Source organism: Streptomyces vastus, assembly GCF_039532825.1.
In the GTDB taxonomy this organism is placed as follows: domain Bacteria; phylum Actinomycetota; class Actinomycetes; order Streptomycetales; family Streptomycetaceae; genus Streptomyces; species Streptomyces vastus.
On the sequence record NZ_BAAASJ010000104.1, the window covers coordinates 28,693 to 85,391 of the forward strand.

At 69.7% G+C, this 56,699-nt stretch carries 52 protein-coding genes, 1 tRNA gene and 3 pseudogenes (1 of these 56 running past the window's edge); 23 read left to right on the plus strand and 33 right to left on the minus strand.

Annotated elements, in window-relative coordinates:
* The 11 genes from ABD357_RS33105 to ABD357_RS33155 form a co-directional block, all read right to left on the minus strand.
* Nucleotides 1-978: tyrosine-type recombinase/integrase (locus tag ABD357_RS33105; protein WP_344395057.1), on the minus strand; the 978-nt coding region annotated here is incomplete at its 3' end.
* Nucleotides 909-1,988 (minus strand): hypothetical protein, encoded by a 1,080-nt coding sequence (locus ABD357_RS33110; RefSeq protein WP_344394779.1) that lies wholly within the window; start codon nt 1,986-1,988, stop codon nt 909-911. The genes ABD357_RS33105 and ABD357_RS33110, both read right to left, overlap by 70 nt.
* Nucleotides 1,985-3,037, minus strand: coding sequence for a tyrosine-type recombinase/integrase (locus tag ABD357_RS33115; protein ID WP_344395058.1), 1,053 nt, complete (start codon nt 3,035-3,037; stop codon nt 1,985-1,987). Before ABD357_RS33115 ends, ABD357_RS33110 begins: the two co-directional genes overlap by 4 nt.
* Nucleotides 2,919-3,485 carry a transposase gene (locus ABD357_RS33120; protein WP_344394781.1) on the minus strand — a complete coding sequence of 189 codons (567 nt, stop codon included), beginning with the start codon at nt 3,483-3,485 and terminating at the stop codon, nt 2,919-2,921. Before ABD357_RS33120 ends, ABD357_RS33115 begins: the two co-directional genes overlap by 119 nt.
* A gap of 433 nt (nt 3,486-3,918) precedes the next feature.
* A complete protein-coding gene (locus ABD357_RS33125) occupies nt 3,919-4,689 on the minus strand; it encodes an aldehyde dehydrogenase family protein (RefSeq protein WP_344394783.1) in 771 nt (256 codons plus the stop codon).
* A gap of 157 nt (nt 4,690-4,846) precedes the next feature.
* A complete protein-coding gene (locus ABD357_RS33130) occupies nt 4,847-5,812 on the minus strand; it encodes a fumarylacetoacetate hydrolase family protein (RefSeq protein WP_344394785.1) in 966 nt (321 codons plus the stop codon).
* Between the two features lie 93 nt (nt 5,813-5,905).
* A complete protein-coding gene (locus ABD357_RS33135) occupies nt 5,906-6,844 on the minus strand; it encodes a VOC family protein (RefSeq protein WP_344394787.1) in 939 nt (312 codons plus the stop codon).
* A gap of 10 nt (nt 6,845-6,854) precedes the next feature.
* On the minus strand, nt 6,855-7,883 hold the full coding sequence (locus tag ABD357_RS33140) for an amidohydrolase family protein (protein WP_344394789.1): 1,029 nt from the start codon (nt 7,881-7,883) through the stop codon (nt 6,855-6,857).
* A complete protein-coding gene (locus ABD357_RS33145) occupies nt 7,880-9,019 on the minus strand; it encodes an FAD-dependent oxidoreductase (RefSeq protein WP_344394791.1) in 1,140 nt (379 codons plus the stop codon). The genes ABD357_RS33140 and ABD357_RS33145 overlap by 4 nt, the downstream gene beginning before the upstream one ends.
* 114 nt (nt 9,020-9,133) lie before the next feature.
* Entirely contained in the window at nt 9,134-10,105 is a 972-nt protein-coding gene (locus ABD357_RS33150; RefSeq protein ID WP_344394793.1) for a cyclase family protein, read from the minus strand.
* Nucleotides 10,102-11,112 (minus strand): fumarylacetoacetate hydrolase family protein, encoded by a 1,011-nt coding sequence (locus ABD357_RS33155; RefSeq protein WP_344395059.1) that lies wholly within the window; start codon nt 11,110-11,112, stop codon nt 10,102-10,104. The genes ABD357_RS33150 and ABD357_RS33155 overlap by 4 nt, the downstream gene beginning before the upstream one ends.
* Before the next feature lie 122 nt (nt 11,113-11,234).
* Here ABD357_RS33155 and ABD357_RS33160 point away from each other — a divergent pair, with 122 nt between their 5' ends.
* Nucleotides 11,235-12,170: a LysR family transcriptional regulator gene (locus tag ABD357_RS33160; protein ID WP_344394795.1), complete on the plus strand. Its 936-nt coding sequence runs from the start codon at nt 11,235-11,237 to the stop codon at nt 12,168-12,170.
* On the opposite strand, the pseudogene ABD357_RS33165 reads toward ABD357_RS33160, so the two are convergent.
* Together ABD357_RS33165 and ABD357_RS33170 are read right to left on the minus strand one after the other, a co-directional pair.
* Nucleotides 12,159-12,506, minus strand: a pseudogene (locus tag ABD357_RS33165) (transposase); the annotation flags it as partial. The gene ABD357_RS33160 and the pseudogene ABD357_RS33165 sit on opposite strands and share 12 nt — an antisense overlap.
* Nucleotides 12,507-13,065: 559 nt before the next feature.
* Complete coding sequence (locus tag ABD357_RS33170) at nt 13,066-13,761, minus strand: TetR/AcrR family transcriptional regulator (protein ID WP_344394797.1); 696 nt, start codon at nt 13,759-13,761, stop codon at nt 13,066-13,068.
* Between the two features lie 100 nt (nt 13,762-13,861).
* Here ABD357_RS33170 and ABD357_RS33175 point away from each other — a divergent pair, with 100 nt between their 5' ends.
* The 3 genes from ABD357_RS33175 to ABD357_RS33185 all read left to right on the plus strand — a co-directional run bounded on the left by ABD357_RS33175 (nt 13,862) and on the right by ABD357_RS33185 (nt 16,015).
* Nucleotides 13,862-14,800, plus strand: a complete 939-nt coding sequence (locus ABD357_RS33175) for an NADP-dependent oxidoreductase (protein ID WP_344394799.1) — start codon at nt 13,862-13,864, stop codon at nt 14,798-14,800.
* Between the two features lie 88 nt (nt 14,801-14,888).
* Nucleotides 14,889-15,569 carry an SDR family NAD(P)-dependent oxidoreductase gene (locus tag ABD357_RS33180; RefSeq protein ID WP_344394801.1) on the plus strand — a complete coding sequence of 227 codons (681 nt, stop codon included), beginning with the start codon at nt 14,889-14,891 and terminating at the stop codon, nt 15,567-15,569.
* A gap of 74 nt (nt 15,570-15,643) precedes the next feature.
* Nucleotides 15,644-16,015: a DoxX family protein gene (locus tag ABD357_RS33185; protein ID WP_344394803.1), complete on the plus strand. Its 372-nt coding sequence runs from the start codon at nt 15,644-15,646 to the stop codon at nt 16,013-16,015.
* A 19-nt stretch (nt 16,016-16,034) separates the two neighbouring features.
* On the opposite strand, the gene ABD357_RS33190 is transcribed toward ABD357_RS33185, so the two are convergent.
* From ABD357_RS33190 to ABD357_RS33200, 3 genes are all read right to left on the minus strand, one after another.
* Nucleotides 16,035-16,352: a hypothetical protein gene (locus ABD357_RS33190; RefSeq protein ID WP_344394805.1), complete on the minus strand. Its 318-nt coding sequence runs from the start codon at nt 16,350-16,352 to the stop codon at nt 16,035-16,037.
* A gap of 33 nt (nt 16,353-16,385) precedes the next feature.
* Nucleotides 16,386-18,071 carry an IclR family transcriptional regulator domain-containing protein gene (locus ABD357_RS33195; protein ID WP_344394807.1) on the minus strand — a complete coding sequence of 562 codons (1,686 nt, stop codon included), beginning with the start codon at nt 18,069-18,071 and terminating at the stop codon, nt 16,386-16,388.
* A gap of 162 nt (nt 18,072-18,233) precedes the next feature.
* Nucleotides 18,234-19,514, minus strand: coding sequence for a M6 family metalloprotease domain-containing protein (locus ABD357_RS33200; protein WP_344394809.1), 1,281 nt, complete (start codon nt 19,512-19,514; stop codon nt 18,234-18,236).
* A 250-nt stretch (nt 19,515-19,764) separates the two neighbouring features.
* Between ABD357_RS33200 and ABD357_RS33205 the strand changes: the two genes are divergently transcribed.
* Nucleotides 19,765-20,409 carry a TetR/AcrR family transcriptional regulator gene (locus ABD357_RS33205; RefSeq protein ID WP_344394811.1) on the plus strand — a complete coding sequence of 215 codons (645 nt, stop codon included), beginning with the start codon at nt 19,765-19,767 and terminating at the stop codon, nt 20,407-20,409.
* A 160-nt stretch (nt 20,410-20,569) separates the two neighbouring features.
* The gene (locus tag ABD357_RS33210) at nt 20,570-22,111 is read left to right on the plus strand and encodes an MFS transporter (protein WP_344394813.1); all 1,542 of its coding nucleotides are present in this window, start codon (nt 20,570-20,572) and stop codon (nt 22,109-22,111) included.
* A 139-nt stretch (nt 22,112-22,250) separates the two neighbouring features.
* On the opposite strand, the gene ABD357_RS33215 is transcribed toward ABD357_RS33210, so the two are convergent.
* Entirely contained in the window at nt 22,251-22,754 is a 504-nt protein-coding gene (locus tag ABD357_RS33215; RefSeq protein WP_344394815.1) for a MarR family winged helix-turn-helix transcriptional regulator, read from the minus strand.
* A 122-nt stretch (nt 22,755-22,876) separates the two neighbouring features.
* Between ABD357_RS33215 and ABD357_RS33220 the strand changes: the two genes are divergently transcribed.
* Nucleotides 22,877-23,680 carry a dioxygenase family protein gene (locus tag ABD357_RS33220; RefSeq protein WP_344394817.1) on the plus strand — a complete coding sequence of 268 codons (804 nt, stop codon included), beginning with the start codon at nt 22,877-22,879 and terminating at the stop codon, nt 23,678-23,680.
* Nucleotides 23,681-23,744: 64 nt separating this feature from the next.
* On the opposite strand, the gene ABD357_RS33225 is transcribed toward ABD357_RS33220, so the two are convergent.
* Nucleotides 23,745-24,263 carry a GNAT family N-acetyltransferase gene (locus ABD357_RS33225; protein WP_344394819.1) on the minus strand — a complete coding sequence of 173 codons (519 nt, stop codon included), beginning with the start codon at nt 24,261-24,263 and terminating at the stop codon, nt 23,745-23,747.
* A gap of 169 nt (nt 24,264-24,432) precedes the next feature.
* Between ABD357_RS33225 and ABD357_RS33230 the strand changes: the two genes are divergently transcribed.
* Nucleotides 24,433-25,425 carry a sigma-70 family RNA polymerase sigma factor gene (locus ABD357_RS33230; RefSeq protein WP_344394821.1) on the plus strand — a complete coding sequence of 331 codons (993 nt, stop codon included), beginning with the start codon at nt 24,433-24,435 and terminating at the stop codon, nt 25,423-25,425.
* 404 nt (nt 25,426-25,829) lie between these two features.
* Here ABD357_RS33230 and ABD357_RS33235 read toward each other — a convergent pair whose 3' ends face one another.
* On the minus strand, nt 25,830-26,798 hold the full coding sequence (locus tag ABD357_RS33235) for a helix-turn-helix transcriptional regulator (protein WP_344394823.1): 969 nt from the start codon (nt 26,796-26,798) through the stop codon (nt 25,830-25,832).
* A 97-nt stretch (nt 26,799-26,895) separates the two neighbouring features.
* Between ABD357_RS33235 and ABD357_RS33240 the strand changes: the two genes are divergently transcribed.
* The 4 genes from ABD357_RS33240 to ABD357_RS33255 all read left to right on the plus strand — a co-directional run bounded on the left by ABD357_RS33240 (nt 26,896) and on the right by ABD357_RS33255 (nt 32,784).
* Nucleotides 26,896-28,413, plus strand: a complete 1,518-nt coding sequence (locus ABD357_RS33240) for an MFS transporter (protein ID WP_344394825.1) — start codon at nt 26,896-26,898, stop codon at nt 28,411-28,413.
* Between the two features lie 246 nt (nt 28,414-28,659).
* Nucleotides 28,660-29,421 carry a DeoR/GlpR family DNA-binding transcription regulator gene (locus tag ABD357_RS33245; protein WP_344394827.1) on the plus strand — a complete coding sequence of 254 codons (762 nt, stop codon included), beginning with the start codon at nt 28,660-28,662 and terminating at the stop codon, nt 29,419-29,421.
* On the plus strand, nt 29,418-30,365 hold the full coding sequence (gene pfkB / locus ABD357_RS33250; RefSeq protein ID WP_344394829.1) for a 1-phosphofructokinase: 948 nt from the start codon (nt 29,418-29,420) through the stop codon (nt 30,363-30,365). Before ABD357_RS33245 ends, pfkB begins: the two co-directional genes overlap by 4 nt.
* 301 nt (nt 30,366-30,666) lie before the next feature.
* Entirely contained in the window at nt 30,667-32,784 is a 2,118-nt protein-coding gene (locus tag ABD357_RS33255) for a PTS fructose transporter subunit IIABC (protein WP_344394831.1), read from the plus strand.
* A gap of 253 nt (nt 32,785-33,037) precedes the next feature.
* Here the strand turns inward: ABD357_RS33255 and ABD357_RS33260 are convergent, their stop codons facing one another.
* From ABD357_RS33260 to ABD357_RS33280, 5 genes are all read right to left on the minus strand, one after another.
* Entirely contained in the window at nt 33,038-33,439 is a 402-nt protein-coding gene (locus ABD357_RS33260) for a hypothetical protein (protein ID WP_344394833.1), read from the minus strand.
* A 459-nt stretch (nt 33,440-33,898) separates the two neighbouring features.
* Nucleotides 33,899-34,639, minus strand: coding sequence for a DUF6227 family protein (locus ABD357_RS33265; RefSeq protein WP_344394835.1), 741 nt, complete (start codon nt 34,637-34,639; stop codon nt 33,899-33,901).
* Between the two features lie 226 nt (nt 34,640-34,865).
* A complete protein-coding gene (locus tag ABD357_RS33270; protein ID WP_344394837.1) occupies nt 34,866-35,891 on the minus strand; it encodes a P1 family peptidase in 1,026 nt (341 codons plus the stop codon).
* 10 nt (nt 35,892-35,901) lie between these two features.
* On the minus strand, nt 35,902-36,414 hold the full coding sequence (locus tag ABD357_RS33275) for a hypothetical protein (protein WP_344394839.1): 513 nt from the start codon (nt 36,412-36,414) through the stop codon (nt 35,902-35,904).
* 140 nt (nt 36,415-36,554) lie between these two features.
* Entirely contained in the window at nt 36,555-37,562 is a 1,008-nt protein-coding gene (locus ABD357_RS33280) for a hypothetical protein (protein ID WP_344394841.1), read from the minus strand.
* 324 nt (nt 37,563-37,886) lie between these two features.
* On the opposite strand from ABD357_RS33280, the gene ABD357_RS33285 reads away from it, so the two are divergent.
* Nucleotides 37,887-38,102 carry a hypothetical protein gene (locus ABD357_RS33285; RefSeq protein ID WP_344394843.1) on the plus strand — a complete coding sequence of 72 codons (216 nt, stop codon included), beginning with the start codon at nt 37,887-37,889 and terminating at the stop codon, nt 38,100-38,102.
* A 28-nt stretch (nt 38,103-38,130) separates the two neighbouring features.
* Here ABD357_RS33285 and mscL read toward each other — a convergent pair whose 3' ends face one another.
* From mscL to ABD357_RS33315, 6 genes are all read right to left on the minus strand, one after another.
* Entirely contained in the window at nt 38,131-38,604 is a 474-nt protein-coding gene (gene mscL / locus ABD357_RS33290; protein ID WP_344394845.1) for a large conductance mechanosensitive channel protein MscL, read from the minus strand.
* Nucleotides 38,605-38,739: 135 nt separating this feature from the next.
* Entirely contained in the window at nt 38,740-39,303 is a 564-nt protein-coding gene (locus ABD357_RS33295; protein ID WP_344394847.1) for a CpaB family protein, read from the minus strand.
* Nucleotides 39,304-39,557: 254 nt separating this feature from the next.
* A complete protein-coding gene (locus tag ABD357_RS33300) occupies nt 39,558-40,400 on the minus strand; it encodes an S-methyl-5'-thioadenosine phosphorylase (RefSeq protein WP_344394849.1) in 843 nt (280 codons plus the stop codon).
* 74 nt (nt 40,401-40,474) lie between these two features.
* On the minus strand, nt 40,475-40,795 hold the full coding sequence (locus ABD357_RS33305) for an FmdB family zinc ribbon protein (protein WP_344394851.1): 321 nt from the start codon (nt 40,793-40,795) through the stop codon (nt 40,475-40,477).
* Between the two features lie 68 nt (nt 40,796-40,863).
* A complete protein-coding gene (locus tag ABD357_RS33310; RefSeq protein WP_344394853.1) occupies nt 40,864-42,153 on the minus strand; it encodes an MFS transporter in 1,290 nt (429 codons plus the stop codon).
* 225 nt (nt 42,154-42,378) lie between these two features.
* Nucleotides 42,379-43,884, minus strand: coding sequence for a potassium/proton antiporter (locus ABD357_RS33315; RefSeq protein WP_344395060.1), 1,506 nt, complete (start codon nt 43,882-43,884; stop codon nt 42,379-42,381).
* 211 nt (nt 43,885-44,095) lie between these two features.
* Here ABD357_RS33315 and ABD357_RS33320 point away from each other — a divergent pair, with 211 nt between their 5' ends.
* Nucleotides 44,096-46,870 (plus strand): penicillin acylase family protein, encoded by a 2,775-nt coding sequence (locus ABD357_RS33320; protein WP_344394855.1) that lies wholly within the window; start codon nt 44,096-44,098, stop codon nt 46,868-46,870.
* Nucleotides 46,871-46,967: 97 nt separating this feature from the next.
* Here ABD357_RS33320 and ABD357_RS33325 read toward each other — a convergent pair whose 3' ends face one another.
* Nucleotides 46,968-47,531, minus strand: coding sequence for a 5-formyltetrahydrofolate cyclo-ligase (locus tag ABD357_RS33325; protein ID WP_344394857.1), 564 nt, complete (start codon nt 47,529-47,531; stop codon nt 46,968-46,970).
* Between the two features lie 154 nt (nt 47,532-47,685).
* Between ABD357_RS33325 and galU the strand changes: the two genes are divergently transcribed.
* The 7 genes from galU to ABD357_RS33360 all read left to right on the plus strand — a co-directional run bounded on the left by galU (nt 47,686) and on the right by ABD357_RS33360 (nt 53,327).
* Nucleotides 47,686-48,588 (plus strand): UTP--glucose-1-phosphate uridylyltransferase GalU, encoded by a 903-nt coding sequence (galU, locus tag ABD357_RS33330; protein ID WP_344394859.1) that lies wholly within the window; start codon nt 47,686-47,688, stop codon nt 48,586-48,588.
* A gap of 5 nt (nt 48,589-48,593) precedes the next feature.
* Nucleotides 48,594-49,916 (plus strand): molybdotransferase-like divisome protein Glp, encoded by a 1,323-nt coding sequence (glp, locus tag ABD357_RS33335; protein ID WP_344394861.1) that lies wholly within the window; start codon nt 48,594-48,596, stop codon nt 49,914-49,916.
* Between the two features lie 54 nt (nt 49,917-49,970).
* Nucleotides 49,971-50,450, plus strand: coding sequence for a cyclic pyranopterin monophosphate synthase MoaC (moaC, locus tag ABD357_RS33340; protein WP_344394863.1), 480 nt, complete (start codon nt 49,971-49,973; stop codon nt 50,448-50,450).
* A complete protein-coding gene (locus tag ABD357_RS33345; RefSeq protein ID WP_344394865.1) occupies nt 50,447-50,950 on the plus strand; it encodes a MogA/MoaB family molybdenum cofactor biosynthesis protein in 504 nt (167 codons plus the stop codon). The genes moaC and ABD357_RS33345 overlap by 4 nt, the downstream gene beginning before the upstream one ends.
* Nucleotides 50,951-50,976: 26 nt before the next feature.
* Nucleotides 50,977-51,606: a GNAT family N-acetyltransferase gene (locus tag ABD357_RS33350; protein ID WP_344394867.1), complete on the plus strand. Its 630-nt coding sequence runs from the start codon at nt 50,977-50,979 to the stop codon at nt 51,604-51,606.
* Between the two features lie 197 nt (nt 51,607-51,803).
* On the plus strand, nt 51,804-53,156 hold the full coding sequence (gene sepX / locus ABD357_RS33355; RefSeq protein ID WP_344394869.1) for a divisome protein SepX/GlpR: 1,353 nt from the start codon (nt 51,804-51,806) through the stop codon (nt 53,154-53,156).
* A 97-nt stretch (nt 53,157-53,253) separates the two neighbouring features.
* Nucleotides 53,254-53,327: transfer RNA gene (locus tag ABD357_RS33360), tRNA-Ala, on the plus strand.
* A 93-nt stretch (nt 53,328-53,420) separates the two neighbouring features.
* On the opposite strand, the pseudogene ABD357_RS33365 reads toward ABD357_RS33360, so the two are convergent.
* A pseudogene (locus tag ABD357_RS33365) lies at nt 53,421-54,098 on the minus strand (ATP-binding cassette domain-containing protein); the annotation flags it as partial.
* A gap of 156 nt (nt 54,099-54,254) precedes the next feature.
* Between ABD357_RS33365 and ABD357_RS33370 the strand changes: the two are divergent.
* Entirely contained in the window at nt 54,255-54,902 is a 648-nt protein-coding gene (locus ABD357_RS33370; RefSeq protein WP_344394871.1) for a TetR/AcrR family transcriptional regulator, read from the plus strand.
* A 454-nt stretch (nt 54,903-55,356) separates the two neighbouring features.
* Here ABD357_RS33370 and ABD357_RS33375 read toward each other — a convergent pair whose 3' ends face one another.
* Entirely contained in the window at nt 55,357-55,836 is a 480-nt protein-coding gene (locus tag ABD357_RS33375; protein WP_344394873.1) for a hypothetical protein, read from the minus strand.
* A 525-nt stretch (nt 55,837-56,361) separates the two neighbouring features.
* On the opposite strand from ABD357_RS33375, the pseudogene ABD357_RS33380 reads away from it, so the two are divergent.
* Nucleotides 56,362-56,699 (plus strand): annotated as a pseudogene (locus ABD357_RS33380) (LuxR C-terminal-related transcriptional regulator) (its annotated part continues 142 nt past the right edge of the window); the annotation flags it as partial.

Here is a 56,699-nt window from a genome sequence, read left to right on the forward strand (position 1 = left end):
GGGCTCGCCGTCGGCGGCGGCGCCGGAGGTGACCGCGTCACGGTCGACGAGCACTTCGATGGTGCGGACGTTGCGGGCGAAGTACCCGGCGTCGCTGTAGGCCCTGGCCAGCGTGTTCGGCGTGATCTTCGCGTAGTGCGCGGTCGCCTCAGGAGTCCGGTGACCGAGCCATTCCTGCAGCTCGAAGAGCGTCATCGGTTCCTTGGCGTTGTAGAGCTGGCTGGCGATGGTGGACCGGGCCCGGTGGCTGGTGATGTTGCCGCGGACGTCGGCGGTGGGGACGCCGGCCTTGCGGCAGAGCATCGGGATGATCGCCGTGTTGATGTAGTGCTTGGCGACCCGGCGGGCCCGGTGGGCGAACAGGAAATCGGCGTACTCGCCCGTCTTGGAGTCGAGCATCGCGGGCTGCTCGGGCCGGATGGCCTGCCATGCCTCGATGGCCTGGCCCAGCAGCGGGTCGACGGGCTTGGTGAACGCAGTGCCGGTCTTGTGGGTGGGCACATCTAGCAGGCAGACGGCGTCGCGGGCCAGCACCTCGCCGGAGTCGCCGGGAATGGGCATCCCGTCGTGCTGCCAGCGGATGCAGCCGACCCGCAGCCGGGCTATCTCGTCGCTGCGCTGTCCGGCGAACAACCAGGTCAACGTGATCGCGCGGATGAATTCGACCGGGTAGGTGCGGCCGTCAGCGGTCGGCAGGTCGCCAGGCTCGACATTCAGACCGGCCCACAGCAGCTTCGCCCAGATGTCATCCGCGATCACCCGCGGGTCCGGGCCCAGGAGAGCCCGGACGCTGCGAGGAGTGCGCAGCGCGTGAGCGGGGTCGAAGCGGCGCGGGATCCACTCCCATTCGTGCAGATCGCGGAAGAACGCCCGCGGCACCTTCAGGTAGCCGGACTTCGACTCGGGCGTCAGCGGCTTGCCGATCCGGTCCTGGGAGCGCATGCCGTGCGTCCACTGAGAGAAGTCGCCGACCGACATGCGGTCCACCGTCGCGACCCAGGACGCGCAGGTCTGGCGGGTCCACTGATCCGGCTCGGTGATCTCGGGGTGTTCGCAGGCCAGCCACCGGCCGATCTTGGCCAGCACACTGCGGTAGCTGGCGCGGATCTTCGGGGTGAGGGTGGAGGTCGCGTACCACCGCTCGGCCCAGTCCGCCCAGGCCGCCGAGGTGCCTTCGATCGCGGCGAGGCCGGGGCCGTGCCGGGGCCGTGCGGCGGCGGGTCCGCTTGCCCGAGGGCGGCGACCGCGCGGTGGATGCCGTGGAGATCGTTGCCCCACTGCCCGTGCATGGCCGGAGCCGTGCGGATGGCGGCCAGGGCCTCGTCGGACAGATCCTGCAGGAGGGGGCTGCGGTTGAGCAGCAGGATCTGGCAGATGGCGGAGGTCAGCCGGTCGGCTCCGCGGCGGTAGCCCCAGTCGGCCAGTGTCGTGCAGACCTGCCGGACTGCGTCGTCTACGACGTCGGTGCCGAAGACGCGGTGGGCCAGGCTCGGCCGTTGGAAGCGGCCGAGCCGGTCGAAGGCCGTGAAGTCGCCCAGCAGGTAGGCGTAGGCGATGAGGAACGGGCGAGCATTGGGGCCGATCTGGCCGCCCCACGAGCGCCGGAACTTGGCGCCGTCAGTGTTGATCAATTCCACCCAGTCCTGCACCGACCAGCCCCAATACGCGCGGCCCAGTTCACCGCAGCGGATCAGCACCAGTCCGGCCGCGTCGCGCGCATACCGCCGCTGGTGACGGTCGTTCGGCGGCCAATGCAGTGCGCCAAGGGCATCCGCCAGGGGCCGGACCAGCCGGGCGACCGGACGCAGCGCAGGCGCGGCGATAGCGAGGCCCACGTGCCGGAGCTGGTCGACGCTCAGGGAGCGGAGGGCGTCCGCCTCGGCCATGGTGAGCAGGCCGCGACGGTCGTAGCGGGCCAGGTCCACGGACCACGGCCAGGCCAGCGCCCTGGCCTGCCGCGCGGAGAACGGCATGGGCTGCGCGGTCACCGGGCGATCGTCCCGGAGGCGTGGCCGGCTCGGGCCAGCATGTCCACCCGCCAGGAGTGGATCTGCTCCATACCGCGGCTCAGCTTCTCCGCCAGGTCCCGGCCGGACAGGTGGATGTAGGTCAGCGTCGACTCGGTGCTGCGGTGCCCGGCAAAAGATGCGATGGCGTGCAGTTCCCAGCCCATCCGGGCCAGGTCGGTCAAGCACAGATGCCGCGTGGTGTGAGTCGAGAACCTCGGCAGGTCGGCGGCGAGACCAATGCGCCGAATCACCTTCGACCAGGTCCACAGGGTCAGCGGCTGGCCGTAGTTGCGGCGTGACTCGGACAAGAAGAGCGGCCCGCGTGCCCGGCTGATTGTGGCCCGATGCGTGAGATAGCCGGACAGCAGAACCCCGGTCGCCGCCGAGTAGGGGACGACGCGCTCCCGCCGGGTCTTGGTCGTCTCGGCCCGAATCCGCAGGGTCCGGTGGGCTGGGTCGAGGTCATCGGTCCGCAGTGAGCACAGTTCCTCACGCCGCAGGGCCGCGTCGTAGGCGAGAGCGAGCATGACGCGGTTGCGTACGGGTTCCTCGCGCGCGACGTCCAGCAGGTCGAGCCACTGCTGTTCGCTCGGGATCCACGGCAGTTTCGTCAGCCGGGGTACCAGCCCTCGCTGGTATCCGCCGAACTTCCGGCCGGGCGTGTAGCGGCCTCGGCCGACCGGGTTGGACTCTCGCAGACCCTCCTCGATGAGGTAGTCGTAGAACAGCCGCACCGGCACCAAGCGTTGCTGCAGCGTCGCGTTCGCCAAGCCGGCCCCGGAGTCCAGCACGACGACATTGCCTCCCCGACGGCCCGGCCGCGTTGCCAGCTCCTTCACGAACGCCGCCACGTGCAGACGCTTCGCGGTAATCGGGTCGATTCCGTCTCGCTCGCAGACCAGCAGGTACTCAGCCAGTCCCCGCGCGTACGCGTCGATCGTCCGGGGTGCCCGCCCCAGATCCGTCCATATTCGCAGCCACTCGGCCGCCCTCTCGTGCCGGCCAAGGACCGGCCACTTCTCCTCCAACACCACCGCGCTGCCCAACGGATCTCCTCAGTACGTGGGGACGCCGCAGGATACGAACTGCATCCCGCGGCACGTGATTCCACGTAACTAATAGGTAATCCGCAGGCAGCGCAGGCCACGTCACGCCCTTGTCCACCACATACCGGATCGCGTCGAGTATGTCCCGGTGGCAGTACTCCTCCGGCCGGCCGCCCCGGCCCTCACCCCACGCCGGCACCGGAACCATTTCGCGGACCGCGGCCCACTCCGTGTCCGTCATGTCGGTCGGACAGCAGTGCCCGCCGCTTGGATTGTCCGCCGCGTTCCCGTACGTGTGGGCGAAGCAGTCACACGTCCGCGTGTCCAGAATGGACTCTTTCGCGGCAGACCGATACAACTGCGGCAACAGGGCCTCCCGGTGAGCAGTGGCGTAGACACCCTCTGACCTACCGAGAGGCCCTGCCTTCATGCCCCCGCACAGCCACAATCACCTGAACAGCACACCCGTACGGAACCCCCAGCCCCACACACGGTTTCGAGCCCTCTTAGGACCGCCGAGGTCCCGCTGGGCTCCTCAGGCTCGGGGGGGCGATCACCCGAGGATCACCTCTCGCTCGCCTGTGAGATGGCTGCGACCGGCGCAGAGGCAAGATGGGCGTCTGCCGGCCCAGGGTCCGGTACGAACAGTGCCATCTTCGGGTCGTGTGCCGGCCTGTCGACGAGACGCGAGGCGACGGCGACGCGTGCGCAGCTGTGATTCCCGTCGCGCCGGTCGCAGGGCGCGTGGGGCTCGTCCGCGCCGGGCGGATCGGAGTGTTCGTGTCGACGCGGGCGAGGCATCGTCGGCGCGGTGCCCGGCAGTGCATCCGGGGGGACCATGCGGCCCCCCGAGTGCACTCAGCTCACACCCGGTCGATCGTTGTGTAGTCGACGCGCAGATCGCTCGCGCTGCTGAATCCCCACTGGCCCATCTCGGCACCAAGGCCGGAGGACTTGACCCCCATGAACGGCTGAGCAGGGAAGTCGCCGTCTCCGTGGCCATTCACCCACACCATGCCGGAGTACATCCGCGAAGCGACGGCTTCGGCCCGTTCCACATCAGCACCCCACACGGAACCTCCGAGACCGAAGTCGGTTTCGTTGGCCTGCTCGATCGCCTCGTCGAGGTCGTCGAATGCGATGAGAGGCATGATCGGGCCGAACTGCTCCTCGTCTACCACCTTCATGCCCGGACGGCAGTTCTTCAGGATCGTCGGTTCGACGAAGTAGCCGGGTCCCTCCACAGCCTTTCCGCCAGTGACCACAGTGGCACCCTTGGCGACAGCGTCATCGATGAACGCCAGGACCTTCTCATACTGCGCCTTGTTCTGCAGGGGGCCCATGGTGACATCTGGGCTGGTGCCCTGGCCGAGCACGACCTTCGCCGCCTCTGCCGCGAGGCCTGCCGCCACGTCGTCCATGCGCGACTGTGCCACGTAGACGCGCTTGGCGCAGATGCACTTCTGCCCCGTGTTGTCGAAGGCTGCGAGGAAGAGGGGAGTGGTCATCCCTGCGACGTCGAAGTCGTCGAGAAGGATGGCAGCGTCGTTGCCTCCGAGCTCAAGGGTGACGCGCTTGAAGTCGTCGGCACCGGCACGGTCGGCTGCTCGTTCGTCGCCGAGAGGCGCGTGCACCCGGCCGGTCTGTGAGGCGACCAGCGCCTTCGTGCCTGTGTCACATCGGTGGCGGTCACGGTCGCTCCCGCCCGGGCCGGAGCCTCCACCGTGCCCTGCCTGCGCGCGGCCCCGGTGACGACGACCTTGTCGTCCAGTCTGCTCTCCGCCGCGCGGTTCACGGGCGCGTTCGCGGGCGCGTACGGGCGCGAGGGACGGCCACCGGTTCGGCACCGGGTACCACGGTGTTGGAGACGGTGCCGATGCCCTCGACGGTGAGGGTGACGGTGTCGCCGGGCTTCAGCGGTGGCGGGTCCTGGCGGCCGCGCACGCCCCAGAGCTCGGCGAGGCAGCCACCGTTTCCGCAGGTGCCGGAGCCGAGTACGTCGCCGGGGCGTACCCAGGTGCCGCGGGAGGCGTAGGCGGTCATCTCCTCGAACGTCCAGCTCATGTTGGACAGCAGGTCCTTGCCGACGACCTCGCCGTTGATCTCGGCGGTCAGCGCCAGGCGCAGGAACCCGTCGCTGTCGCGGTAGGGCTCCAGCTCGTCCGCGGTGACGAGGTACGGGCCGAGGGTGGTGGCGGTGTCCTTGCCCTTGCAGGGGCCGAGGCTGACCTGCATCTCGCGGGACTGGAGGTCGCGTGCGGACCAGTCGTTGTAGAGGGTGTAGCCGATGATGTGGTCGCGGGCCTGCTCGGGGGTGAGGTCGCGGCCCTCGCGGCCGATGACCGCGGCGACTTCGAGTTCGAAGTCCAGTGCCTGGCTGCCGGGCGGCACGGGGACGTCGTCGTGAGCGCCGATGACCGCGTAGGGGTTGGTGAAGTAGAAGGTGGGCGCGTCGTACCAGGCGTCCGGGGCGCCCGAGACTCCGTCGATGCTGCGCCGTACACCCTCGACGTGCTCCTCGAACGTGACGAAGTCGCGTACGGACGGTGGTTGGAGCGGCGGCAGCAGTCGCACCTGTGAGACGTGCGGGCCGCGCGGCACGTCCAGGCTTGCGTTGCCCGCCTCGCGCAGTGCCACGGGACCGGCCTGGATCAGATCGAGAAGCGAGGATCGGCCGGGGCAGGGGTAGAGGACGCCGTCGTCCTCGACGGTGGCGAGACGGCTGCGGCCGTGCTGTTCGTACGTGGCGAAACGCATGGCATTCCTAGGGAGCTGGGTGGGTCGACACAGGCCGGGGGCGCGGCGGCATGGCAGGGCGGGGGAGTGCGCCGAGCCCCCGGGGCCAAGGGGTCAGACCGGCGGAGCGACGAAGACGCCGCGGTCGACGTCGTTGAGCATTTCCTTGGCGACCATCTCGTTCATCGGGTTGGACGTGCCCCACTGGTCGGCGTTCTCGGGCTTCGTCAGGTCGTAGATGTGCGGGTGCCAGGTGTCCTCGTCCAGCTTTTCCAGCTCGGTGGTGTACTCCACGGTGTTGCCGTGGGGGTCGAGGAAGTACGTGAAGGTGTTGTCGCCCGCCATGTGCCGCCCCGGGCCCCAGATCTTGCGGGCGCCGGAGCGCATCACGCGGCCGGAGCCGCGCATGTACTCGTCGATGCCGCGCATCTCGAAGGAGAGGTGCTGCAGGGAGGTGTGCGGACCGCTGGCGATGGCCATGGAGTGGTGCTGGTTGCTGATCCGCATGAAGTGCATGACCTCGCCCATGTGCGGCAAGGTCATCGTGTCGGACAGCCGGAAGTCGAGGTGCTGCTCGTACCAGGCGCGGGTGGCGTTGATGTCGGGGGAGTTCAGGACGACGTGCGAGAGACGGACGGGAATGGACTCCTTCTCCTCGACACGACGGTGCCGGCGCGCCTCGACGTCGGCCGAGACCTCGATGGTGCGGCCGTCGATGTCGAAGAAGCGGAAGCCGTAGCCGCCGCCGGGGGTGTCGACCTTGCCCGGCTGGGAGATCAACTGCACTCCACCCGCGAGGAGTTGCTCGGCGAGCGTGTCCACGTCGGCGGGGTTCGCCGCGCCGTAGGAGATCAGGTCGAGACGCTTCTCCTCGGCCTTGCGCAGCCGGACGATGTACTGCTCGGGGGAGCCCTCGGCGGCCAGGAAGGAGATGCCGGAGTCCTCGGCGACCTTGGTCAGGCCCCAGACGCCGGCGTAGAAGTCGAGCTGCTTGTCGTAGTCCGGCACGGCCAGGTCGACGTGTCGCAGGTGGGTGAGCAGACGGTTGGTCATGTCGGGCTCCTCAGGTGAGACGCAGCAGCGCTGCCGCGTTGCCGCCGCGTACGGCGTGGAAGTCGGGGGCGGGCAGGTCCGTGACGTCGCGCAGAGCACCGAGGGGGTCGTCGGTGCCCATGTCGAAGGGGAAGTCGGAGCCGAGCAGCACCCGGTCGGGGCCGGCCACCCGGATCAGCTCGCGCAGGACGTCCGGGTCGTGGACAAGGGAGTCGAAGTACAGCTGCTTGAGGTAGCTGCTGGGCGGGTGCGCGCAGCCGCGGGTGTCGGTGCGGGCGAGCCAGGCGTGGTCGGAGCGGCCGATGTGGGTGGGCAGATAGCCGCCGCCGTGGGCGGCGACGATGCGCAACCCCGGGTGCCGGTCCAGGACTCCGGAGAAGATCAGATGGGACAGGGCAACGGCGTTCTCGGTCGGTTGGCCGACGGTGTTGGACAGGTACCAGCGGTTGAGGCGTTCGTCGAGCGTGCAGCCGAAGGGGTGCAGGAAGAGGATCGCTCCGGTTTCCTCGGCCCGTGTCCAGAACGGTTCGTACGCGGGGTCCGACAGTTCGCGTCCCGGTGCGTGGCTGGAGATCTCGACACCGCGCAGGCCCAGGCCGAGGGCGTGTTCGAGGGCTTCGACGGCGAGGCCCGGGTGCTGGAGCGGGACGAGGCCGAGGCCGTGCAGCCGTTCCGGGGCCTGGGCGACGTGCGCGGCGGTGCCCTCGTTGGCACGTTCCCACACCGTACGGGCCAGGTCCTCGTCGGCCCAGTAGTGGTAGTGCGACGGAGACGGCGAGACCAGCTGGACGTCGACCCCGGAGGCGTCCATCGCGGCGAGCCGGGCCTTGACGTCGGTCAGCCTCGGGAAGCGGTCCCGGAACATCGGGCCGCTGACGGCGATGGCCTCGGGGCCGTTGCGGCGGGCGTCGAGATCGCGGGCCGCGGCAAGCCCGGGGTGTCCGGCGACGGCGTCCTCGACCTGAGGGAGCAGGACGTGCGCGTGGACGTCGATCGTGGGTGCGCTGTTCTGGGAACTCACGGGGTTCACGGAGTTCACGGGGTCTCCTGCAGGGCGGACATCGTGCGGCTCATCAGGCCGGGTGCGTCGGCGTCACGGGCGCCGTCCAGCTGCCACTGACCGAGTTGCACGGATGCTTCGACCACCATGCGGACACGGCCGATCCGGCGTTCGTAGAAGCCGGTCAGCAGGGCTTCGAGGGAACTCCAGTCCTGCTCCTCGCTCAGCATCTCGGCCAGTACGGAGGCGTCCTCCAGCGACATGGCCGCGCCCTGGGCGATCGTGGGGGGACAGACGTGGGCCGCGTCACCGATCAGGACGACCCGGCCGCGGTGCCAGGAGCCCTCGACGAGCAGCCGGTCGAACCAGGTGTAGTTGACCTTGGCGGGGTCGGTGATGCTCGCGGCGATCTCCGGCCACGCACCCCCGTAGGGCGCGGCCAGCCGCCGCATCTCGTCCGCGTACGAGGCCGGGTCGATGGAGGCGCGGTCGCGGTTGGCCTCGACGAGGTAGGCGTAGATGGTGTTCTTGCTGGTGGGGCAGTAGCCGGCGATGTAACAGGTTCCGCCGTAGGCCAGGTCCATGCGCTCCACGGCCTCGGGGCGGGGCACGGGGACGCGCCAGATGGCCATGCCGGTCGGTTCGGGTTTGTCGCTGATGCCGATCATCGCGCGCGTGCGGGAGCTGACGCCGTCGGCGGCGATGACAAGGTCGTAGCGGCCCTCGGTGCCGTCGCTGAACCGGGCGGTGACGCCGGACGCGTCCTGGACCAGTTCCTCGGCGGTGGTGCCAAGGCGTACCGTCGCGCCGCTCTCGAGAACGGCCTCACACAGAATCTCCTGGAGCCGGGGCCGCTGCATGCCGAAGATCGGGGGCAGGTCGTCCCCACCGGTGCGGATGTCCTGCTGGACATGGAACACGGTCCCGTCGGGCGCGGCCAGGCCGACGGCGTCGACGGCGTAGCCGCTCTCCCGGACCTTGTCCCATACACCCACTTCGCGCAGCACGCGCAGCGCGTTGCCCTGGAGGGTGATGCCGGAACCGAGCACGTTCCAGTCGGGCTTGGCCTCGATCAGTTCCACGGCGATGCCCGCCCGCCGCAGCAGCACGGTCACGGCGTTGCCGGACGCGCCGCCGCCTATGACGAGGACGGTGCGGGGACGGGGGTCGTTCATGGGTTCTCCCTGAGATGGAGCCGCGCGACTTCGAGCGGCAAGGGGGGTGTTGCGGGCAGGGCGGGCGAGGGTGGCGTAGCCGTCCGGGCGTGGCCCGCCCGGCAGTCCAGGGCGTTACTTGACGGCGATGGGATTCACCGGTGAGCCGACGGACCCTGTGATGGGCAGTGGCGCGGCGGTGAGCCAGAACTCGTACCGGCCGTCGGCGGCGCAATGCGTGGCGAGGGCGTCGAGGTCCCACATCTCACCGATGAGCAGACCGATGTGAGGGATGGCGACCTGGTGCAGCGGCTGGAAGGCGTGGTCGAACTCGTTGGGCCGCACCTCGAAGCCCCAGGTGTCGGTGGCGATCCCGGCGATCTCGCTCCGGTGCAGCCAGCCGGCCGTACTGAAGCTCAGCCCCGGCGCCGGCCCGCCCGCGTAGTCGCCCCAGCCTTCGTGACGGGCGCGGGCCAGCCGCCCGGTGCGCACGAGGACCAGGTCGCCACGACCGACGGTCACACCGTGCGAGGCGGCGGTTTCGGTCAGGTGCTCCTCGGTGATGGCGAAGCCGTCGGGCAGTTCGCCGTCCTGGCCGATGACCAGGCCCACGTCGAGGAGGACGCCCCGCCCGGCGACGTGCGGAGCCATGTGCTCGATGCCGGTGACCAGGTCGCCTTCGGAGGTGACGACCTTCTCCGCCGGGCGGCCGTTCCACGCCTTGCCGTGATCGAAGATGTGCCCGAGCCCGTCCCATTGGGTGGAGCACTGCAAGGGCATGGCGATCACGTCGTCGGCGCCACCGAAACCGTGCGGGAAGCCCTGGCCGCCCAGGGCGGCGTCGGTGCCGGTGGCGAGCATCGTGTGCACCGGGTTCGTACGCCGCCGCCAGCCTTTCTGCGGGCCGTCCATGTCGAAGCTCTGTGACAAGGAGAAGCTGACGCCGTCGCGGATCAGGGCTGCGCCCTCGCGGCGCTTGGCCTCGTCGAGGAAGTTGAGCGTGCCGAGCACGTCGTCCTCGCCCCAGCGGCCCCAGTTCGAGTACGCCTTCGCGGCCTCGGCGATCGCCGCCTCGGGATCCGTACGGTCGATACGGTCGGCGCTCATCGGGTTTCCTCCGCGACACAGCGGGTGCGCTGGGCGCCGAGCCCGGTGACCGAGCCGTCCATCACGTCGCCGTCGCGCAGCAGCCGGCCCCAGTGGATGCCGTTGCCGGCGGGGCTGCCGGTCAGAACCAAGTCGCCGGGAAGCAGTCGGGCGGTCTGGGAGATGTACGAGACCAACCGTGCGACGCCGAAGATCATGTCCTTGGTGGACTCGTCCTGCATGGTCTCGCCGTTGAGCTTCAGGGTGACCTGCAGGTCGGAGGGGTCGGCGATGGAGCAGGCCGGGACGATCCACGGGCCGAGCGGGGTGAAGCCGGGGGCGTTCTTGCTGCGCAGCCAGTCGGTGCCGATCGGGGGCATGTCCCGGCGGAAGACGCTCGCGCGGTCGGTGAGGTCGTTGGCGATGGTGTAGCCCGCGACGTACTCCAGGGCTTCCTCCACGGTGACCCGGTAGGCGGGGCGGGAGATCACAGCGGCCACCTCCAGCTCCCAGTCGGGCTTGTGGGCCCAGGCGGGCAGCACCACGTCGTCGTAGGGACCGCTGATCGTGGTCGGCAGGCCGATGAAGACGTACGGGAGGTCCTCGGCGGCCCGCTTGTCCATGACCGCCGCGACCTCGGCGCGGGCCTCCTCGACGGTGCCCGGGGCGTCCGGGGCGCGGTGTGCGACCGCCAGGTCGATCACGTGCTGCCGGTAGTTGGCGCCCGACTGGAAGATCTGCCGCGGCTCGACTGGCGCCTGCACCCGCAGGTCATCGAGCGACAGCCATGCGTCGGCCGGATCCGCCGCGAGGGCGTGCAGGCGGGGCAACGTCTCGTCCCAGCGCTCCAGGAGCGTAAGGGTCGTCAGCGCGGGTTCACCCAGTGCCGCGCGCAGGTCGAGCACCCGGCCGTCCGGCGCCACGAGGCCGGGGAACGCGGCTCCGCCCGATGCGGAGAGAGTGCCGATGGCGAAAGGGCCCGAGAAGGGTGCGAATGGTGCCGACGCGGCTGCGGATTTCACGGAGATGTCCTCCCGATTGCGGTCCCACTAATCTGGCCCGTAGATTGCAATCAGGGAAATCGATTTCATGTATATAAGAATCCAGCCGGTGAATACCGATGCTGCCGGCTCCGGAATTGGGACGCTTCGTGAACTTGGCCAGCCTGGACCTCAACCTCGTCGTTGCCCTGCGCGCCCTCCTGCAGGAGCGCAACGTCACCAGGGCCGGCCAGCGCATCGGGCTCAGTCAGCCCGCGATGAGCGCGGCCCTGGCCCGGCTGCGCCGCCACTTCGACGACGACCTGCTCGCCCGGGTGGGCGGAGGGTACGAACTGACCGCCCTCGGGCGGGCCCTCCTCGACCGGACCACCACCGCATGCGACCTGCTGGAGCGCGTCTTCGCCAGTCAGGCCGAATTCGACCCCTCCCGCGAGGAACATGAGTTCACGCTGATCGCCTCGGACTACGCGGTTGCCGTATTCGGCACCGAACTCGCCCGCACCGTCCAAGCCGAGGCGCCAGGAATCCGGCTCAGGTTCAAACAGGTACCGAACGAAATCATCGACAGCACCGGGTCGCTGCTCAGCACCGTGGACGGGCTACTGCTGCCCCACGGCATCATTCGTGGCTTCCCCATGGTCGAGCTCTACCAGGACAGCTGGGTCTTCCTCGTCGCGGACGACAACCCCGAGGTCGGCGAGCAGCTCACCCTCGACGACCTGGCCCGGCTGCCGTGGGTGACGTACCAACGAGCCTACGATGCCCCCGCCGCCCGCCAGATCGCCATGCTCGGCATCGAGCCGCGCGTGGCGGTCTCCGTCGACAGTTTCCAGCTGATGCCACTCCTGGTCGCAGGCACCCGCCGGGTAGCTCTCCTTCAGAGGCGTCTCGCCGACGAGCTGGACGGAGTCGCACCCGTCCGCATCATGGAACCGCCCTATGACGCCGTGCCGATCCAGCAGGCCTTGTGGTGGCATCCGGTCCACATACACGACGCGGCGCACATGTGGCTGCGGGAGACGATGGCCCGGGTCGCCGAGATGATGGAGGCCGGTCGGCCTACGACCTCCCGTCCGCCGAAATGATGAGCGTAGGAAGGCGAGCCGGCCGGCGCCGTCCTTGGCGGTGGCGACGTCGATGCCGAGGATCTCGCGGTGGCCGTCGGCGTTGACGCCGACCGCGATCAGGACGTGGACGTTGATGATGCGGCAGCCCTCGCGGACTTTCTGGGTCAGCGCGTCCACCCAGACGAACGCATATGGCCCGGCGTCGAGCGGCCGGTTCCGGCAATCGGCAACCTGCTCGTCCAGGTGCTTCACCATCGCGCTGACCTGGGACTTCGACAGCTGTGTGACACCGAGGGACTCGGCGGGCTTCTCGACCCGGCGGGTTGAGAAGCCGAGCAGGTAGGCGGTCGCGACCCTTAGCGATGCATAACACCTGTTGGCTCGGGTGAGCAGCTTCTGCACCAGGGAGGAAGGAGCTGCCCCTTCAGGGGGAGCGGAGGCTTCCAGCTGTCCCCGTCGAACTGCTGACGATGCAACAGCTACCGACATGATCCAACATCGCGCCCTGACCTGCAGCGATCAGCTGAGCGTTTCCGAATCGACGGGTGTGCGTTCCGGAGTGATCTCCTGGCCACCCGCTGACCTGCGGCGACGGAGTTTTCTACAAGCCCCACGAAGGCGCGAAGGCGGCGAAGGCGGGGATCTGTCGGAAAACGTGTCTGAAATTAGTGCCCAGATGATGTGGGCGTCAGACGTGTTCCCGGCAGAGTTGTGGTGGCAGGGCTGGCCTGCAGCTGTGCCGCCGCGCACAGTGTAGCGGCTGGCGCTGAGGTGGCTTGAGCATTGGTCATCTTGGCTGCCGGGTGGCAGGTCAGATCGGTGGGGACCCGCATGTCCACCCATTTCTGAGCCCAGACGCCAAACGGTCCCGGGCAATCCGATTGGCCAGGTTGGTCGGTTGGTCGGTTGGCCGTCAGGAGATGTCCTTGCCGGTTCGTGTGAGGCGGACCATGGCGCGGTACAGGGCCCTGGGGGCGGGGGCCTCGGGCAGTGGCGGGATCTCGGTGCCGGGGGTGGCGTACGAGCGGAGCATGTGGCCGACCAGGCGGCGCCAGGCGTCGGGGGCGGCGTCGCCGGTGGCGGCGATGACGCCTGCGTTGGCCATGAGCAGGATGACGAGGTCCTCGGAGACGAAGTCGTCGCGGAGGTGTCCGCTGTTCTGGGCGCGGGTGATGAGTTCGAGGAACCCGTTGTACGACTCGGTGCGGCGGGCCTCCAGGGACTTGGCGGCGGGGAAGGTCATGGTCAGGACGTCGGCGAAGCCTCGGTCGGCGGCCTGCATGGCACACACGGCGTGGATATAGCCCGTGAAGCCGTGCCAGGGGTCGGGGTCGTCCAGGGCGACGGTGACGGCGGCGGCGTAGGCGTCCATGCGTTCGGCGAAGACGGCGGCGACCAGGTCGTCCTTGGTGGGGAAGCGGCGGGAGAGGGTGGCTTGGCCGACGCCGGCCTCCCGGGCGATGGAGGCCATGGACACGTCGAGTCCGGCCCGGGCGTAGAGGCGGCGGGCGGCGGCCAGGATGCGGCAGCGGTTGCGTTCGGCGTCGGCGCGCAGTCCCGCTCCGGACTGCTGGTCCGGGGTGTCGCCGGGAACTGTGGAAGAAGTCATGCCCTCACCCTATCCAAGTGGAATGGTTTCCCCACTTCTGTTGCTACGCTGTGCGGCAGTGGAAGCGGGGAGGCCGTTTCATTTACCGGAGGGTGCTGTCATGCGCGCTGTCACGCTCGAATCCGTCCCCTCGACCCCGGCCGTGACCGAGGTGGACATTCCTCGCCCGGAGGCCGGGGAACTGCTGGTGAAGGTGGCCGCCGCCTCGCTGAACGGCATCGACGCCGCCACCGCCGCCGGCTACACGCAAGCGTTCATGGAGCACCGGTTCCCGCTGGTGCTCGGCCAGGATTTCGCGGGCACGGTCGAGGCCGTCGGTGAGGGCATGGACGGCTTCGCGGTCGGTGACGCGGTCTTCGGCGCGGTGATGAAGCCGTTCCTGGGCGCCGGGTCGCTGGCGGAGTACGTCACCGTGTCCGCAGGACACGGCGTCGCCCGTTATTCCGCGGGCCTGAAGGCGGAGGACGCGGGCGCGCCGGCCGTGGCCGGGACGACCGCCCTTGAGAGCCTGAACGCAGCGACCCTAGCCGAGGGTGAGACGGTGCTGGTGTCCGGCGCCACTGGCGGGGTGGGCGCACTGGCGGTGCAGCTCGCAGCCGCCCGCGGTGCGAAGGTGATCGCGACCGCCCGCCCCGGCACGCAGACCGACTTCGTCACCGGCCTGACCGAAGCCGAAGTCCACGTGGTCGACTTCACCGGTGACCTTCCGGCGCAGGTCCGCGCGATCGCCCCGGACGGTGTCGACGCGGTGCTGCACCTGGCGGGCGACGGCGCGGTGCTGGCGGGTCTGCTGCGGCCGGGCGGACAGCTCGCCTCCACCACCGGCCTGACCCAGGACGCCGTCGAGGGCCAGGACGTCACCGTCCACACGATCATGGCCAAGCCCAACGCCCAGACCCTGACCGCCCTGGCCGTGCAGGTCGTCTCGGGCGCGCTGCGGGTGCCGGTCACCGCCACCTACCCGCTGGAGCGGGCTACGGAGGCGTTCGCCGCCTTCGGTGCCGGCACCCCGTGCAAGATCGCCGTCACCTGCTCCTGAAGCCCACCCCGCTTCACGGATGCACGGATGCACGGATGCACGCATTGACGGATTCACGGATTCACGGATTCACGGAAGAGAGCTGATCGTGACCACACTCGCCATCGTCGGCGCCGGCCCCGGCATGGGCCTGGCCATCGCCCGAACCTTCGGCAGCCGCGGCTTCGACATCGCCCTGATCGCCCGTACCAAGGACAAGCTGCAGACGCTGGTCGACCGGCTCGGCCAGGAAGGCATCACGGCCGCCGCGTTCCCCGGCGACGTCATGGACCGCGCCTCGCTCACCGACGCCCTGGACGCGGCCGAAGCCCACTTCGGCGGCATCGACGTACTGGAGTACTCCCCGGCCCCGCACTCCCCGGTGCCCGGCATCACCCTGGCCGCCGCATCGGAGGTCACGGTGGACAATCTGCATCCGCAGATCGAGTACACCCTCTACGGTGCCGTCGCCGCCGCCCAGGCGGTACTGCCCGCCATGCGGGAGGCCGGCGCCGGGACGCTGCTGTTCACCACCGGCGGCGGCTCCGTCAGTCCAGTGGCGATGCTCGGCAACGTCAACGCTGCCGCGGCAGGCCTGCGCAACTGGGTGATCAACCTGCACAACGAGCTGGCCGGCACCGGCGTGTACGCCGCCCACGTGGCGATCAACACCTGGATCGGCGACGGCGGGCCTCCGGGCTTCCCGACTGCCACGCCCGAGCAGATCGCTCCCCTGTATTGGGACCTGTACGAACACCGCACCCGCTCCGAGGCCGTCTTCAACGGCTGAGCGGAAACCCCGCTCCTTCCCGGGAGGGGGCGCCGCCTCTCCCACCCCCTTTTTTTCGAAGGATCCATCCTGCTGTGAACGTCTTCCTGTGGGTCGTGCAGGCTGTGCTCGCCGCCATGTTCGGCATGGCGGGCGTCATGAAGTCCACCCAGCCCAAGGACAAGCTGGTCGAGAAGCTGCCCTGGGCGGCCGACTTCTCCCAGGGCATCATCCGCTTCATAGGCATCGCGGAGTTCGCCGCCGCCCTCGGGCTGATCCTGCCCGCGGCCACCGGCATCGCCCCCGTGCTGACCCCGCTCGCCGCGGCCGGACTGGTGGTGGTGATGGTGCTGGCCGCCATCACCCACGCCCGCCGCAAGGAACCCGCCGGGATCGCCTTCAACGCCGTCCTGCTGATCCTGGCCGCCCTGGTGGCCTGGGGGCGCTTCGGCCCCTACAGCTTCTGACCCCTCCCCGCGCTCCTGCTCACGGGCTGAACCCGACCGTCTCCTCGCCCACCTCCGTGATCAACGCCGCAGCGGCCTCCACGCACCGGATAAAGCTCGGCACCACGGTCACCGTCCTGTCGACCGACGCGGGCGGTGAGGAAGAGCCGACGGAAGCCACGGGGTGACCGGGTCCCCCATAGCCCCCGGTGGCGGTGCGGATGGCGTGCGCGACGTGTTCGGGGGCGTCGGCGAATTCCCGGGGGTCGGTGCCCGCGAGGAGGGCGGCGCCGATGTTCTCGTTGATGACCCGTAGAGCGGCCGAGGCGGCTGCGGCGTGCAGGCCCCGTGACGTCACCGATCTCCACGGCTGCCCCCGAACCAGTCCGGCTCAGGACGCCGGTACCCGTGTGAACCGCCCCGCCACCCGCAGGTCCGCCTCGATCGCGTCCACCGTCGCGCGCAGGTCCGGCAGTACCTCCCCGACGCACTGCTCCGGAGTGCGTCGGGAGCTGTGCATGGCGACGTTCACCGCTGCCACCACCGTGCCCGTGCGGTCGCGGACCGGGACAGCGATGGAGCGCAGGCCTTCCTCCAGTTCCTCGTCGACCAGGGCGTAGCCGTCCTGTCGTACGCGGTCCAGGACGGCCGTCAGCGAGGAAGGGTCCGTGATCGTGCGCGGGGTCAGCGCGGGCACGGTGGGTGTGGGGCGTTCGGCGGGGGGCAGGTCCGCGAGCATGACGCGGCCCAGTGAGGTCGGGTACGCGGGCAGGCGCGTGCCGATCGTGATGCTGGCGCTCATGATGCGGCTGGTGGCGACGCGCGCCGTGTACTGGATCTCGTCACCCGTGAGGACCGCCAGGGACGCCGAGTCGTGGAGCCGGCCCGCCAGTTCGGCCAGGTGTGGTGCCGCGATCTGCGGGAGCGTCGTGCGGGACAGCGGTGGAAAGCCGAGGCCCAGGACGCGGGGCGTCAGCGCGAAGGTCCGCCCGCGCGAGGTGACGTACCCCAGGTGCTCGAGGGTGATCAGCGCCCGGCGGGCCGTCGCGCGCGCGAGCCCGGTGGCCCGCGCGACCTCCGTGAGCGTCAGCTCGGCCCGCCCCTCGCCGAACGACGTCAGCACGGTCAGCCCGCGCGCCAGCGACTCGACGAACTCCCGGCCCAGCTCCTGCTTCGACGCCCCCGTCCAGACCGCGAGCCCCGACGGAGCGGCCGGAGGAACGGCCGGGACCTCCCGCAGACCGGCGCGCAGATCCCCTTCCATCGCGCGCACGGTTTCGCGCAACCGGGGCAGCAACGTCTCCCGCAGCGAGTCCGCCGTGTGCCGGCTGGTGTGACTCACCACGCTCACCACACACGCGATACGCCCACTGCCGTGATCGCGTACGGGCATGGAGAGGGCGACCAGACCCGGCTCGATCAGCTGGTCGTCCAGCGCCCACCCCCGCTCGCCCGCCTCCTGTGTCCGCTCTTCGAACTCCCTGTCCGCGGTGGGACGTTCAGCGGGCGGCAACGCCGGGAAGCCCCGGTCCTCGGGATCCGCCGCCCGCCGCTCGCGCCACCGCGCCCAGTCCTTCTCGCTCCATTCCGTGGCGAACAGCGGCCCGGGCGCGGTGCGTTCGGCGGGCAGCAGATCGCCGATCCGGAAGCTCAGCGACATCGCCCGCCGCCGGGTCGCCTGGTGGATAAAACGGATCCCGTCCCGGTCGGCGACCGCCAGCGACACCGACTCGTCCAGTTCGTCCGCGAGCGCGTCGGCCCGAGCGTCCAGCAGCCGGGGCAGCCGCAGCGCGGACAGATACGCGTTGCCCAGCTCCATCAGCCGCGGCGCGAGCACGGCGTCCCGTCCGTCGAGGCGTACGTACCCCATGCGTTCCAGCGTTGCCACGATCCGGTCGACAGTGGACCTGGCGAGGCCCGTCGTCCGCTCCAGGCCGCTGAGACTCGACGTCCCGCCCGCCTCGGTGAGCCGGCGCAGCACGGCGATCCCGCGCATCAGCGGGGCGACGGCTTCCGCGGGCACGGGCGCGCCGACGTCGGGGCTGCCGGGCGCCGGCGTGAGGTCTGTCGATGGCATGGGCTCTCGGGTTCTCGGCTTTCCGTGACGGTGTCCGGAACACCGTAACCACCGCCCAGCACCCCCGAGCCCCGCACGAACCACCCGAACCCAACCGGAGCCGCAGCACCTCACCGGAGCCCGGCGCGCATCCGCGTCACCGGCGCCCGGCGCGCATCCGCGTCACCGGCGCGTGACGGACACCCGCTGATTCCCGTCCCCGTCGGTCTCCCCGACACGGATCCGGATTCCCGCCCCCGCGTCCTTGAACTGCCGCCCCGGCGCGAAGGCCGCATCCGACAACTCCGCGTGTACGTTCGGGCTGCGCGTGCACCCCCCGCTGTCCTCGGTGGAGTCGACGACGTTTATGGGGCCGTACCCGGTGTCGACGTCCGCGTCCACCTTGTAGACGAGTACGCCCGACTTGCAGACGTCCTCGTCATTGCCGCCGGGAGTGCGCAGCTCGACCGCATACCCCCTCTTCGCGTCGACCGGTATGAAGACCAGCTTGCCGCCGCCGCGTTCGGGCAGCGGGGTCAGGACGTGTTCGGTGGTGCCGGGTGCGGTCGCGCAGGCGACCTGTTCGTCGTCGAGCCAGCCGAGCTTCCACTTGTGCCAGGCCAGCAGATCGTTACCGGCGCCCCAGTCCTCGCTCATGATGTCCCAGTGCCCGACCGCGCCGCCCCCGTCCTGGGTGTAGAGGTCGGGCAGGCCGAAGACATGGCCGTTCTCGTGGGGGAGTACGCGATAGCCGGTCTTGTCGTACGAGCCGGAGCCGTCGTCCTGGCGGCTGTAGATGAAGGACGCGTTGGCGACGGGCACGCCGTCGGCGACCGGCGCCTCCGCGTTGCCCGCGAAGGTCACCGACAGGACGGTGTCCAGGGCGGAGGGGCCCGCGTTCGGGGTGACCAGGACATTCAGCAGGTCGTACGCCTTGAAGTCCACCTTCGGATCGGCCACGGCCACGAGGTCCTCGACCAGCTTCCGGTACGCGGGATCGAAGGGGGCGCCGCGCTCTATCCCGTACGCCTTGAAGGGCTTGGGCATCCGCAGCCAGTCGCCCACGGGGGCCGCGGGGCGGTAGTCGAGACGGCCGTACGAACTGGTGCGGAACCAGCGGGTGGTCTGCGGGAAGAACTCGCGGTAGCGGTCGAGCGCGCTGCCCCGGCCGGGCGCGTCGGAGAAGTCGACCATGAGGTTCAGGGCCCGGACGGTGCCGGTGGAGCGGGCGTAGCCGGGCGGGGTCGGGATGCCCTCCGACAGCTGTACGTCCACCGCGCCGCTGATCATGCAGGGGCCGAGCGCCGCCGGGCGTGCCGTCGCTGTCGGTCCCGCCGCCGTGGCCGAACCGGCCGGCAGCCGGCCGCTGTCCGCCGAGGTGCTGACCACCAGCGTCAGCAGGGTGACCGAGGCGAGGGCGGCGGCACGGCGGCGCCTACGTATCCGACGGCTGGAGGGCTGCATGCAGGGGGCCTTTCGCTCCAGGCAGCCTGCTGTCTCCGGCTGCACCCTGTCCGATCACCCTGTTCCGGCTGCTGGGCGGGCGCGCGCTGGAGGAGACCGAACGTGGGCCCAGAGGGGGATGTGACTCGGGTCACAGGAAATTTCCTCAGGCGGGAAATATCCGGGGAGCGTCTCCCCGTTTAGATGTGTGTCCGAGCGAAGCGGGGAGACCTTCCCCGGATCGCGATTCATCAGCACTCAGGAGTACGCCGTGCAGACCGCAACCCCCGTGCAGCGCAGGGCAACCCGGCCGCGCGCCGACGCCCTGCGCAACCGGGAGCGGATCGTCACCGCCGCCCGGGAGATGTTCGTCGAGTTCGGCCCCGACGTGCCGCTCGACGAGATCGCCCGCCGGGCCGGCGTCGGCAACGCCACGGTGTACCGGAACTTCCCGGACCGCGACGCGCTGGTGCGGGAGGTCGTCTGCTCGGTCATGGACCGTACGTCGGAGGCTGCCGAGCGCGAGCTCGCCGAGACCGGCGACGCGTTCGAGGCGCTGTCGCGCTTCGTGCACGCGGCCGCCGACGAGCGGATCACCGCGCTCTGCCCGATGATGTCCAGCACCTTCGACCAGCACCACCCGGATCTGGAAGCCGCGCGCCGGCGCATCGAGGGCCTGACCGAGCGATTGATGGAGCGCGCCCGCCTGGCAGGGCAGCTCCGCCCCGACGTGGGCGTCGGCGACGTCATGATCGCCGTGGCCCAGCTCAGCAGGCCCCCGGCCGGCACCGGATGCCTGAGCCACGACCGGTTCGTCCACCGACACCTGCAGCTGTTCCTGGACGGTCTGCGGGCGCCGGCCCACTCCGAGCTGCCGGGCACGGCCGTGACCATGGAGGATCTGCGACGAGCCTGACCGATTAGTCCCGACCGATTAGTTCGGCGCCCCAAGCCAGTCACTAGAGCACCAAGCTTCCGGCCGCCACCGGCAAAGACGTCGACGGGGACGTCACCGCCGGGGAGCCGTCCCTTTCCGACACCTTTTTCCGTCACGAAGTCCCGAAGTGGGTACTCCCATGTCTGAAACAGACCAGGCCACCGCCGCCAAGGCGTCGGCTTCCGATCCCAACCGCTGGAAAGCGCTCGTCTTCATCGCGCTCGCCCAGCTGATGGTCGTGCTCGACGCGACCATCGTGAACATCGCCCTGCCCTCCGCCCAGCAGGACCTGGGGATATCGGACGGCAACCGGCAGTGGGTCGTCACGGCCTACGCCCTCGCGTTCGGCGGTCTCCTGCTCTTCGGCGGCCGTATCGCCGACCTGTGGGGCCGTAAGCGGGCCTTCGTCGTCGGCCTGATCGGCTTCGCCGCGGCCTCCGCGCTCGGCGGTGCGGCCACCAACGAGGCGATGATGTTCGGCGCCCGCGCCCTCCAGGGCGTGTTCGGCGCACTGCTCGCGCCCGCCGCGCTCTCCCTGCTCGCCGTGATGTTCACGGACGCCAAGGAGCGCGCCAAGGCCTTCGGCATCTACGGTGCGATCGCCGGTGGCGGCGGCGCCGTCGGCTTCATCCTCGGCGGTGTCCTGACCGAGTACATGGACTGGCGCTGGACGTTCTTCGTCAACATCCCGTTCGCGATCATCGCGGCGCTCGGCGCGTACTTCGTGATCCGTGAGCCGGAGGGTGGCCGCAACCGCAACCCGCTCGACATCCCGGGTGTCCTGCTGTCCACCCTCGGCCTGGTCGCGCTGGTCTACGGCTTCACCCGCGCCGAGTCCGACGGCTGGGGCGACTCCGTGACCGTCGGCATGTTCGTCGCCTCCGCGGTCCTGCTGCTCGCGTTCGTCGTCACCGAGGCCAGGGTCAAGGCCCCGCTGCTGCCGCTGCGCGTCATCACCGACCGCAACCGCGGCGGGGTGTACCTCTCGCTCGGTATCGCGATCATCGCGATGTTCGGCACGTTCCTCTTCCTGACCTACTACCTGCAGATCGTGAAGGGCTACTCGCCGATCAGCACCGGCTTCGCCTTCATGCCGATGATCGTCGGCATGATGGTCGGCTCGACCCAGATCGGCACGCGTCTGATGACCCGCGTTCCCGCGCGGCTGCTGATGGGCCCCGGCTTCCTGGTCGCGGCGGTCGGCATGCTCCTGATGACACAGCTGGAGATCGGCTCGTCGTACGCCTCGATCATCCTGCCGGCGATGCTCCTGCTCGGTCTCGGTATGGGTACGGCGTTCATGCCGGCCATGTCCCTGGCCACCCTGGGCGTCGAGCCCCGGGACGCCGGTGTCGCCTCCGCGATGGTCAACACCTCGCAGCAGGTGGGCGGTGCGATCGGTACGGCCCTGCTGAACACGATCGCCGCGTCGGCCACGACCTCCTACATCGCGGACCACATCGGCTCCGCGACCTCCCGCTCCCAGCAGCAGCTGGTCCAGCTTCAGGGCCAGGTGCACGGCTACACCAACGCGATCTGGTTCGCCGTCGGGATGCTGGTGCTCGCCGCGGCGATCGTCGGCACACTCGTCAACGCCGGCAAGCCCGACATGTCGGCGACGGCCGCCGGCGCGGGCGACGAAGCCGAGGACGAGCTGCCGGTCCCGGTGATCGCACACTGACGGGACGCCACGGGGTCACCCACTGACCCTCGTACGTACGCAGTGGTGGGGACGACTTCGTACGTACGAATCCGGGATCTGCCCCGGCTCCATGAGCGGTGGAGCCGGGGCAGATTCATGCCCTGAACGAGCGAGCCTCTCAACGAAGCCAAGGCAGATCCGCGCCGGCATCCTTCGGCTCGAGCCCCTCGGCGATGATCTGCAGGGCCTCGCCGAGGGCCTTCTGCTGGTCCGGGGAAAGCCGGTCGAAGACGGCATGGCGGACGGCGTTGACGTGACCGGGCGCGGCCTGCTCCAGGACTGAGAGGCCCTGGTCAGTGATGATCGCGAACTGTCCGCGCTTGTCCGAGGGGCAGTCCTCGCGCCGCACCCAGCGGTTCTTCTCCAGCCGGGCGACGGCATGGGAGAGCCGGGACCGCGTGATCTTCATCATCATCGCGAGTTCAGTCATCCGCAGTCGCCTGTGCGGTGCCTCACTGAGGCAGGCGAGCAGAACGTAATAGATGTGCGGCATCTTCGCGTCGCGCTGCAGCTGACGGTCAAGATGGTCCTCGAGGAGGGCGGCGGCATGCACATACGCACGCCACACGCGCTGTTCCTCATCGCTGAGCCAGCGCGGCTCTTCAATGTGTGCCGTGTCCATGTACCTACTGTAGAGGACGCCTCCTTGAATTTTAAACGAAAGGGAGTTATTGTCCTTTTCAGATAAGTTGAGGGTTCAAGCATAAGAATCAAGTGCAAGGTCACCGGAGGGGAGCCGCCGCCATGTCCGCCGCCACCGAGGAGCGTTCCGTCTCCGAGCGCATGCCCGCGCTCTACCTCTCGCACGGAGCCCCGCCGCTGGCCGACGACCCCATCTGGCCCGGCGAACTGGCCGGTTGGTCAGCCGATCTGCCGCGCCCCAAGGCGATCCTCATGGTCTCCGCCCACTGGGAGGAGGCCCCGCTGGCCCTCGGCGCGATCGAGACCATCCCGCTCGTCTACGACTTCTGGGGCTTCCCCGAGCACTACTGCCGGGTCCGTTACGAGGCTCCCGGCGCCCCCGAACTCGCCGAGTCCGTACGCAAGTTGCTGCGTGCCCCCGGCACCCCCGTGCAGGACATCCCCGACCGCGGCCTCGACCACGGTGCGTACGTCCCGCTCGTCGAGATGTTCCCGGCGGCCGACATCCCCGTGCTCCAGATCTCGATGCCCACGCTCGACCCGGTCCGACTGATGGACATCGGCCGCAAGCTGGCACCGCTGCGCGACGAGGGCGTCCTGATCGTGGGCTCCGGCTTCTTCACGCACAACCTCGCTGCCCTGCGGCACACGGGCGGAGTCCCCTCCTGGTCGAGTGAGTTCGACGACTGGGGCCGCAGGGCCCTGGAGGCCGCCGACATCGACGGGCTGCTCGACTTCGAGCGCAAGTCCCCGGCGGGCCGCCTCGCCCACCCCCGCACCGAACACTTCGCCCCGCTCTTCGTGACCATGGGTGCGGCGGACGCGGTGGGCGAACTGAAGGACCAGAAGGCCGTCATCGAGGGCTTCTGGTTCGGCATGGCCAAGCGGTCGGTGCAGTTCGGCTGACGGCGTCACCCCCCGGCCGCAGCCTCTGCTGCCCCGGGGGGTGTTCCCTGTACGGGAAGCGCCACTAGAGTTCCTTCTCGTACCAGGCCACGTCCCAGTACCGTCCGAACTTCCGCCCGACCTCGCGATACGTGCCGACGTACCGGAAGCCGAAGCGCTCGTGGAGTCGTACGGACGCCTCGTTCGGCTGGGTGATTCCCGCGTACGCCCGGTGCAGGTCCTCGCGAGCCAGATCCTCGAACAGGGACTTGTACAGCAGCGTGCCGATGCCGCGCCCGCCCGCGTCGGGGGCGAGGTAGATGGTGACCTCGACCGAGGTGCCGTAGGCGGGCTTCATCTTGTAAAGGCTGGATGTGGCATAACCCAGAATCAGCTGTGAGTCCACCTCTACGGCAACCTTCAAGCGGTGCGGACCGTCTTCAGGGTGGGAGAGCAGCCAAGGGCGGCGTTCTTCCGGAGTGAAGACCGCGGTATCGAACGTGATGGGCGTCTCGCGTACGTAGTGGTTGTAGAGGTCGGTGAGAGCGACGAGGTCACCCTCGACTCCCGGCCTGACCAGCACCTCTGTACGTTCCGACGACATCTGGCCTCCCTTTGTGGCGGCACAGGGTACTGCAAGATCAGAAAAATTGAGGGGCGGGTTGGGAATTCTGTCCGGATTCCAGTCGTTGTTTCCATCGGAAGCAGGGCACCCGGAAGGGTGGCCGAACCCCCACAGATGACCCGCAAGCCCACCACGCAAGGGAGCACGCATGGCAACCCGTGCCGTCGCCCGTCACAAGTCCGCCACTGGCGAGACCGACGCGGTACGCAGCGTTCGCGCGGGCGAGATCGCCGACCGCGACCTGGTCGGCATGTACCTCGACGAGATAGCGCGTACACCGCTGCTCGACGCCGCCAAGGAGGTCGAGCTGTCCCAGACCATCGAGGCGGGTGTGTTCGCCCAGCAGATCCTCGACGGCGAGGTGACCGACGCCAAGGTCGACGCCTCCCGCGAGGAGCTGGAGGCGCTGGTGGCCGACAGTGAGCGGGCCAAGGACATCTTCATCCGCTCCAACCTGCGCCTGGTCGTCGCGGTCGCCCGCCGCTACCCCCGTAGTGGCCTTCCGCTCCTCGACCTGATCCAGGAGGGGAACGCGGGCCTGGTGCGCGCGGTCGAGAAGTTCGACTACCGCAAGGGCTTCAAGTTCTCGACGTACGCGACCTGGTGGATCCGTCAGGCCATCACACGCTCGATCGCCGACCAGTCGCGGACCATCCGGCTTCCCGTCCACCTGGTGGAGGAGCTGGGCCGGATCCGCCGAGTACAGCGCGAGTTCAACCGCGAGCACGGTCGGGAGCCGGAGCCCGCTGAGATCGCCGCGGAGCTGGGCTCGAACCCGGAGCGCGTCATAGACGTGCTGGACTGGGCCCGCGACCCGGTCTCGCTGAACATGTCGGTGGACGACGAGGGCGAGACGCAGTTCGGCGACCTGCTCGAGGACACCTCGGCGGTCTCGCCCGAGCAGTCCGTGCTCACACTGCTGCGGAGCGAGGAGCTCGACGACCTCATCGGGCGGCTCGACCAGCGCACGGCCTCGATCATCAAGATGCGGTACGGCATCGAGGACGGCCGGGAGCGCACGCTGACCGAGGTCGGCAAGGAGCACGGCCTCACCCGCGAGCGCATCCGCCAGATCGAGAAGCACGCGCTGCTGGAGCTCAAGAAGCTGGCCCGCCAGACCGGGTTCGACGCGGCGGCGTAACGCCCGGGGGTCGCCGTTCGATGGGTCGCAGACAAGAAGGTTCACGCCCGCATCAACCGCCCGAGCCCGGGCACAAGACCTCAGGGCTCCCAGGACCAAGTCCCGACGCTGTCCCCCCGGCGCCGGGACTTCCCGAGAGCCGAGCCTCCGGCGCCTCTCCCCCTGGCGCCGGGGCTCGGCTCCATCTTTGTGAGGATGCGGGGACAGGCGAAGGGCCACCCCGGACCTGAACCCCGGGGTGACCCTGTGGACACATTGTGTCACGAGGGCAGGTTCTGCGGCCCCTACTGGTAGTGGGGGACTGGTGAAGTCCGGCCAGGACGGTGCGCCCCTTCAGGGGCGCGGGGAACTGCGCGACCAGCCATAGACGGCCCGCAGTCTGAATACGCCCCCGGGCGGAGCCCTCAGCGGGGGACCGCCGCCCGAGTAAGGCGGCCCCCCAACTCCCGTACGCACTGCACCAGTTCCGCTGGTTCATGGACGACGAACTCGCAGTCCACCATGGCAAGCCGCACCGCCATCCACTCCACCTGGTCGCCGACGGCGGCCCGGAGCCGGCAGCTCTGGTCGTCAAGAGGCTCGGGAGTGCCGAGCCATTTGGGCAGCCGGGCCGCGATGACCTCCGCGGGCGCCGCGAACGTCACCTCGAACTCGTACGTCTCCTGCCGCCGGTACATCGACTGCCGCAGATACTCGGCCGCGCTCCCCGTCGGCAGCTCACGGGGCGCGAAACGGGCGCCCGTCGCGAAGGGCTCGCTGACCCGGTCGACGCGGAACGTACGCCAGTCCTCGCGGTCGAGGTCGTACGCGACGAGATACCAGCGGCGGCCGGTCGACACCAGACGGTACGGCTCGGTCAGGCGCTTCGAGGGCGTGCCGTCCCCCGAGCGGTAGGCGAACCGCAGCCGCTCTTGGCCCGCGACGGTCGAGGCCATCACGGTCAGCGTCTCGGGCGCGATGCTCGCCCCGTCCCCGCTGGTCAGGGGAGTGGTAGCGGCCTGGAGCGTGGAAACCCGGTGGCGCAACCGGCTCGGCAGGACCTGCTCCAGCTTGGCGAGCGCCCGTACGGATGCCTCGTCGACGCCCTCGAGGGCGTGCCCGGCACCGGCCCGCAGCCCGACCGCGATCGCCACCGCCTCCTCGTCGTCGAGCACGAGCGGCGGCATGGCCTTCCCGGCGACCAGCCGGTATCCGCCGTCCGCCCCCATCGTCGCCTGCACGGGATACCCCAGTTCCCGCAGCCGGTCCACATCCCGCCGTACGGTCCGCCGCGAGACCCCGAGCCGGTCGGCGAGCTCGCCGCCGGGCCATTCACGCGGGGTCTGGAGCAGGGAGAGGAGCGTGAGGAGCCTGGCCGGGGTGTCGGTGGTCATGCGTTGTCTCCCTCTCAGCGTTTCCGTTTTCTGGCTTCTTCGAGCATGCCCGACTACTAGGACACAATCTGACCTAGTAGCCCCCTAACTTCGAGGCATGACTTCCACCGAGACCCCTCGCAACAGCCCGGCCGCCACGGCCGACCGGCGACGATGGATCGCCCTCGCCATCGTGATGACCGCGGCCTTCATGGATCTGGTCGACGTCACGATCGTCAACATCGCGATCCCGTCCATCCAGCGGGAGGCCGGCGCGTCGTTCGGCCAGATCCAGTGGATCACGGCCGGATATGCGCTTGCCTTCGCCGCAGGTCTGATCACCGGCGGGCGGCTCGGCGACATCCACGGCCGTAAGCGCCTCTTCCTCATCGGCATCGGCGGATTCACGCTGGCATCGGCCCTCTGCGGGTTCGCCGTGAACCCCGAGATGCTGGTCGCCTCCCGCATCCTCCAGGGCGGTATGGCCGCGCTGATGGTGCCGCAGGTGCTGTCGATCGTGCACGCCACCTTCCCGGCGCACGAACGCGGCAAGGTGTTCGGCCTGTTCGGTGCGGTCGTCGGGCTCGGGGCGGTGTCCGGTCCGCTGCTGGGCGCGCTGCTCACCGAGTGGAACCTGTTCGGCCTCGAATGGCGCCCGATCTTCCTCATCAACCTGCCGGTGGGCATCGCGGGCCTGATCCTCGGCCGCCGCTACATCACGGAGTCCAAGGCCCCGCGCGCCCTCAAGCTGGACCTCGTCGGCGTCGCCCTCGTCACCCTCGGCCTGCTGATGCTGCTCTATCCGCTGACCCGCGGCCGTGAGCTGGGCTGGCCGATGTGGGGTTACGTCTCGATGGGCGGCGCGCTCGTGGTGTTCGCGGCGCTGGTGGCGTACGAGCGGAGGAAGACCGCGCGGGACGGTTCGCCGCTGGTCGAACTCTCCCTCTTCAAGGTCAAGAGCTTCGCGGTGGGCATCGCGGTGCAGACGGTCTTCGGGATCGCGCTCGGCATCTTCTTCCTGGTGTGGACGTTCTACATGCAGATCGGCCTCGGGTGGGGCGAGCTGCGTGCCGGCCTGACGGGCGTCCCCTTCTCGATCGCGGTGTCGATGGCGGCCGGGCTCTCGGTGCAGAAGCTGACGCCGCGGTTCGGCCGGAAGGTGCTCCAGGCGGGCGCGCTGATCATGGCCCTCGGTGTCGTGATCTACATCTGGGAGTCCGAGCGGTACGGCCTGTCCATCGCGCCCTGGCAGATGGCACTCCCGCTGGTGGTCATGGGCGTGGGCATGGGCCTGATCGTGGCGCCGCTGACGGACGCGATCCTCTCCGAGGTGCCCCGCGAGCACTCCGGCTCGGCGTCCGGCCTCATCAGCACGGTCCAGCAGATGGGCAACGCGCTCGGCCTCGGCCTGGTCTCCGTGGTCTTCTTCGGCACGATGTCCGACCACCTGCCGCGGGCCGAGGTGGGCGCGGCCTTCGTCGATGCCTTCCAGAACGCGCTGATGTGGGTCGCCGCGGTGATGACGGCCATCTTCCTGCTGATGTTCGCCCTGCCGAAGCGGCCGGCCCAGCATGTGGAGGGCGGCGAGCCGACGCCCGTCGTCGCCCTGGACAAGGAGCCCGAACTCGTGGGCTGACGCCGTCGGTTCATACCGACCCCGCCCGATCCTCAGGCCCGGTCCCCTCTTGGGACCGGGCCTGAGGGGTGTCCCATGCCCGGCCTGCCCTCCTCATGCCCTGCACTCAGGCCCTGCCTTTCTGGCTCCTTCCGACCGATGTCCGTTCGTGCCCACTTTTACGCCCCGCCCCGTTTACATGGCTGAAATTCGGGCGTACTCTCCGAGTGAAACCACACGTTCGGGCATGGACGGAGGCGAACGGACATGTACGCACCGGAGCGACAGCAGGAGATTCTCCGGCTGGCGCGTGACGGTGGCCGCGTGGACGTGGTGTCGTTGGCCGAGGAGTTCCAGGTCACGGCCGAGACGATCCGGCGGGACCTGAAGGCGCTGGACCGCGCGGGACTCGTACGCCGGGTGCACGGCGGTGCCATTCCGGCCGGCCGGCTCGACTTCGAGCCCGATCTGGCCGAGCGGGAGACCACCGCGGCCGACGAGAAGGACCGCATCGCGCAGGCCGCGCTCGCCGAACTGCCCAGCAACGGCACGATGATTCTCGACGCGGGCACGACGATCGCCCGGCTCGCCGGGGCCCTCCCGCTGGAGGGGACGCTCACCGTCGTGACGCACAGCCTCCCCATCGCGGCCCGTCTCGCCGACCACCCGGGCATCCAGCTCCACCTCGTCGGGGGGCGCGTACGGCACCGTACGCGCGCCGCTGTCGACGCCTGGGCGCTGCGGGCGTACGGAGAGATCCGTGCCGATGTCGTCTTCCTCGCCACGAACGGCTTCTCCCTCGAGTACGGACTGACCACGCCCGATCTCGCCGAGGCCGCCGTGAAGCGCGCGGCCATCGCCGCCGCACGCCGCGTGGTGCTGCTCGCCGATTCCGCCAAGCACGGCCAGCAGCACTTCGCGCGCTTCGGCGCCCTCGACGATGTGGACGTTCTGATCACCGACAGCGGGCTGAGCCCTGAAGACGCGACCGCCCTCAAACGCGGCGGCACGGAAGTGGTGCGTACATGATCCTCACGGTCACCCCCAATCCCTCGCTCGACCGGACCTACGAGATCCCCTCGCTCGACCGCGGCGAGGTCATCCGGGCCACCGGCGAACGCATGGACCCGGGCGGCAAGGGCGTCAACGTCTCGCGGGCGGTCACCGCGGCCGGCCGCCGCACCGTCGCCGTACTGCCGCTCGGCGGCGCCCCCGGCTCCCTCGTCGCCGACCTGCTCCACGCGCAGGGCATCGAGGTCGCGCCGGTCCCGGTCGCCGGGGCGACGCGCTCCAACATCGCGCTCGCGGAGGCCGACGGGGTACTCACGAAGATCAACGCACCCGGACCCGAACTCACCCCCGCCGAAGAGGAGTTGCTCCTGGAGACGGTGCGGACCCAGTCCCGCGACGCCTCCTGGATCGCCTGCTGCGGCAGCCTGCCGCGCGGCCTCGCACCGTCCTGGTACGCCGCACTGGTCGCCCGGGCGCACGCCGCCGGCACCCGCATCGCACTGGACACCTCAGGGCCGGCCCTGCTCGCGGCCCTGCGTGAACGCCCTGACGTCGTCAAGCCGAACGCCGAGGAACTGTCGGAAGCGGTCGGCCGCCCCCTCGCCACGGTCGGCGACGCGGTCAAGGCCGCCGAGGACCTGCGGGAACAGGGCGCCGGAGCCGTGCTGGCCAGCCTCGGCGCGGACGGGCAGCTGCTCGTCGAAGCCTCGGGCGTGTGGTTCGGCAGCGCGCGGGTCGACGCGGTCCGCAGCAATGTGGGCGCGGGGGACTCCTCGCTCGCCGGTTTCCTGATCGCCGGCGGGAGCGGCCCCGATGCCCTCGCCTCCGCCGTCGCGCACGGCGCCGCAGCCGTCCAGCTCCCCGGCAGCGTGATGCCGGGCCCGGCCGACCTCGACCCCGACGCCGTGACCGTCACGTCGTCGGTTCCGGTGGATCGAGTACTCACGGAGCCGGTGTCATGAATTTCCGTACTGCTACTGCCAGTTCGGCCTCTATGAGCCGTACGCCTCGTGCGGCACCTGGAACGGCACTGACGTGGCGGGGCCTCCCCTTCCCCGCCGCAGCCACGAGGAGGCGGGGTTTCCCCGGCCCCGCCTCCTCCTTCCCCGCTGACCTCGGCATATGTGACACTTCCGGCAATTCAGTCACGGTCGAGCGCGGCACATCTGAACGCAGCCCGTCTGAACGCAGCCGGTCTGAACGCAACACCCCCGTCCCCGCCCATGACTTCCCCCGGGCGATACGCGTGCGAAGGAGCCCGCGATGAGCGAGATGATCACCGCGGATCTGGTCGACCTCGACCTGTCCGCCGATACGAAAGAAGCGGCGGCGCGCGCCCTCGCCGAGCGCATGGTTGCCAAGGGCCGGGTGACCGACCTCGACGGCTTCCTCGCCGACGTGGCCGCCCGCGAAGAACAGATGCCCACCGGCCTCGACGGCGGCATCGGCATCCCGCACTGCCGCAGCGAACACGTCACCGAGCCGACGCTGGCCTTCGGTCGCAGCGCCGCCGGGATCGACTTCGGCGCTCCGGACGGGCCCGCCGACCTGATCTTCCTGATCGCCGCCCCGGCCGGGGCCGACGACGCTCACCTCACGATCCTGTCGTCGCTGGCCAGGCAGCTGATGAACACCGAGTTCACGTCCGCGCTGCGGGCGGTGGACGACGCGGAGGGGGCCGCCGTCCTGATCCGCGGGAACGAGCCCGCGGTGGCCGCGCAGGTTGCCACCACGGTGGGCAGCACCGAAGACTCCGCGGCGGGACCGGCAGGAGCGGCCTCCGCCGAAGCCACAGCGGACACCTCGGCCCCGGCCCCGGCCCCGGGCGCGAGCGCCGAGGACGGCGCGGCTCCGGAGGGCGGCGGCTCCGATGAGGGCGAGGACGCCCGGCCGTTCCGCATCGTCGCCGTCACTTCCTGCCCCACCGGCATCGCGCATACGTACATGGCGGCCGAGGCGCTGGAGAACGCGGGCCGCGACAACCCCGACGTCGAGGTCGTCGTCGAGCCGCAGGGCTCGGCGGGCTTCAACCGGCTCGACCCCGCCGTCATCGCCGCGGCGGACGGCGTGATCTTCGCGCACGATGTGCCCGTACGGGAGAAGGACCGGTTCGCCGGGAAGCCGACCGTGGACGTCGGCGTGAAGGCGGGCATCAACAAGCCCGCCGCGCTGATCGCCGAGGTCCGGGCGAAGGCCGAGCGCGGCGAGGCCACCGCGGCCGCCAAGCCCGGCGGTACGCCGGTCGAGCGGACCGGAGAGCCCGGCGAGGGCTATGGCACCAAGCTCCGCAAGTGGCTGATGACCGGCGTCAGTTACATGGTCCCGTTCGTCGCCGCGGGCGGTCTGCTCATCGCGCTCGGCTTCGCGATCGGCGGCTGGGAGATCGACAAGGCCAAGCCCGTCATCGAGCACTTCGACTGGGGTCAGGTCGACAGCTGGGGCGCGCTGCTGTTCCAGATAGGCGCCGCCGCCTTCGGCTTCCTCGTCCCGGTCCTCGCCGGTTACATCGCCTACGGCATGGCCGACCGGCCGGGTCTCGTCCCCGGTTTCGTAGGTGGCGCGATCTCACTGACGATCGGCGCGGGCTTCCTGGGCGGTCTGGCCGCTGGCCTGATCGCCGGTGGCGTGGTCCTCGGAATCCAGCGGATCAACATCCCGCCGGTACTGCGCGGCATCATGCCGGTGGTGGTGATCCCGCTGATCGGCTCGGCGGTCGTCGGGTTCCTGATGTTCGTGGTCATCGGCAAGCCGATCTCCGAGGTGCAGAAGGGCCTGACCGACTGGCTCAACGGCCTCTCCGGCACCAACGCCATCCTGCTCGGCATCCTGCTCGGCCTGATGATGTGCTTCGACCTCGGCGGCCCGGTCAACAAGGTCGCGTACACCTTCGCAACGTCCGGCATCTCGGTGGCGGACCCGAGCAGCTCGGCCATGAAGATCATGGCGGCTGTGATGGCGGCCGGCATGGTGCCCCCGCTTGGCATGGCCCTCGCGACCATCGTCCGTAAGAAGCTGTTCACCACGGCTGAGCGGGAGAACGGCAAGGCAGCCGTGGTCCTGGGCGCCTCCTTCATCACCGAGGGTGCGATACCGTTCGCGGCCGCCGACCCTCTGCGTGTCATCCCTGCCTCCATGGCGGGCGGCGCGGTCACCGGCGCGCTGAGCATGGCCTTCGGCTCGACCCTGCGTGCCCCGCACGGCGGCGTCTGGGTCACCTTGCTGATCGGCAAGCCGGTTCTTTACCTGTTGGCCATCGCGATCGGTACGGCGGTCACGGCAAGCCTGGTCATCATTCTGAAGGGCATGCGCAAGACGGGCCCGGCGACTGCGGAGTCCTCCGATGTCATGGCACCGGAGACGAAGCAGCCGGTGGCGGCGTAGGCCACGAGGATCCGGGACACGCATCGAGACAGGGCCTGAACCCTGTCCTGATGCGGGAAATTCCCCACGGAAATACCGCACGGGCCACTCCCGAGCATGACGAGGGCCTGCACAACCGTAATCGGGTTGTGCAGGCCCTCGTCATGCAGGTCCGGAGTTCACCGACAGCGCTCGGAAAAGCGGTCGATAGGGACTTCTGCTGGTGGGGCGGGAGTCGTTTCTTGCCCTCCTGCTGTTACTGCCCCGTGAAGTCTCACGAGCATCCCCAGAGTGCCACAGCCACGCCGAGAACGGTGACGCCAGCCGGTCCGCCGCCGAAGCCGAGCGCACCGAGCCACGAAACGCCGAGAGAGGCGCCACATTTACGAGCCAGAGTCTTCTGCGCTTCCGTCGGCTTCGGACCCCCGGTGTAGAAGTAGTTCTTCCCCTCGTAGGTGACGCAACCAACCGAGGGAGAGCAGTACTCCCCAGGGCGTGCCTCTCGGTACATCTGCCTCCCGCACCCCTCCTTGGCGGGATAGCAGTACTCGGACTTCTTTACCGTGACGCACTTTCCGGACGGGGCGCAGACGCGCTTCGTCGAGGCGGCATCGGCCGGGGTCGCCTGCCCCACGGTAACCATGAGCGCTGCGAGGACCGCAAGCAGAGCGATCACCCAACGATGACGTGGCGCCTTGGCGGCTGCAGCCGTTTGTATGTGCTGATGGTGAGTCACAATATCCTTCCCCCAGATAGGTTCGTTCTCCCCACGGCGCAGATCAGCGGTCAGTCTGCGTGCGCCGGAGTGTCCATGTTGCAAAGCCGGATCACCGTATCGCCCACGTTGATCTAGAGGATGGGGATTATGTGACCGGAGCGAAACGCTTCGGGGGAATTCAAGGGGGAGGTTTCGGTGACCCGCGCAAAGAAAGCCACCCGGCCGCGGCGAGCGTAGCGCTCGCCGAATGTATCGACGGCTTTCTGTGACCGTGGCGGTATAGTCCCCCGGCGCGAGAAGCGGGGCGGCCGAGATTGCCGCCCGCTTGTCTCAATTAGCAGATTTTGAGTTCTTCGTGGTACCCGCGAGACGTGTCACAGTCCGCGCCCAAAGGCAGTCCAAAGGCCTGGGTCGGCGTTACGACTCCCGCGCAGCGTGTCGCTCCATGGCATCCCGTGCAGCGTCCTCGCTCGTGTACACCTCGCACACGTGCCGCCCGTCAGGCGTAGCCGTGTGCTCGACCTCCCAGAGGGACAACTCCCGCCCGTCCAGCAGCAGGAACGCGTGCTCGTAGAGCGAGAAGCCCACCCCCCGGCCCCCATACGGCCGGCCAAACGCCTGAGTGATCTCGTGCGCGAACGCCATCCGCAGCAACTCGGCCATCTCTTCGCCCGGCCGGTCCACGTTCTCGGCCCGCCGCAGCAACCGGCGCCCATGATCCGCCGAGTCATCGAGCACGTACACATGCCGAGGCTCGGGAACCGGTGCATGCAGCGCCATGACCGGCACTTCGAACTCCGGCTCGTCCGGCGGCAGCGGCAACCGCGCGGTCGCCGCCCGCAACTCCTCCCGGTCCTCGTACACCTCGTGCTCCACATGGCTGCCGGACCCGGTGTTGTGGACCAGCTCCCACAACGTGAGCGCCGAACCGTCGGCAAGCAGCCACGTGTGCCGGTACGTCTCGCGATGCAGCCCGGCACTGTGGTGCGCGGAGTGCAGCGAACTGTCGTGCGCCAGCGCGCAGTCCAGCCGCCCTATCGTCTCGTCGGAGAGCTCGAAGGAGTTCAGGGCGCGGCCGAGGAGTCGCGCGAGATGCTCCTCAGGAGACTCGGGCGACTCGGGTGGCTCGTACGCTGCCGTCTCGTACGGAACGCTCAAGGTTTCTCCCGGCGTTGCTGCATGTCACCTTGTGGGTGCATACCGTAGCCCCTCAGTCGGACATCATGTCCGGGAACCGAGAAAACGTACGCACAGAAAACGTGGAACCCGCGTGAGAAGTTCCCAAGCGCCCTGACACAGCCTCAAACCCCCCTGCTCAGAAGGGGGCAGACGCCCCTTCCCGCGCGCCCCCGCTCACAGGCCCCCTGCCTTCCGGACTCCACTACTACTCGCCATACAACTCCCCGTACGCCGGCCACGCCCCACCCGGCCCCTCCACCGACTCGGCGGCCCGTACCGCCCGTACTATCGCCCGCGTCACCACATCCGCCCCGGCCGCGAGGATCTCGTTCAGCGCGAGAGGGTTCTCCTCCGCCAGCGGACGCGCCCCCGTGGCGAGCGCGAACACCGTGTCCCCGTCGTTGAGCAGATGCACCGGCCGTACGGCGCGCGCGATGCCGTCGTGCGCCGTCCCCGCCAGCTTCTGCGCCTGCGCCTTCGACAACTCCGCGTCGGTGCCGACCACCGCGAGCGTGGTGTTCAACGGGGGAGCGCCGTTCTTCGCCGCGGTCTCGGCCAGCCGCGCCCGCGCCGCTTCGTGCACCTCCTTCGCCGGATACGTCACACGTCCCTGAAGCAGTTCCCCGTACAACGCCCCCGTCAGTGGATCCACCGCCGACCCCGCCGCGTTGGCCACCACCAGCGCCGCCACCGTGACTCCCGAGTCGAGCACGGCGCTCGCGCCGCCGACCCCTCCCTTCATGCTCCCGACCGCCGCTCCCGTGCCGGCGCCCACGCAGCCCTCCTGGACCGGCGCGCCGAGCTCGCTCGCGGCGGCTGCCGCCACCGCCTCGCGTCCGGTCGCAGCGTCGGGCCTGGCCCGGAAGTCGCCGCCGCGCCCCAGGTCGAAGACACAGGCTGCCGGGACGACCGGCACCACGTGCGCCGGATCGGGCCCGACGCGTACCCCGCGCCCCCTCTCCTCCAGCCAGGCCATCACGCCCGCCGCCGAGTCCAGCCCGTACGCACTGCCGCCGGTCAGGACCAGCGCCTCGACCTTTCGCACCACGTTGCGTGGATCAAGGGCATCGGTCTCCTTGGTGCCGGGTCCGCCGCCGCGCACGTCCACGGCTGCGACGGCACCGCCCTCCGGGGCCAGGACGACCGTCGTACCGGTCAGCCAACCACCGCCGGTCCGCGTGGCATGCCCCACGCGCAGTCCGGCCACATCTGTCAGAGCGCCAACTGTCATGGCACTGTTCCTAGGGTTGTTGGCCGGTGTTGGTCAACTCGCCGTATTCCGGATGTCTGGTCCGGTGGCCCTCCGAACGGTCTTGAGGGCCGGGGAACAGCGCGAGCTGGTCACCTCGGTGCAGTCGGGTCTTGCCGCCCGGGTGGGGCGTGCTCGATGTCCTGGGTGGGCTCGCGGTCCCGCACGCCCGCGGCAGGGATGCGGCCTGGCCGGTAGCTCTCCGCGCCACCATCCTCCGGTGGTGGCCGGTCACACCTGGCCGACGCCGGATCCCGTACCCGAGGGCGCGCCGTCCGATGGCCACCGCGGCTGCGTGGTGCCGGGTGACCGTGGTCTTCTTCGATTGCTCCTGCAGAGGCCTGGTCCAGTGCTGGCCACCCCAGCGGCTGGTGTAGGCCGGGTCCACCGCGACCACCACCAGCCCGGCGTGATACGCCATGCCGCGCAGCCGTTCGCGGAAGCGGGCGGTGGGGATACCGGCCACGGTGCGGCGGAACGCCTTCCCGCGCCGCCCGCGGCCCATGGTCTCCCGCCCGGCCTGGCGGGCATCAGTGAAGCCCAGGTTCTCGATGGCGATCCCGGCGCAGGCCTCCTCGCGGGCGAGGGCGATCAGTGTGCTGATCGCGGCGCGTAGTCTGCCATCCCGGGTGGCCGTCGGGCCGGTCAGGTCCAGCGGGACGGTGACGGGTTCGCCGATGGGGTTGCCGTGCGATCGAGGAGGCAGGCGGCGAGGTGGTCGGTGTTCAGGTCGACGCCCAGCAGCCGCGTACCGCGTGCCGTGAGCTCGTGCGGGGTGGGCGGCACGGTGGTGTCGGCGGACCAGCTGGCGTCGAGGTACCAGCGGTCGCGGGCCGGGTCGCAGGTGATGTCGTAGCGCACGGCCCGGTGGGCGGTGACCCGGTCCAGCCACTCGCCGCGGCGGTGGTGGAAGGTGACGGTGCAGCCCAGCCGGTAGCGGCCGCGGGGAGCGTTGGCCAGGTGCCGCAGCGGCTCGGGCAGCACGATGCTCACCGTGCCCTCGCCGGGGTCGACCGCGATGGTGTAGTTGCCGTGCGGGGCACCGGACTCGCCGTCGGCGGTCAAAAACAGCCTCGCCGCCTCCCACCGCCGGCGCCACTGGGCCTCGGTGAGTTGGGCGTCGGCCAGGTGGTGCCGCAGCCTGGCCAGGCGCCGCCCGCCGACGGTGACGGATGGCCGCCAGGAGGCGATCTTCTGCTCCACCGCGGCGAGTTGGGTCTGCAGCAGGTGCAGGCGGCGCTGTTTGTGGGCCCGTTCACTCTGGTCGGCGTAGCCGCGCGCCCCGCTCTTCGAGCGCTGGCCGCAGGGGACGGCCAGACGGCGGCTGATGGTGCCGATGGCCCGGCACAGGCTCGCGCGCTCGTCGAACAGGCAGCGCATCGCCAGCTGGTACTGATCCTCGCTGGCTCGGGTCATCGCCCCCGCCCAGCGGGAGGACGACACCGCGGTGAGCTTCTTCTTCCGCTCCGCCCGCCGGGCATCCTTCCCGGCAACCTGCCCGATCCCGACCCGCTCGGCCAGATCCGCCCGCTGATGACGACCCAGGTGCTCACCCACCAGCCGCAACACCTTCTCATCGCCGGCTTCCAGCCGCAGCCGGTCCCGGATCCGCACCCCCGACGGCGCGGCCACAGTGAACGGAGCCGCCAGCACACGCAGCTCCCGCCTCCTCCCGTGCCTGCGCGCCACGACTGCCCCTACCCTCCCCGGTCGCTGCGAACTCAGCTGCCAGCACCGATCATGCGTTCCCCGTGCCCACGCGATCCACAAAACCAGCCCCGTTCACCCGCACGAGGGACACAACAGCCAACCGGTGCCAAACAACCCAACCAACAGCTGTCCACCCAGCGTCGACGAGACGCCCGAGCCCGCACGAGTGGGGACGCATACGAGACGAGCACGCCAGGGAACGCACGTAAAGGGAATCCGGATATGCCACCCGAACCCGGCCCATCCCCAGGGCCGTACCCTGAAGCCATGAGCAGCACCCCCGCCCCCGAACCCCACCCCGAGCCTTCCCAGGGGGTGGCCCCGGCTCCCCGGGACCCCCGCAAGCCCGCGCTGGTCTTCGACGATCCGTTGAGCCAGCAGTCCGCGGACGACTCGGACGGTGGGTGGGGCGAGCGGCCCAGCGGTGACAGCGCCGGGGACCTGGCCCGCTTCCTGGACGAGAAGCCGCCCCACCACATCTGAGCCCGGCAGACCTTACGGGCGGTGGGCGCTATTGCTCGGCGTGCCCCGAGCCGCGCTGCGCCACCAGGGCGTCGCGGATCTCCTTCAGGACCTCCAGCTCGGTCACCTCGATGACCTCGTGCATGCCCTCCTTCGCCTTCTGGCGGGCCGCCTGCCGGGCCAGGTACTTGGACATCGGCAGCACCATCAGGAAGTAGACGACGGCAGCCGTTATCACGAACGAGAGCGTCGCGCCGAGCACCGAGCCCCACATGATCCGGACCCCCTCCGCGGTGGCGCCGGCGCCTGTGCAGGGTGCCTTGATGCAGGAGCTGTAGTTGTCCAGGTTTTTTGTGCCGATCGCGCCCACCAGGGGATTGATGACTCCCTGCACCATGGAGTTGACGATGTTCGTGAAGGCTGCGCCGATGACCACCGCCACTGCCAGATCGACGACGTTCCCGCGCATCAGGAAGGTCTTGAAGCCCTCCAAGACGCTCGGATCCTTCTTGCTCTCGCTCACCAGGGAGCCCCTTTTCAGCCGTACGAGTTGTGGAGTGAACAGCTCCGCAACCTACGGCAGGGCGTGGCGACCTTGTCCAACGCCCCAGCTCCAACGAGCGACCTGACAGCCAACCGGTGATCCTCTTGAGCAGGTTCAGCACAGGGTCACCGCCAATCGCGAGGTCGCGCCGGCTCCGGCCAGCCGCACCGCCGTCTGCCGCGGCACCGACAGCACGACCAGCGCGCCGCCCTCGGCCACACCGTCCAGGGCCTCGGGCACCTTCGTCACCCGTACCCCGCGTGCGACCACCCGCGCGTCACCGCCACCCACCGCCGACTCCTCAGCCGCGACGACATCGACACGATCGCCCGGCCGCAAAAGCCGTACCGTCGCGCCGTCGGCGATGCGCACCGGCGCCGTCACCATCTCGACGGCCTGCCGCTCCTGCGCGGGAGCGCCCGCCATCCTCGACTCCGCCGCGGCAGGCGGAGCACTGGCGGAGGGGGCCCGCGCCCGGCCGGCGTCCCGTGGACCCGCCGCGACCAGCGCGGCAGCGGTCACGGCGAGCCCCGCGGCCACGGCCCGCCTTCTGTGCCGTACGAGCCGTCGCAGTTGGTACCGCCCGCCGCGCACCCGGACGGGGGTGAAGTGCGGCACCTCGCAGGTACCGGGCGCGTCCGTGCCCAACGGGCGCGGAAAGGAAGGGAGGAGCGACACGAGAACCACCACCAGCGGTCGGGATTTCGGCTTGCGATGCCAGACTGCGGCCTCGCGCCGAATCCCGCTGTGGCCCGTGGACTACCGACCGGTTGTGGACAATTCGCTCACTCGAAGGGGGAGTTCCACCCCCAGTCGAGCTGTCCACAGAACCACCGAGCCGTCCACAGAGCCCAAGCCAGAGCCCCAAGCCAGAGCCCCAAAGCCAGGCCTCGAGCCGTCCGCCGAGCCACCCTGAGAGGACTCGGGCCGCTCTACGGCAGCTCGAACCCGGGATCCATCCCGCCCAGCGCCTTCGCGCACAGACAATCCCGCGCGCCGTTCTCAGGCAGTCCGGCCACCGCGTCGAACAGCACACCCCGCAGCCGTTCCACATTCGCCGCGAACACCTGCAGCACCTCCTCGTGCGAGACGCCTTCGCCGGTCTCGGCGCCCGCGTCGAGGTCGGTGACCAGGGTCAACGACGTGTAGCAGAGCTCGAGTTCACGGGCGAGCGCCGCCTCGGGGTGCCCGGTCATGCCCACCACCGACCAGCCCTGCGCCTGGTGCCACAACGATTCGGCTCGGGTGGAGAACCTCGGCCCCTCGACCACCACGAGGGTCCCGCCGTCCACCGGCTCCCAGTCCCGGCCGCGGGCCGCCTCCAGAGCGGCCTCGCGCCCGACGGGGCAGTACGGGTCGGCCAGAGACACATGAACCACGTTCGGCACCTGGCCGCCGGGCAACGGCATCCCGTCGAAGTACGTCTGCTCCCGGGACTTCGTACGGTCCACCATCTGGTCCGGTACGAGCAGTGTTCCCGGACCGTACTCCTGACGCAGCCCGCCGACCGCGCAGGGCCCGAGCACCTGGCGCGCCCCGACGGAGCGCAGCGCCCACAGGTTGGCGCGGTATTTGATGCGGTGCGGCGGCAGATGGTGGGCGCGGCCGTGGCGGGGGAGGAAGGCGACCCGCCGCCCCGCGATCTCGCCCAGGAAGAGGGAGTCGCTGGGTGCCCCGTAGGGCGTGGCCACCTGTATCTCGGTTACATCGTCGAGGAAGGAGTAGAAGCCCGAGCCGCCAATGACGCCGATCTCGGCGTTCTCCGTGTTCGCCATGACCGCACCCTAACCGGGCCCGGAAACGCCGCGGACCCCGCCGTCGTACGACGACAGGGTCTTGTAAGAAAGCCTTACGCGGCCGAGCTGCTGCTCGAGGAGGCGCCGGTGCCGGACGACGACGAGTCCGAGGAGGACGAGGTCGTGGTGGACGACGAGGTCGTGGAGGCGGCGTTCGACGAGGAGGACGACTTTGCCGTCGAGCTGCTCGACGAGGAGCCGCGGCTGTCGTTGCGGTAGAAGCCGGAGCCCTTGAAGACGATGCCGACCGCGGAGAACACCTTCTTCAGGCGGCCGTCACAGCTGGGGCATTCGGTCAGGGCGTCCTCGGTGAACTTCTGCACCACCTCGAGGCCCTCGCCGCATGCGGTGCACTGGTACTGGTAGGTCGGCACTTGTCTTCCTCCTGGCACTCTCACTCGATGAGTGCTAACGACCATCAATAGTGACCTATTCCTCGCGTTCAGTCCACTGCCAGCGAAACGCGGTGACCGACGCCACGTGCGACGGTCCGGCCTGCCGGCCTGGGCACGAGCCGCGAGCGCAGCGCCACGAGCGTCGCCAGAGCCAGCAGCGTCCCGCCCATCGGGACGAGGAAGCCGGCACCGCCCCAGAGGCGGTCCTCCAGTTGTCCGGCGACGGTGACGGCCACCGCCTGCCCGAGCGCGACCGCTCCGGTCATCCAGGTGAAGGCCTCCGTGCGGGCGCCTGCCGGCACCAGGCCGTCGACCAGCGTGTAGCCGGTGATCAGGGCGGGCGCGACGCACATGCCGACCAGGAGGCCGACTCCGGCGAGGGCGACCACGGAGTCCGCGGCCCACAGACCGGAGGCGGTCAGGGCCAGTGCCGTGTACCCGATGACCAGACGGCGGCGCGGGGCCGTCTTCCAGGCGATGGCCCCGCAGACGATCCCGGAGAGCATGTTGCCCGCGGCGAACGTGCCGTACAGGACGCCGTTCAGGCCGGGCTCGCCGATCGACTCGGTGAACGCGGCGAGCGCGACCTGCAGACCGCCGAAGACGGAACCGATGCCCAGGAAGGCCACGATCAAGACACGTACACCGGGGATCGACACAGCGGAAGCGCGCTCCACGCGCGCGTGCTCCTCGAGACGTACAGCGGGCTGCGTGCTCTTCTGGGCCGCGAACAGCAGGCCGCCGACCAGGGTCAGCGTGGCCTCTGTGAGCAGGCCGGCCGCCGGGTCCACGGTGGTGCACAGCGCGGTCGCCAGCAGCGGGCCGAGTACGAAGGTCAGTTCGTCGGTGACGGACTCGAAGGCGGCCGCGGTCGTCATCAGGGGCGATCCCTGGAGCTTGACGCCCCAGCGTGCCCGCACCATGGGCCCTATCTGTGGCACGGAGGCGCCGGTCGGGACGGCTGCCGCGAACAGCGTCCATAGGGGAGCATCCGTGAGCGCGAGCGCCGTCAGGGAGAGACCCGCAAGGGTGTGGACGAGGACGCCGGGCACCAGGACGGCGCGCTGTCCGTGACGGTCGGCGAGACGTCCGGTGAGGGGCGCGAACAGCGCCATGGAGACACCGGTCGCGGCGGCGACGGCACCGGCAGCCCCGTACGAGCCGGTGGTGTGCTGCACGAGCAGTACCAGGGACAGCGTCAGCATCGCGAACGGCTGCCGCGCGGCGAATCCGGGGAGCAGGAACGTCCAGGCGCCACGCGTGCGCAGCAGTTGCCCGTATCCGGGGCGGGAGGAGCCCGATGTCCTGGGGGACTCGGAGGTGACCGTGGATGCCACGGCCCGTGCCTTTCTGCCACCTGGTGGCGCGCCCGTGCGGGAGGCGCCGAGAGCTGTCCTCTTGCGCGGAACTGCGGTAGATACCGGGCCCCTGTCAGGGCAGCGGCCGCCATACGGTCGCGCCAGCTCTGCGTCAGGCAGAGGTGGTTCGATCTGGGTGCGCCTTCATCGTACAGGCATCAGTAATCGTGCCCCTGGGAAAGCGAGAATCCCGGCCGCTTTCACTTACGAAGCGCCGTTACCGCCCGTTCCCAGCCATCCCGCCAGCTTGCCGCCCTGCCCGACCGCCCGGAGCCGGCGCTCGGCCGCGTCCCGGACGGGGTCCGTGGCCACCACGAGGAGTTCGTCGCCACGTTGCAGGATCGTCGTGGGCAGCGGGACGAACGATTCTCCGTCCCGTACGACCAGCGTGACCGCGGCGCCCGGGGGCAGCCGTAGCTCGTTGATCTCGACGCCGTGCATTCTCGACGCCTCCGGGATCGCGACGGACAGCAGATGTCCGCGCAGTCGCTCCAGGGGCGCCGATTCGATGCCCAGGTCGGCTGCCTCGGCGGCGGACTTGTCCAGGCTCAGCTTCCGAGCCAGCCAGGGGAGGGTCGGGCCCTGTACGAGGGTGTAGACGACGACCAGTATGAAGACGATGTTGAAGATGCGACGGCTCTCCTCGACGCCGCTCACCATCGGGATCGTGGCCAGGACGATGGGCACGGCGCCGCGCAGGCCCGCCCAGGACATCAGGACCTGCTCCTGCCACGGCAGCCGGAACGGCAGCAGCGCGATCACGACGCTCAGGGGACGCGCCACCATGGTCAGCACCAGGCCGATGACGAGCGCGGTCCAGAAGTCGTCCGTCAGCTCGTGCGGTGTGACCAGCAGGCCGAGCAGGACGAACATGCCGATCTGGGCGATCCAGCCGAGCCCTTCGGCGAAGCCGCGGGTGGCGGGCCAGTGCGGCAGCTTCTGGTTGCCGAGCACCATCGACGCCAGGTACACGGCGAGGAAGCCGCTGCCGTGGGCGAGCGCCCCGCCCGCGTACGCCATGACCGCGATGGCCATGACGGCGATCGGGTAGAGGCCGGAGGCGGGCAGTGCCACATGGCGCAACCCGTAGGCGCCGAGGAATCCCACCGCGAGCCCGATGGCCGCGCCGATGGCCAGCTCCAGAACTATCGTGCCGAGCAGCGCGTACCAGTGCTCCACCGGACCGGCAGTGGAGAAGGCGACGACGAGGATGACCACCGGAGCGTCGTTGAAGCCGGACTCGGCCTCCAGCATGCCCGTCAGGCGGGCGGGGAGGGGCACTTTGCGCAGCACCGAGAAGACCGCCGCCGCGTCCGTCGAGGAGACCACCGCACCGACGATGAGCGCCTGCCGCCACTCCAGATCGATCAGGTAGTGGGCCGCCGTCGCCATGACGCCGACACTCACCGCGACACCCACCAGCGCCAGTGACGAGGCGGCCGGAAGCGCCGGCTTGATCTCCCGCCACTTCGTGCCGAGACCGCCCTCTGCCAGGATCACGACCAGGGCCGCGTACCCGAAGACCTGGGTCAGTTCGGCGTTGTCGAACTGGATGCCGCCGACGCCGTCCTGCCCCATGGCGACGCCGATGCCCAGGTAGACCAGCAGGCTGGGGAGCCCGCTGCGCGAGGAGATGCGAACCGCTGCCACCGCGACGAGCAGAACGAGCGAGCAGATGAGCAGGAGCTGGTTGAGGTCGTGGACAGTCAGGGGTTGCTCCCCTCTCGGTGGTGCAAGTGCTTCGTTAGCTTACCTAACTCTTGACGCTTTCTTGACGATCGCGCATGTGGCCCCGATCGCCTGAAACTGTCCGTTCCCGACTCCGCGTCAAGGCGCGTCGAGCCCTGACCTATGGTTGCTCCAGCGTTCAGTCAAAAGCACGGCCCCGCCTGCCGCTCGCGTGAGGACAGCAAGGACAGCGATGCCCCCCAACACCACCTCTTCTTCTGGTCAGACGCGCGGCAAGTCCGGCAGGAAGAAGGGGCGCAGAACCCGTCTGATCTTGATCGTCCTGGTCCTGGCCATCATCGGGGGCGTCGGATACGGGGCGTTCTGGTCCATCAGCACCGTGCGCGCCTCCTTCCCGCAGACCAAGGGATCGGTCCACCTGGACGGTCTGTCAGGGCCCGTGGACGTCAAGCGTGATGCCAACGGGATCCCGCAGATCTACGCCGCCACCGACGAGGACCTGTTCATGGCGCAGGGCTATGTCCAGGCGCAGGACCGGTTCTACGAGATGGACGTACGCCGCCACATGACGTCCGGCAGGCTCTCCGAGATGTTCGGCAAGGGCCAGGTCGACAACGACGAGTTCCTGCGCACCCTCGGCTGGAAGCGGGTCGCGGAGGAGGAGTACAAGACCAAGCTGTCGGCCGAGACGAAAAAGTACCTCCAGGCGTACGCCAAGGGAGTCAACGCCTATCTCCAGGGCAAGGACGGCGGAGACATCTCGCTGGAGTACGCGGCGCTCGGTTTCTCCAACGACTACAAGCCGGCGGAGTGGACGCCGGTCGACTCGGTGTCCTGGCTCAAGGCGATGGCCTGGGACCTGCGCGCCAACATGCAGGACGAGATCGACCGCTCCCTGATGACCAGCCGTCTCGGCCCGCAGCAGATCGCCGACCTGTACCCGCAGTACCCGTACGACCGGAACAAGACGATCGTCCAGGAGGGCGAGTACAACCGGAGCACCCAGGAGTACGAGCAGAGCGGCGGCACAGACGCGTCCGCGGGGGGCTCCGGGCTCGCCGGCGGCGCCACGGCCCAGGACGGTCTCCAGAGCCAGCTGTCGGGCCTCTACGACGAACTGGACGACGTCCCCACGGCCGTCGGTGTGAACGGCAACGGCATCGGCTCCAACTCCTGGGTCATCGGCGGCGCCCACACCATCAGCGGCAAGCCGCTCCTTGCCAACGATCCGCATCTGTCGCCGTCGCTGCCGTCGGTCTGGTACCAGATGGGCCTGCACTGCAAGAGCGTCTCGGACAAGTGCCAGTACGACGTCTCGGGGTACACCTTCGCGGGCCTGCCGGGCGTGGTCATCGGCCACAACCAGAACATCGCCTGGGGGATGACCAACTCCGGTGCCGACGTCGCCGACCTGTATCTGGAGAAGCTCACCGGGGACGGCTACGAGTACGACGGCAAGGTGCAGGCCTTCGAAACCCAGCAGGAGACCATCAAGGTCGCCGGCGGCGCGCCCAAGAAGATCGTCGTCCGCACCGTCCGCATCCCTGAGGACGACGGGAGGCCGGGGGGCAGGATGCCCCTGCTGTCCGACCGCGACGACGAGCTCGTGAAGGTCGGCAAGAAGGCCGGCGTCGACCAGTCGGCACCCGACCGCGGCGACGGCTACGGCATTGCCCTGCGCTGGACCGCCCTGGACCCCGGCACCTCGATGGACGCCGTCTTCGCGATGAACAAGGCCACCGACTGGAACGGCTTCCGCAAGGCCGCCGCCCTGTTCGACGTGCCCTCGCAGAACCTGATCTACGCCGACACGGAGAACAACATCGGCTACCAGCTGCCCGGCAGGATCCCCAAACGCGGTGAGGGCGACGGCTCGCTCCCGTCGCCCGGCTGGGACTCCGAGTACGAGTGGACCGGCTACATCAAGCAGTCCGAGCTGCCCTACGAGTACAACCCGGACCGCGGCTACATAGTCACCGCCAACCAGGCCGTGGTCGACAAGGAGAAGTACCCCTACACGCTGACCACGGACTGGGGCTACGGCACACGCAGCCAGCGGATAACCGATCTCATCGAGTCGAAGCTCAAGGGCGGCGGCAAGGTCTCGACCGACGACATGCGCCAGATGCAGCTCGACAACAGCAGCGAGATCGCCAAGCTCCTGGTGCCCTTGCTGCTCAAGATCGACGTCCCCGACAAGGACGTACGGGACGGGCAGAAGCTCCTTGAGGGCTGGAACTACACCCAGGACGCCGATTCGGCGGCTGCCGCCTACTTCAACGCGGTCTGGCGCAACATCCTGAAGCTCGCGTTCGGCAACAAGCTGCCCAAGGAACTGCGGGTCGAGGGCCAGTGCCTGTACGTCGAGCCGGTCGACACGACCGGTCCGGCCGACGAGGACCGGCGGGTGCGGGAGTGCGGCGAGCGTGACGCGGACAGCGCGCAGCCGGACGGCGGCGACCGCTGGTTCGAGGTGGTCAGGTCGATCCTCGACGACGAGGACAGCGACTGGTGGCAGGCGCCCGGCAACCGCACCGACAAGGCGGCCACGAACCGCGACGAGCTCTTCGGGCGGGCCCTGGAGGACGCCCGCTGGGAGCTGACCGCCAAGCTCGGCAAGGACATGGACACCTGGAACTGGGGCCGCCTGCACCGGCTGTACCTGAAGAACCAGACCATGGGCACCGACGGCCCCGGCTTCCTGCAGTTCATGCTCAACCGCGGCCCGTACAACATGGGCGGCGGCGAGGCCGCGGTCAGCGCCACCGGCTGGAACGCCGCGGGCGGCTACACGGTGGTCTGGGTGCCGTCGATGCGGATGGTGGTGAACCTCGACGACTTCGACAAGTCGAAGTGGATCAATCTCACCGGCGCCTCCGGGCACGCCTACAGCGCCCACTACATCGACCAGACCGACAAGTGGGCCAAGGGCGAGTTGCTGGACTGGGTCTCCACGGAGAGGGCGGTCGACGAGAACACCGAGGACACGCTGCTGCTGAAGCCCTGAGCCGGACAGCGGGCCTTCGGTAGCCCTCCCGTGAAAATGGCCCTCCACGCGCGTGGAGGGCCATTTCGCTGATCTGCCTCTCCAGGCAGATCAGCCTCTACGGGCGCCGGCGGAAGCGACGTACTCCCGAAGGGGTGACCACCGCGTGCACCGGCCGGTCATGCGGTTCCTCGGGGACACGATCGACCACTTCGGAGTCGTACAGCAGCACCACCAGCGCCGGATCGGCCCCCGCCCGCTCCAGGCGCGCGAGTACCCGGTCGTACGACCCGCCACCGCGACCGAGCCGCATCCCGCGCGCGTCCACGGCGAGCCCCGGCAGCAGGACGGCATCGGCCGAGAGCACGGCATCCGGTCCGAGGCGCTCGCCCGCGGGCTCCAGGAGGGCCATTTTTCCCCGGTGTTGTACGCGGACGAGCGAGCCCGGACCGTCGTACGCACCCCAGTCCAGGTCGTTGTCCGCCATCAGGGCCGGCAACAGAACGCGTACCCCGCGCGCGTGGAGCGCGTCGAGGAGCGCGCGCGTACCCGGCTCGCTCCCCACGGACACGTACGCCGCCACGGTGCGCGCCTGCGCAAGTTCGGGCAGCTCCAGGGCGCGAATGACGAGTGCGGCTTCCGTTTCTTGTCCGTCATCAGCCGTCAACCGGCCTCTCACCATGAGGAACTCCTGCCGCAACATTCGCTTGCCAGGCTCCGCATCCGGTCTCGGCCGACTCACAACCAGCTCCCGTACTCTCGCTGATGCACTCATATGAGAGCGAATTAACCGGAGCCACATATTCCGAACATTGGCACCGGATAAGGTGACGGGCATGACTCAGGCACACCCCAGGATCAGCAAGGCTGTCATCCCCGCAGCAGGCCTCGGTACCCGGTTCCTGCCGGCCACCAAAGCCACTCCCAAGGAGATGCTGCCGGTCGTCGACAAGCCGGCGATCCAGTACGTGGTCGAGGAAGCCGCCTCCGCGGGCCTCGACGATGTCCTCATGATCACAGGTCGCAACAAGCGCCCCCTTGAGGATCATTTCGACCGCAACTACGAGCTGGAATCGGCCCTTCAGAAGAAGGGCGACGCCAACCGGCTCGCCAAGGTGCAGGAGTCCAGCGACCTCGCGACCATGCACTACGTCCGCCAGGGCGACCCCAAGGGCCTCGGTCACGCCGTCCTGTGCGCTGCCCCGCACGTCGGCCACGAGCCCTTCGCCGTCCTCCTCGGCGACGACCTGATCGACCCGCGCGACCCTCTGCTGGCGCGCATGGTCGAGGTCCAGGAGCAGTACGGCGGCAGCGTCATCGCCCTCATGGAGGTCGCGCCCGAGCAGATCCACCTTTACGGATGCGCGGCCGTCGACACCACCGCGGACAGCGACGTGGTCAAGGTCCACGACCTGGTCGAGAAGCCGTCCGCGGCGGACGCCCCGTCGAACTACGCGATCATCGGCCGCTACGTCCTCGACCCGCACGTCTTCGACATACTCCGCAAGACCGAGCCGGGCCGCGGCGGCGAGATCCAGCTCACCGACGCCCTCCAGCAGCTCGCCGCCGACGAGAAGGTCGGCGGGCCCGTGCACGGCGTCGTCTTCAAGGGCCGCCGCTATGACACCGGCGACCGAGGCGACTACCTGCGTGCCATTGTCCGACTCGCGTGCGAACGTGAAGACCTGGGCCCGGACTTCCGGACCTGGCTTCGCAGTTACGTCACCGAGGAGATGTAGCAACCTTGAGCAGCGCCCCGACCCGCGTCACCGGCCAGGACCACCTCTGGTCGGTGAACGAGCACCTGGAGGACATCCTCTCGACCGTCCGCCCGCTCGAACCCATCGAGCTGCAACTCCTCGACGCCCAGGGCTGTGTCCTGGTCGAGGACGTCACGGTGCCGGTCTCCCTGCCGCCGTTCGACAACAGCTCTATGGACGGGTACGCGGTCCGGGTCGCCGATGTCGCGGGCGCGAGCGAGGAGTTCCCGGCCGTCCTCAGGGTCGTCGGGGACGTCGCGGCGGGTCCGGCCGAGCCGCTCCAGGTGGGCCCCGGCGAGGCCGCCCGCATCATGACAGGCGCTCCACTGCCGCCCGGTGCCGAGACCGTCGTCCCCGTGGAGTGGACCGACGGCGGCCTCGGCGAGGGCCCCGTCTCCCGGATGCGCGCCCACAGTGCGGCACCCGAGGGCGCCTCCGGCCAGGTCCAGGTACACCGTCCGGCTCCGGCACGCGCGCACGTGCGCGCGAAGGGCAGCGACGTCAAGGCCGGTGACCGCGCCCTGGAAGCGGGCACGATCCTCGGTCCGCCGCAGATCGCACTGCTCGCAGCGATCGGCCGCGGAACGGTACGGGTGCGCCCGCGCCCGCGCGTGGTCGTCCTGTCCACCGGCAGCGAACTCGTCCAGCCCGGCGAGGAGTTGGGCAACGGCCAGATCTACGACTCCAACAGCTTCGCGCTGACCGCCGCCGCCCGCGACGCCGGAGCCATCGCCTACCGCGTGGGTGCGGTCACCGATGACGCCGAGACTCTCCGGGCCACCATCGAGGACCAGCTCATCCGCGCCGATCTCCTGGTCACCACGGGCGGCGTCAGCGTGGGGGCGTACGACGTCGTCAAGGAGGCACTGGAGTCCGTCGGTGACGAGGACGAGCCGGGCAGCGGCATCGAGTTCCGCAAGCTCGCCATGCAGCCCGGCAAGCCCCAGGGCTTCGGCTCCATCGGCCCCGACCACACCCCGCTGCTCGCGCTGCCGGGCAACCCCGTGTCCTCGTACGTCTCCTTCGAGCTGTTCGTACGCCCCGCGATCCGCACCCTGATGGGTGTCGAGGACATCCACCGGCCCACGACCAGGGCAATCCTGCAGACGGACAAGGCGCTGACCTCGCCCGCCGGACGCCGTCAGTTCCTGCGCGGGCGGTACGCGAACGGAGAGGTGACCCCCGTCGGCGGCGCCGGCTCGCACCTGATCGCGGCCCTCGCCCGGGCCGACGCGTTGATCGTGGTCCCCGAGACCGTGGAATCCGTGGAGCCCGGCACCGAGGTCGAGGTGGTACTCCTCGGCTGACCGGGCCGGGATGGCGGTACCGTGTCGCGCACAACAGGCCCGACCGGGAGCGCCATGAGTACCGACGACCGACTGACCCACATCGACGACGCGGGCGCCGCCCGCATGGTTGACGTGTCCGGAAAGGACGTGACCGCGCGCACCGCCCGCGCCAGCGGCCGGGTTCTGGTCTCGCCCCGGGTGGTCCAGCTGCTGCGCGGCGAGGGCCTCCCCAAGGGCGACGCACTGGCCACCGCGCGCATCGCGGGCATCATGGGCGCCAAGCGCACGCCGGACCTGATTCCGCTGTGTCACCCGTTGTCAGTGTCGGGTGTCAAGATTGATCTGTCGGTCGCGGACGACGCCGTCGAGATCCTGGCCACCGTGAAGACCACCGACCGTACGGGTGTGGAGATGGAAGCCCTCACCGCGGTCAGCGTGGCGGCTCTCACCGTGATCGACATGGTCAAGGCGGTCGACAAGGGGGCGGTCATCACGGACGTACGCGTCGAGGAGAAGACGGGCGGCAAGTCGGGCGACTGGAGCCGGACATGACGTATCGCGCCCTTGTCGTCACGGCATCCAACCGCGCGGCCGCCGGGGTCTACGAGGACAAGGGCGGCCCACTGATCGTCGAGGGGCTCGTCTCGTACGGCTTCGAGGTGGACGGGCCGCGGACAGTGCCCGACGGGGACCCCGTGGAGGCCGCCCTGCGCGAAGGCGTCGAGGCCGGGTACGACGTCATCGTGACCACCGGAGGCACCGGCATCTCGCCCACCGACCGCACCCCCGAAGCGACCCGGAGCGTCCTCGACCACGAGGTGCCGGGCATTGCGGAGGCCATCAGAGCGTTCGGAGGGGAGAAGGTGCCGACGTCGGCGCTGTCCCGGGGACTGGCCGGAGTTGCCGGGCGGACACTGATCGTGAACCTGCCGGGCTCCACGGGCGGGGTCAGGGACGGACTCGCCGTTCTGCGGCCCCTGTTGATCCACGCCGTGGACCAGCTCCGCGGCGGCGATCATCCCAGACCCAGCGGCAGCGGGGGTGCGAGCTGAACAGCCCATCCTGGCCGGTCGAGCTGGTGGACGGTGATGTCGTCCTCCGGCCCATAAAGATGCGCGACCACCGGGCCTGGCGTGACGTCAACCGGCGCAACCGGGACTGGCTGCGCCCCTGGGAAGCCACCATTCCGCCGCCCACACCCACCGGGCCGATAGCGCACCGCCCGACCTACCGCCAGATGGTCCGGCACCTGCGCGCCGAGGCCAACGCGGGCCGGATGCTGCCGTTCGTCATCGAGTACCAGGGGCGGCTTGTCGGGCAGTTGACCGTCGCCGGAATCACCTGGGGCTCGATGTGCTCGGGCCATGTCGGGTACTGGGTGGACCAGGCGGTCGCCGGACGCGGAGTGATGCCTACAGCCGTCGCTCTTGCGGTCGACCACTGCTTCCGCACCATCGGGCTGCACCGCATCGAAGTCTGCATTCGCCCCGAGAACGGCCCCAGCCGCCGGGTCGTGGAGAAACTCGGATTCCGCGAGGAAGGACTTCGTCCACGTTATCTTCACATCGACGGGGCCTGGCGCGACCACCTCGTCTTCGCGCTCACGGCGGAAGAGATCCCTGAGGGCCTGCTCAGCCGCTGGCGGCGGACACGTTCGCGGAACACGTCCGAAAACTCGCCACGGGACACCCCACGGAACACCGCCTAACACTGCCTAACGCCGACCAAATGAAATGCGTGTTCGAAAATGATCGGCGATCGACCGTCCTCAGGCATTAATTTCCCGCTCTCGGTGGCCTGCTGATCGCATCGGTCGCAAAAAAAGCTCGAAATATCAGCCAGATCGTGCGACACACCGGCGGAATTGGCAGATGGCCTCACGCAAACCCCTCTACCGTGTGAGGCGTGAGCAGCAGCGGCCTCATCTACGCAGTCATTGTCGGGGCCTGGGCCGCCTACTTGGTGCCCATGTGGCTCCGTAGGCAGGACGAGCTGAATGAGGCCCGTCCGACGGAACGCTTCAGCACCGCCATCCGGCTGCTGTCCGGACGGGCGGGGATGGAGCGCCGGTACGCCAAGGACCTGCGGGCGCGCTCCACCGAAGAGGGGGAGCACGCCGCCGAACCGGACGGCCTTACCGAATCGGTGGACGCCCGGGCCTTCGCCATGCCTCAGACCCGGCGCGAGGCACGGGGCAAGGTCGCGGACGTACGGGACGATGCGCGGGGCGCACGCGGTGAGGGTCGGCCCGAGGCGGAGGGTGGGCCTTCGGCTTCAGGTGCCGTTTCCGGGAAGCGGGCGGCTGACCCGGCGTCCAGGCCGGGGTCGGCGGGTGCGCCCAAGCGCGGTGCCAAGTCGGCGTCGCGGGCGGGCCGTTCGGCCGGTGGCAGGCCGGTGCCTCAGCAGGGGTCCAAGCCGGGAGGGAAGCCGGGCGCCAAGTCGTCGTCACCGGCACAGTCCTCGCCCTCGTCCTCCTCCTCGGCTCGTTCGCGCCGGGCTGCCGCGGCGGAGGCCGCCGCGCGCGCCCGGCGCTCGAAGGTGCTCGCGCGCCGGCGGCGTACGACCACGGTCCTCTTCTTCGCCTTCACGCTCGGCGCGATCGTGGCGGCTGTCGGGGGGCTCGCTTTCCTGTGGGCGCCGGGCGTGCCGGCGATAATGCTGAGCGTCTACATCGCGTATCTGCGCTCCCAGGAGCGGCGGCGGTTCACGTACACGATGGACCGCAGGCGTGCGGAGGCCGCGGCCCAGCGGCTGCGGGAACGGCAGCCGAGGCGGCGACCGCCCGCCGAGCCGTCCGCCGCGGACGACCCGGAGGACGGACCGGAGGCGACCAGTGACCCCGGCCTGTCCGCACTGGCCGCCGACCGCCGAGCCCTCGTCGAGCAGACCGACCACGCGGAGTGGGTCGACCAGCAGCGCGAACGCCGACGCGGTCCGGCCGGCGGCGACAGCTGGGACCCCGTCCCGGTCCCGTTGCCGACGTACGTGACAGCCCCTGTCGCCCCGCGCGCCACGGCCGGTGTCGACCTGGGCGCACCCGACGCGTGGAGTTCGGCACGCTCCAGCGCGGCCGAGCGCCCCGCGGCAGGGGCGGCTCCGACGCCGGAGGACGAGCCGTCCGAGGAGCCCGGCGCGGACCCGGACGGCGCCGCGGACGCACGCCGCGCCGCCTCGGCCCGCCGGGCCCGCGAACGGGGCCGCACTCCGCTCTTCGACCAGTACGAGGACGGCGACCGACCGCGCGCCGCCAACGAGTGACAAGCGAGCGGCAACGCCGCAGAAGCCCCACCCTTGACCAGCCAGGAACGGATTTCCAAGCACCCGGACGCGGATGCTAGAGTTTCCCTCGTTGCAAGGGCCTGTGGCGCAGTCCGGTAGCGCACCTCGTTCGCATCGAGGGGGCCAGGGGTTCAAATCCCCTCAGGTCCACTGCACGGCCGTTCTTGAGTTAGCTCAGGGTCGGTTGACGAGATCCCGACGATCATGATGGTCGTGCGGGATCTTCGTCGTTTCCGGGGTCTGCAGACTGGTGGCGATATGTTCGAGGAAGACGCGGTCGTGCGAGACCGTCACCGTGGTGCCCCGCCGGGTGCGCAGGTGTTCTTCCAGCCAGCTCAGGGCACCCTCGTCGAGATGGTTGGTCGGCTCGTCCAGCAGCAGCACCTCCGGCGCTGCCGCCAGGACGGCCGCCAGCCGTAACCGGATCTGTTCTCCGCCGGACAGACTGCCAACGGTACGGTCACGGCTCATCAGCCCCAGGCCGAGGCCGTGCAGGGCACGTTCCACACGGGTGTCGGCGTCGTAGCCGCCGCGCAGCTCGAAGACCGTCATCAGTTCGCCGTACTCGGCCATGCCCGACTCGTCGCCATCGGCCATCGCGGCCTCCAAACGGCGCATTCGCTGCTCGACGGCGCGTAGATCGCTCAGGGCCCGGTCCATGATCTGCTGGACGGTCGCCTGCGGGGCCAGCCGCTCGTCCTGGGCGAGATAGCCGACGCCGTCGGCGGCCTGGACGACGACCTCGCCCTGATCGGGCCGTTCACGCCCGGCGAGCAGGCGCAGCAAGGTGGTCTTGCCGGATCCGGTCTCACCGATGATCCCGGTGCGCTCGCCCGCGGCGAGCGAGCAGCTCACCGAGTCAAGGACGAGCCTGCCGTTGAAGGACTTGCTGACGGCGAGCGCGGTGATCTGTGTAGGCATGCGGGGACTCCAAAGCATTCGAGGACGAGGCGGCAGTCAAGGGCCGCAGGGCCGGGCGAACACTTCGGAAGAGCATCGATCACTCCACTAGTGCGACAACTGATGCATTAACATGCTGCCATAACGCCGTCCCCCTGAGCAAACGGATTACCAGCGATGACTCCCGAAGCCCCAGGACCGGAAGGCACCCGGCCGACGCCGACACGACGCCGACCCGGGGGCCGCACCGCCCGTATTCGTACGCAGGTACTCGACGCGGTCCGCGCGGAGCTCGGCGAACACGGTTATGACGGGCTCAGCATGGACGCCGTCGCCGCCCGCGCGGGCGTGCACCGCACAACGGTGTACCGGCGCTGGGGGGATGTCGGCGGCCTGCTCGCCGACGTTCTCGACGCGGCGAGCGACGACGACTGGCAGCCACCGGACACCGGCTCACTGGAAGGCGACCTGGCAGCACTGAACCAGGAGATCCAGGCAGCCCTGATTGCACAGCCGCCGATCGTCGCGGCTCTGATCGCCGCCTCGTTCCGCTCCGAGAAAGCCGCCCACGCCCAACAGCGGCTCTGGGAGGACCGGTACGCCCGCTGCGAGATCATCGTCAGCCGAGCTGTCCGGCGCGGCGAACTCCCGCCGCACACCGACGCTCGGCGACTGCTCATCGCCGCCACCGCGCCGCTGTACCACCAGCTGGTACTCCTCCGCACGCACCCCGACCCGCAACTGCCCGGCCATGCAGCCAGAACCGCCGCCCTCGCCGCAGCCGCTGGCGCCTTCGCCGAGTCTCCGTCAGCGGGGGAAAATTGAGCGAGACTTCACCAGTTCCGCACCCCTTCGAAGGGTCGCACGGGTCGTTTCGTAGGCGGTGGTCTCCGCGTCGTAGACGACCCGTGGCTGTGTCGGCTCAGCGTCGGTCTGTTGCTCGCGGGTGCCCAGTGCCTGCGAAGGTGATCCAGCAGGTGTCGCGGGCGGTGTCCAGGAGGTACCAGACGCGGCCGCCGCCGGTCACCTCGATCTGCCACTGCTCGCAGGTCTGTCCGCGGTGAGTGCCGTGCGCCAGACTGCCCTTGAGCCGGGTGGTGCCGGGGCGTCTCGGTGGCCGGCCTGGGGTTCGTGCGCATGGTGATCCAGGCGCGGTAGGTGTTCTCCCGGGCCTGCTGGGCGAGGCCCTCCCACCCTTTGGCCGAGGCCGCGTCCGCGAAGCGGACTTCCCAGTGGCCTTCCGGTGCCGGCGGGGCGGCGCGGTCGCCGCGACCCGCGGTCATGCGGCATCCCGCGGGTCCGGTACCGGGCCGTAGTCCTCGCCGTGGTCCCTGGTCAGCGCCGCCAGTAGTTCGGGGTCGGAGTAGACCTCGGCGGTGTGCTGCCAGGCGATGAGCAACTGGGCGACGGACGCGCTGTTGCCGAGCGAGTCGGCGGCCCGCATCGTGTCGACCAGTTCGACGGCGAAGGCGTGGAGATCGGGCTCGGGAAGGAAACGAACCCAGGGGAAGGCGTCCGGCAGTATGTCGAGGAGCAGTTCCATGCTGCCGGGCTCCCGGCGGGCCATCGCGGCCAGCATCCGGGTGGCGGCTGATACCACGGTCTGGTCCTGCTCTGCCCGCGCTGCGGTGGTGAGGACCAGATCCTCGCCGTCTCTGCGGTGCAGAAGCAGTCTCGGCGATTCCTGAAGCCGGGCAAGCGTCTTCTTGTTCTTGTTCACCAGCTCGGAGAAGTTCACGGCGGCGCTCTCGGTAGCCATCACTTTGAAACTACTTCGAAACTCTCCTCCGTGCCATCACCCAAAAGAGGGGCGCGGTGCACCGCGAGCTGCCTTGGGTACCTCGCGAGTGCCCGGCCGCCGACAGCCCGTCGTGTTCCCCACTGCTGGGGGACGATCTCCAGCTGATCGGGGAACGATCTTCACGAGCCCTCATCGGTGCACGTCAACCCCACTCGTGAACCCCCCGCTGCAAGTTCATGAGATCCCGTCCGATCGCTTCGATCGGACGGGATCTCTGCGTTTCCGGACTCGGCGGGACGTCCGGGTGCGGGTGGCAGGTGAGGAACCATGCCGTCGCCGGTCCCGGACCTCACTCGTGCACCGCCGCCGACCCCACCGCCCCCCGCCGCAGGGCCGGCCACGCAGGGGCGAGTGCCGATGGCACGGCGAGGAGTGCGCACGCCATCGCCGTTGTGGCGAGTTCCGGCCACGGGATCTGGAGTGGGGTGGGGGCCGACAGGATGGCCAGGGCGGTCCATATCGGGAGCAGGTTCAGGGCTGTGGATGCCTCCCGGTTTCCAGGACGAGGGCCTGCACGCGGCCGTACGGCTGCGTGAGACGCGACCCAGGCTGCCCGTCCTCGTCCTCAGCCAGTACGTCCAGCGGAGGTACGTCGCCGACCTGCTCGACTCCGGCGACGGAACGGGCGTCGGCTATCTGCTCAAGGACCGGGTCGGGCAGGTGGAGGAGTTCGTGGACGCGCTGCTCAAGGTCGCCGACGGCGGCACGGTCGTCGACCCCGAGGTCGTGCGCCAACTGCTGCGCCGCCGCCGCGATCCGCTGGAGCGGCTCACCCCGCGCGAGCGCGAGGTCCTGGCGCTGATCGCCGAGGGCCGGTCGAA

Bases quoted from the DNA above. Each gene is read 5' to 3' on its own strand.
- ABD357_RS33120 (WP_344394781.1), bottom strand. From the start codon at position 3,485: ATGAAGGCAGGGCCTCTCGGTAGGTCAGAGGGTGTCTACGCCACTGCT.
- ABD357_RS33130 (WP_344394785.1), bottom strand. From the start codon at position 5,812: ATGCGTTTCGCCACGTACGAACAGCACGGCCGCAGCCGTCTCGCCACC.
- ABD357_RS33135 (WP_344394787.1), bottom strand. From the start codon at position 6,844: ATGACCAACCGTCTGCTCACCCACCTGCGACACGTCGACCTGGCCGTG.
- ABD357_RS33145 (WP_344394791.1), bottom strand. From the start codon at position 9,019: ATGAACGACCCCCGTCCCCGCACCGTCCTCGTCATAGGCGGCGGCGCG.
- ABD357_RS33150 (WP_344394793.1), bottom strand. From the start codon at position 10,105: ATGAGCGCCGACCGTATCGACCGTACGGATCCCGAGGCGGCGATCGCC.
- ABD357_RS33170 (WP_344394797.1), bottom strand. From the start codon at position 13,761: ATGACTTCTTCCACAGTTCCCGGCGACACCCCGGACCAGCAGTCCGGA.
- ABD357_RS33175 (WP_344394799.1), top strand. From the start codon at position 13,862: ATGCGCGCTGTCACGCTCGAATCCGTCCCCTCGACCCCGGCCGTGACC.
- ABD357_RS33195 (WP_344394807.1), bottom strand. From the start codon at position 18,071: ATGCCATCGACAGACCTCACGCCGGCGCCCGGCAGCCCCGACGTCGGC.
- ABD357_RS33200 (WP_344394809.1), bottom strand. From the start codon at position 19,514: ATGCAGCCCTCCAGCCGTCGGATACGTAGGCGCCGCCGTGCCGCCGCC.
- ABD357_RS33210 (WP_344394813.1), top strand. From the start codon at position 20,570: ATGTCTGAAACAGACCAGGCCACCGCCGCCAAGGCGTCGGCTTCCGAT.
- ABD357_RS33215 (WP_344394815.1), bottom strand. From the start codon at position 22,754: ATGGACACGGCACACATTGAAGAGCCGCGCTGGCTCAGCGATGAGGAA.
- ABD357_RS33220 (WP_344394817.1), top strand. From the start codon at position 22,877: ATGTCCGCCGCCACCGAGGAGCGTTCCGTCTCCGAGCGCATGCCCGCG.
- ABD357_RS33225 (WP_344394819.1), bottom strand. From the start codon at position 24,263: ATGTCGTCGGAACGTACAGAGGTGCTGGTCAGGCCGGGAGTCGAGGGT.
- ABD357_RS33230 (WP_344394821.1), top strand. From the start codon at position 24,433: ATGGCAACCCGTGCCGTCGCCCGTCACAAGTCCGCCACTGGCGAGACC.
- ABD357_RS33235 (WP_344394823.1), bottom strand. From the start codon at position 26,798: ATGACCACCGACACCCCGGCCAGGCTCCTCACGCTCCTCTCCCTGCTC.
- ABD357_RS33240 (WP_344394825.1), top strand. From the start codon at position 26,896: ATGACTTCCACCGAGACCCCTCGCAACAGCCCGGCCGCCACGGCCGAC.
- ABD357_RS33245 (WP_344394827.1), top strand. From the start codon at position 28,660: ATGTACGCACCGGAGCGACAGCAGGAGATTCTCCGGCTGGCGCGTGAC.
- pfkB (WP_344394829.1), top strand. From the start codon at position 29,418: ATGATCCTCACGGTCACCCCCAATCCCTCGCTCGACCGGACCTACGAG.
- ABD357_RS33255 (WP_344394831.1), top strand. From the start codon at position 30,667: ATGAGCGAGATGATCACCGCGGATCTGGTCGACCTCGACCTGTCCGCC.
- ABD357_RS33270 (WP_344394837.1), bottom strand. From the start codon at position 35,891: ATGACAGTTGGCGCTCTGACAGATGTGGCCGGACTGCGCGTGGGGCAT.
- ABD357_RS33275 (WP_344394839.1), bottom strand. From the start codon at position 36,414: ATGGGCCGCGGGCGGCGCGGGAAGGCGTTCCGCCGCACCGTGGCCGGT.
- ABD357_RS33285 (WP_344394843.1), top strand. From the start codon at position 37,887: ATGAGCAGCACCCCCGCCCCCGAACCCCACCCCGAGCCTTCCCAGGGG.
- ABD357_RS33300 (WP_344394849.1), bottom strand. From the start codon at position 40,400: ATGGCGAACACGGAGAACGCCGAGATCGGCGTCATTGGCGGCTCGGGC.
- ABD357_RS33320 (WP_344394855.1), top strand. From the start codon at position 44,096: ATGCCCCCCAACACCACCTCTTCTTCTGGTCAGACGCGCGGCAAGTCC.
- ABD357_RS33325 (WP_344394857.1), bottom strand. From the start codon at position 47,531: ATGGTGAGAGGCCGGTTGACGGCTGATGACGGACAAGAAACGGAAGCC.
- galU (WP_344394859.1), top strand. From the start codon at position 47,686: ATGACTCAGGCACACCCCAGGATCAGCAAGGCTGTCATCCCCGCAGCA.
- moaC (WP_344394863.1), top strand. From the start codon at position 49,971: ATGAGTACCGACGACCGACTGACCCACATCGACGACGCGGGCGCCGCC.
- ABD357_RS33345 (WP_344394865.1), top strand. From the start codon at position 50,447: ATGACGTATCGCGCCCTTGTCGTCACGGCATCCAACCGCGCGGCCGCC.
- ABD357_RS33370 (WP_344394871.1), top strand. From the start codon at position 54,255: ATGACTCCCGAAGCCCCAGGACCGGAAGGCACCCGGCCGACGCCGACA.
- ABD357_RS33375 (WP_344394873.1), bottom strand. From the start codon at position 55,836: ATGGCTACCGAGAGCGCCGCCGTGAACTTCTCCGAGCTGGTGAACAAG.